Source organism: Pseudoclavibacter terrae (genome assembly GCF_008831075.1).
GTDB classification, from domain to species: domain Bacteria; phylum Actinomycetota; class Actinomycetes; order Actinomycetales; family Microbacteriaceae; genus Pseudoclavibacter; species Pseudoclavibacter terrae.
On record NZ_WBJX01000001.1, the window covers coordinates 1,274,908 to 1,330,848 of the forward strand.

A 55,941-nucleotide genomic window follows, 5' to 3' on the forward strand; every position below is an offset into this window, starting at 1 on the left:
GGCATGGTCGAGCGCTACGGCGAGCGGCCCGGTCGCGACGCGTCACAGCCCGCGTTCACGATCCGGGCAGCAGCCGGTGGCATGGAGCCGGGCGGGTTCATCCTGCGCTCGAACTACTCCTCGGGGTCCGGTGGCGAAGCGCCCGAGGGCAGCAAGCTGGCGCGCACGGAGCGCTCAATCAACGAACCAGCCACGACCATCACGAGCAAGGCCGGGTCGATGAGATTCGTTCGCCGCGGCCTTGAGGACCGACCAGCGCCGACCATCACGGGCGGTGGCACCGAGACGGGAGGCGCTGAGCCGATTGCGAAGCTCGCGCGCTACACGGAGTCCGAGGCATGGGTAGGTGACACGAGGCGACTCTCCATCGAGGAAGCCGCCGTGCTGCAGTCCTACCCGCAGTGGATCTTCGACCGGCCCGCTCCGACCGTCGTCGGAACGCGCCGCAGCGAGGGCGGCATGCTCATCGGGCGCCAGCTCGCCGACGGCTCGCGCCGCGACGTGGGCGGACACCAGACGAGCGTCGGCCTTCGTGAGGGGCAGCTCGAGGGCGTCCGCGTATCGGGCCAGCAGGCGGCCACACTGCAGTCGTACCCGACGCCGTTCCCGTTCCAGGGCACGAAGGGCAAGCAGTTCCTGCAGGTCGGGAACGCGGTGCCGCCGCTCATGGCGGCCGCGATCCTCGCCGAGCTCATCGCCCCACCCGAGCCGCTCGACGAGTGGCAGACGGCCTTCCTCGGGTCGACCGCCGACCACTTGGCGGTGTGAGCGATGAGCCTTCCAGAGTTCGCGATGACCTACGTCGCCTACTTCCCGGAGCACGGCGTGCTGAAGGTCGGTCGCGCGTGGATCTGGCAGCGCCTCAACGAGCTCGGCGATCTGGGCGCGCACATCATCGTGCTGCAGCGCGGCACCGACGCTTCGTGGGAGCGGGAAGCGCTGAAGGTGCTGGCCCGCTGCTTCCCGAAGGCGTTCGCCAACTACATGGACGCCGAGCCCGTCTTGGGGAAGGGCGGCAAGGGCCACACGGAGTGTTTCGCCGTCGAGGAGTACGACCTGCAGTTCGCGCTCGACAGGTGCATCGAGGGATTCGCGAGAGGGAACGAGACAGGTGAGAACGAAGCAACGAATGATCGACGCGAGCGACCTCGCGTCGCCGGAGTACGAGAGGGTGCCGGACGAGGCGAAGCCGACAGCGGTGGGCCTGTGGTTGCATCTGGACCCGCTGGGGCGGGGGCCGATGGACCCGGAGTGGATCGCGGAACGCGTCTACCCGAGGCGGGACCGGACGGTGGCAGCCGAGATGGTCTTCGAGCACCTCGTGATGCTGATCGATGCGGGCTTCCTCGCCACCTACGAAGCGGATGGCTTCGAGTGGTTGCAGCTCTCTCGGCCGTTGAAGGTCGACAAGCGGGGCGTGACGATCACGACTCCGGACCCGCCAGGGCAGTTTCCATGGACGTCCATGGCTGGGGGGAGAGAGGGCGCGAGGGAGCGAGCGAGAGCCGAGGTGCGGGCCGAGCGGGAGGCGAGCGCAGCGGGCTGGGATGCGGTGCAGCGAGACCGCAGACGCGAGGTGCGCCGCCCGGACAAGCCGTTGACGCTCAGCGCACCGCCTGCGTTCTGCCACGAGCACATGCCGGCAGGCTCCGGCGGCACCCCCTGCGGACCTTGCAGAGACACCCGCATCGTTCGCGAGGACTGGCTGAGATCCGCCATCTACGAACAGAAGCTCACGACCTTCTACGAGCAAGGAGAAGCAGATGACTGGCACGGCGCCGACCTCAACACGTTCTGAAGCTCCCGCACCGGTCCGTCTGGCCTACGTGGTGTCTCAGGACAAGGCCAACGAACTCGAGGCGGCCGCAGACCGGAAGGGTGTCGCTCCTGGCGTGCTGATGCTCATGGCCTTCGAGTGGGCGATCGCTGATCCCGTGCCGCCGTCCATCGTCGTCATCACCACCGAGCAGAGCAACGACATCGTCCGTCTCATCCGAGCGGACTTCGATAACACCACGATCGCTGACTGGGTGCACGTAGCTGTGTCCACCGTCGAGGCGATCCGAAAGGAGATGGCCTGATGGGTCGATCAGAACGAGAGGCAGCCGAGGCGCTCATGGATTACAAGGAGTGGGCCGAGACGCCGGCGGCATCCGAGTCAGAGTTCGTCGTGCGCGCCACGTTCACGAATGAGGACGTGCACACCGTCGAGGTGTACCCGGCTCGCCTGTGGGAGGAAGCGATGGAACGCGCTCAGCATGTGAACGCCTCGGCGATCCGCATGACCGAGATCTACGGCGATGCCGGGGGTGGGCGCATCTGGGCGACTCCGATGACGCGAGACCGCGCGAACGCGATGGGTGATCTCTGATGGCTGGGGACACGATCATCACTGTCGTCGGGAATCTGACCGCCGACCCGGAGCTGCGATATACGCAGAACGGCTTGGCGGTGGCAAACTTCACGATCGCCTCGACGCCGCGCATCTTCGACCGTCAGGCGAACGAGTGGAAGGACGGCGACCCGCTGTTCCTGCGCTGCTCGGTGTGGAGGGAGTGCGCGGAGCACGTCGCGTCGTCGCTCGTGAAGGGCTCTCGGGTCATCGTGCAGGGCCGCCTGAAGATGCGCCGCTACGAGACCGAGTCGGGTGAGAAGCGCACGTCGACGGAGCTCGAGGTCGAGGAGATCGGCCCGTCGCTTCGGTACGCCACGGCTCAGCTCACGAGGACGAGCGGTCAGGGCAAGGGGCAGATCTCGGGCACGGCGTCGGTCGGGCAGAAAGAGCAGCAGCGGGGCTGGTATCAGCCGGACCAGCAGCCCTCGAGCGACCAGCCCGCCGAGCCTTCACAGCAGGCGTGGGGAGGTGGCGGCAATGACTTCGACGAGCCTCCCTTCTAGGCCGAAGCGCATTCAGCGGAAGCGCACCAAGGGGTGGCGGATGCCGGAGGGTGCCGTGTATGTCGGGCGCCCGTCGCGTTACGCGAACCCCTTCCGTCTCCGCGAATCGAGGGTCGTGCGTGGGCGGGGCGGCGTGGTGCAGCTGTACCGGGTCGACGTCCCTGTTGAGTACGCGGCGCTTCGAACCGAGCGGAGCCGCGACATGTACCCGGAGGAAGCGCACAGTCTCGCGACGAACCTCTTCCGCTCGTATCTGGCCGTGACGCCAGAGTTGGACCTCGAACCGTTGCGGGGCCGGGATCTGGCGTGCTGGTGCCCGCCCGGTCTTGCGTGCCACGCCGGGGTGCTGCTGTCGCGAGCGAACAGAGCCGAGTCGTGATGCGCCCAGCAGCTTGGGCTCCGGCCGCCGTGCCTCGTGAGGGCATCAAGGGCTCGTGCAGTCGGCGGTGCTGCTGGCGGGGCCCGCATGGCTCGTGCGCGACGAACGGGTCGTGCCGGTGTCACTCGGCCGAGCACCTCGCCGAGGTCGCGCAGGCCGCGGAGGTCAGGAAGGCGCTCGAGGCCATCATCACCGCCTCAGGGCTTGGTATCGAAAACGAAGGGGAGAACGCCAATGCCAGTTGACAACATGCCGCACATCACGGCGGAGTCCGCGGATCGGACGCTGACGCTCGGGGAGTTGCGTGAGCTCGTCGAGGCGGCGGCCCTGTACCCACCGTCGACCATCGTTCGGGGTCAGATGATCCCGTTCTTCCTCCCGGATCTCGGGAACACGAAGGGTGGGCGGATCATGAAGCTCGCTCTCGACAAGCCAGAGGCGGCCCGTCGTGGCTGAGCAGGAGTACACGCCGACCGAGGCGGACCGCCTGGCTCGGATTATCAGGAGGGCCACCGGAGGTTCGCACGCGGGGTCAGCCTCCCTTGCAGAAGCCATCGCGGATTCCGGCTTCTTGCACGAGATCAGGACCGACGAGCGCGCGAAGCGACCCGACCGGGAGCAGGTGATCGAGAAGCTCGCCGAAGCGCTTGGTGAGAAGGAAGCCCTGTTCTGCACTCGCGACTGGTCGGGGTGGACCTACAACACCATGACCGCCGAGGACTTCATGGACGTATCCGGAGATGCCGAGGCGCTCGGTGAAGTCGCTGACGCCGTGCTCTCGTCGCTCGCTCTCGAACCCGAGGCCCGCGAGGAGCCGACCGTCGAGGAGTGGACGAAGCTCTTGTATGCCGAGCGCGAGCGGCAGATCGCCAAGGGGTACACCCCGGAGCATGATGCCGCGCATGGACTTCGGCACCTGCTCAACTGGGCGCTGGAGTATGCCCGTCGCGGCCGCGCTGTTGAGGCGTCGGCGCTGGTTCTGTCAGCGCTTCAGCTGCCTGCTTCGGCAGTTCGTCAGGAGCCCACCAAGCAGCTCGCGACGTACGTGCATGACATCAAGCTGGCGAGGCACATCGTCATTGACGACAACGTGACTATCGACGGCTTCGTGCTGCCGTGGTGGGTGACGCAGGATATGGCGATCGAGGATCTGACGGGCGACCCGGAGGGGTCACCTAACGCACTGCAGACGGTGAGGTTGGCTTTCTTCGCTGATCGGGTGACGGTCGATGAGGAGAAGGTGGCTGAGCTCGGCACGACGATCGCGCGCATCCCCTTCGATCGCGAGCCCCGCGAGGAGTCGGAGGACGACGAGCCGGACACGCCACTCGACGACTGCCCGGCCTGCGATACCGCCCTGAGTGATTGCTCACCGGACGAAGCGTGTTGCGAGGACTGCTCGCACACCGCCAATTGGCCGGCCTCCGAGGTGCCAGAGCTCGAGCGAGAGAAAGCTCGAGCGTGGGACACGCTGGCGCAGCATCCCATCTTCGCCGGCAGTGAGGGGCTCGCGCGTGTCCAGGCGCTGGCGATGTGGCGCAAGCTCGACAGCCTCATCGACATCCCCGCTGCCGAGGCCCGCGAGGTCACCGAGGCGAAGGTCGAGGCTCACGAGCACGACTGGCAGGGTTGGCACGACGGGTACGAGGTGTGCACCGATTGCCCCGAAGCCGCCGAGAGCGACGGGAACCACTACCGCCGAGCCGCTCGGGAGGTGTCCCGTGGCTGAGGTCGAGGTGGCGGGCGCGTTCGGTGCTCCGGAGCGTATCGACCTGGCGCCGGTGCGTCATGCGCTGTCGCAGGCTCCTGACCTGTTGCAGCACCTCGCGCACCTCGTGATCAAAGGTCGCTTCGAGGATGGCCAACCGGTTGCTCGCGATGTGCAGTCGACGCCTGGGCGGATTGCTCCGATGGATCAGATCGATGCGACGTTCGCGTGGTTGTGGGTGCTGGCTGAGAAGTGGCAGCGCCCGGGTCTGGTGTCGGTGGAGCACATGGTGCGTCGTGCTGACTCGGGGAAGGTGCTCGGCCCTCGCGGGGTGAAGGGCACTCCGGACGGCGGCGATGTGCTGCTGGTGTGGGCGCAGACCCTGGTGCACCGCATCGACGCCCAGTGGGGCGTCATCGAGGTCAGCATGGGCGACGCGAGGGTCTGGGGTCAGTACGAGGCTCGGGAGTTCGTGGAGTCCGCTGACGCGCACCTGTTGCGGCCGCTGGCGATGTGGCCCCTCGACGAGCGCGCCCCGGTGCCGGCGAGACCTCGGGAGTGCCCGACGTGCGGGGAGCGGGATGTGTGGGCGGATCTCGACTCGGTCACTGCTCTGTGCAAGTCGTGCCGGAAGACGGTCGTCGTGGAGCGGTGGGTGTCGGTGAAGGAAGCGGCGCGCATCCTCGACGTCGCCGAGCGGACGATCCGGGACTGGCTGGCTGAGGGCCTCGCATCGAAGCCGCTGGGGCGTGGTCGGTCGGTGGAGTTGGGCGCTGCTCGGGAGGTGCGCGACATGCGGGCGGCTCGGTCGATTCTGAACCTCCGATCCGCCGCGTCTTCGGTATAGGATGCACCTGTGCGATTCGTGACTGAAGAGTCGCGGACGTGAAGCCCCGGACCTGAATACAGGCCCGGGGCTTCTTGCATGCCCGGGGGGTAACGACGCCGACCCGGGGGCAGGTCATGCCGGGGCCACCTATGCGGACCCCGACCCCAAATACGTGCAGCCCCAGCTATGGGGTGTGCAACCGGTCACGCGCCCCGGGCACGAGAAGAGCGCGACTACTTCCCAACGGTGGGTGGTGTGCGGCATGGACGAAGACGACAACGAGTGCGTGGTCATCGGCAACGACTGAGCGAGGTGACGATGCCGAGCAAGACGAACGCGCACAACGCCAACGGTCACCGCCGCCGCCAGCTCGTCGACCGCATCAAGGCCACGGCCACGCACTGCGCGCTCTGCGACCTACCGCTCAACCCTGACGCTGTAACCCCAGCGCTCGACTCGACGGAGATCGACGAAGATCTTCCTCGGGTTCGTGGCGGCAACCCACTGGACCCTCGGAACACGGTCCCGATGCATCGGAGGTGCAACAGGTGGAAGTCAACGATGACCCTCGCCGAAGCACGCCAACTCCTCGCCTTGGGAGCCACCGTGCACGAGCCCCTGAACCGCGCTCAGAGACGAGCAATGCTCCAACCCTCGGTCGGGGCGTGGGAGACCGGCGCGAGCCGGTGGACGGGCACCCAGGGGGGTACACCCTCCCCTCCCGGCTAGGGCCCTCCCACAGGCATAGGGCCGATATCTCCCCGTCTTTTTCCACACGAGGTAGCGCCACAACTCAGGTGCCACTCCTGGGCCTTCTGATGGCGTTGTCGCGGGCGTACCGGCTTCGTGTGCCGGTCGCGATCATCCGTGCGATCCTGCCGCCGCATTCCACGCCGTCATTCTCGACCCCGTCAACTTCCAAGTAATCACTACGATTATGTGTGACATTCGCTAGAATGAATGCATGGACAGTCGGCGATGCGAAGTGTGCGGAGAGCGCATCAACCTCTCTCGCGTCGACGCTCGCACCTGTGGGCCGCGGTGTCGCAAGCGCCTCTCGCGGCGCGCACCCTTCCCAGGGGTCATGCTCGCCGAGGACCGTTGGATTCGGTGGGAGCTGACGCCTCGCGGTGGGAAGCTCACGAAGCTGCCGTTGCGGCTCGACGGGTCGCTCGCCTCGTCCACCGATCCGGCCTCGTGGTCTTCGTACCGCGACGCGACCGCGTCGACGGCCGGGGACGGTCTGGGATTCGTGCTCGGTGCCGGTATCGGGTGCGTGGACCTCGATGACTGCCTCGCCGATGGGATGCTCGCCGACTGGGCGCTCGCCGAGCTCGATGGGCGCCGAGCGGATGCGCTGCTCGTCGAGGTGTCGCAGTCCGGCAAGGGCCTGCACATCTTCCTGCCGATGGCCCAGGGAAAGGGCCGAGTTATCCGTGACGGAGAGCGTCACGTCGAGATCTACCCGCCCGACTCTGGACGCTTCATCGCTGTCACCGGGAGGCACTACCGGGGGTGAGTCATGTCTGACGTCGGAGGCGATGAGCCAGTCCAGCAGTCGGTGCTTGCCGCCGCCCGCCTCGATCGGGCGGCGCTGCTCTCGGCCATGCGTGACCTCATCGCGACGCAGCTTGACAAGGGCGTGGCACCGCGGGACCTGGCTTCGCTGACGAAGCGTCTCGCAGACATCTCCGAGGAGCTCGAGAAGCTGGCGACGGCCGGAGACGGTGAGGCTGCTGGTGGAATCGAGGAAGTCGAATTCAAACCCCGCGTCGTCGAGCGCCTCCCGTAGCGAGGCGTCCAAGCGGCCCCTCGACGAGGTCGCCAGGCACGTGCAGATCCCCGAGGGGATCGTGTCGACGATCTGGCCGTCGGTGCAGAAGCAGTGCGCGCGCTTCGGTGTCGGCTTTGACCAGTGGCAGGACGACCTCGGAGAGTTGATCCTCGCCCGCCGCGAGGACGGGCAGTATGCGTGCTCCGTCGGCGGCGCGGTGCTCTCCATCCCTCGTCAGACCGGCAAGACGTACACGATCGGCTGGCTCGTGTTCGCGCTGTGCACGATGCAGCCGAACATGACGGTCATCTGGACCGCGCACCGCACGCGAACGGCCAATGAGACCTTCCAGGCGATGCGGACGATGGCGAAAAAGCCGGGCGTCGCGTCGTTCATCGAAAGCGTTCGCGCCACGAACGGCGAGCAGGAAGTCGCGTTCGTCAACGGCTCCCGCATCCTCTTCGGCGCCCGCGAGCAAGGCTTCGGCCGCGGCTTCGCTGAGGTCGACGTGCTCGTGCTCGACGAGGCGCAGATCCTCACCGAGGACGCCATGTCCGACATGGTCCCGGCCACGAACGCGGCTGCGAACGGTCTCGTCATCATGATGGGGACGCCGCCTCGCCCGAAAGACCCGGGCGCAGTGTTCGCAGAGCGTCGCCGCGACGCGCTCGCCAACGACCCCGACACGCTCTTCGTGGAGTTCTCCGCGGACCGCGACGCCCAGCTCGACGACTGGGTTCAGCTCGCGAAGGCTAACCCGTCCTTCCCTCACCGCACCGGCAAGACCGCCATTCTGCGCATGCGGAAGCTCCTCGGCTCCGATGACTCGTTCCGCCGAGAGGCGTACGGCATCTGGGACGAAGTCGCCGGACTCTCGTCCCACTTCAAGCCGGGTCAATGGTCGTGCCTCTACGACCCGTTTGTGCCCGAGGGGAGCGTCGTCTTCGGCGTGAAGTTCTCCGTCGACGGAGCGCTCATCGGTGTCTGCGCCGCGGTCAAACCCCGGGAGGGACCGATCGCGGTTTCCGGCATCCGCCTCGCGTCAACGGGCGAGGGATTCTCCTGGTTCGTGGAGCTCGTCAAGGCCCAACGAGACCACCTCGTGCAGGTCGTCATCGACGGACGCTCGGGCGTCTCCGCGCTCATTGAAGCGCTCGACGACGAAGGCTTCAAGGTTCGCGTCAAGGCGAAGCTGCCGGCGAGATTCATTCGCGTGCCGACGCTCGCCGAGTACCAAGAGGCGCACGTCATCTTCGAGCGCGCCGTGCAGGACGGCGAACTCTCCCAGGACGGATCAGCCACGCTCCTCGACCAGATAAGCCACGCCGTGAAGCGCCCCATCGGGACGCAGGGCGGCTACGGCTGGGGTGGCATCGGTGAGACCGACGACGTCACCCTCCTCGACAGCGGCACGCTCGCCGTCTGGGGTGCCCGAACGACGACCCGACGGGCGAACAGAAAGGTGGTCATCGCGTGAACACAGTCCCGACGATGATGCCGACTCCCAAGGTCGAGGGTCTCCTCGAGTCAGAGCAGGATGAGCTCAACGCACTCTTCCGAGTGTGGGCGACGAAGACGCAACGCAATGCGCTCAGGGTCGAGTACTACGACGGGCACAACGCGCTCAAGGATCTCGGCATCTCGATCCCGCCGGCACTCAAGCGCGTCGATACCGTTGTGGGTTGGCCCGCCAAGGCCGTGGACACGCTCGCGACCCGCTCCATGTTCGACGGGTTCGTCACTAACGGCGAGCTCGAAGATCCGCTCGAGCTGCGCCCGCTGCTGGACGCCAATCAGTTCGACTTCCTCTACGCGCAGGCCGTCGTGTCCGAGCTAACTCACTCGGTGTCGTTCATCACGACCACCCTCGGCGGCGTCGGGGAGCCCGACGTTCTCCTTTCGCTGAGGAGCGCCGAGTTCAGCGCGGCCCTCTGGGACTTTCGGCGTCGGCGAATCCGCTCGGGTATGGCGGTCGTCGACATGAGCGTCGAGCAGCCAGTAGAGCCGACGCTCCTCACCATGTATCTCGCCGACTGGGTCATCACGTGCCAGAAGATGCAGAAGACGTGGCGCGTCGTCGACCGGCGGATGAACCCGCTCGGCCGGCCCCTCATGGAGCCGATGCCGTTCAAGCCGTCTGAGCGCCGCCCCTTCGGGCGGTCTCGGATCACCCGAGAAGTCATGGCGCTCACCGACATGGCTCAGCGGGCCGCGCTTCGCTCCGACGTGCTCATGGAGTTCAATACAGCCCCGCCCCGTTACCTCCTCGGTGGCGACGACGAGGCGTTCAAGGATTCCAAGTGGACGGCCTACATGTCGCGGTTTCTCGCGATCTCGAAGGACGAGGACGGGGAGAAGCCGGAGCTCGGGCAAATGTCTCAGCTCTCACCGCAGGGTGCGATCTCGTACTTCGAACACCTCGGCGCGCGGTTCTCAGGCGCGACCGGAATCCCGCTGTCGTCGCTCGGTATCGCGCGGGAGAACCCCGAGTCGGCGCAGGCCATGACTGCCGCGAAAGACGAGCTAGTGACCACGGCGCAGGCTATGAACCGGGTCAACCGCATCTCGCTCACGAACGTCGCACGCATGGCGTTGGCTCTGCGCGAACGAGTGCCCCTCGACCGGCTACCGCCCGAAGCCGCTGCACTGCAGGCCCGCTTCAGGAACCCGGCGCTGCCCTCCATTGTGTCGCAGTCCGACGCGATGGTGAAGCAGATCACGGCCATCCCGAAGCTCGCTGACACCGAAGTTGCCCTCGAGGAGCTCGGTTACGACGAGTCGCAGATTCGACGCATTCAGTCGGACTGGCGCCGAAACCAGGCGCCGGGGATGCTCGACCGTCTTGCCAACGCCCGGACGGTGAACGGGGGACCGAATGACGGACCGGTCGGACCTCCTCCGCTATCAGTCGGCGCTTGACGAAGCGATGAGCCTCGCGCGCGGCGACCTCGACGAGGTCGTCCGCGCGATCCTCTCGCTCCCACCGGAGCAAGCTCGGGACGAACTTCTCGCTGTCCTTCCGGGCTTCACAGAGGTCTACGGCAACGCCGTCGCAGTCGCCGCTGCCGAATGGTATGAGGACGTGCGCCGATCGTCCATCGGTGGCACGTACCGAGCGCAGCTTGGCCCGACCGCCCCGCTCGACAAGGTCGAAGCATCGACTCGGTTCGCGGCGGGGCACCTGTTCACCGACACCCCAGAGAAAACCGGGGCAGTGCTGAGCGGCGCGGTTCAGCGGTACGTGGCCTACGCGGGCCGTTCGACCGTCGCACGCAACTCGCAGATCGACCGCCGCAGGCCGCGCTTCGCGCGCGTCCCGAAGGGGGCGACGACATGCGCGTGGTGCTCGATGCTCGCCTCCCGCGGCTTCGTCTACAACTCGCGAGAATCCGCGGGGCCCGGCGACGACTTCCACGATGACTGCAACTGCCAGATCGTGCCCTCGTTCGATGCCGGAGAGGTGCACTTCGACGGGTACGACCCCGACCTGATGTACGACCGCTACCAGGCTGCGCGTGCGGCTACTGGCGTCGACTCTCCGGGACAAAAACAGATCGTCTTCGAACTGCGGCGGCTGTACCCAGACGATTTCACCGACGGCGTGCACGACCACGCCTGACCTACAAGCTCGGGGCGCCGACCGGCTCCCCGTCACATCGCCCGAGCCGCACGGCAGAGGGTGACGATCCCGCACGGGAGGAACACACAAGATGAGCGACACAACCCCGGCGCCCGCCGAGGAAGCGACACCCACCGCGCCTACCGAGGCCCCGAAGGATGCTCCTGCACAGGACACCGACTGGAAGGCCGAAGCACGCAAGTGGGAGAGCCGCGCCAAGGAGAACTCGGACGCCGCGACCAAGCTCGCGGAGATCGAGGACGCCAACAAGACCGAGATGCAACGCGCCACCGAGCGCGCCGAGGCGGCCGAGCGGGAACGCGATGCGACGAAGGCCGAGGCGGAACGCCTCCGGGTCTTCGCCAAGCACAGCATTCCCGAGGAATACCAGGATCTCGTGCTCGGCACCGGCGAGCAGCTCGAGGCCAACGCCGAGCGCATCGCGTCGCTCATCCAACCAACCATCCCCGGACCCGTCATCCAGACGGAGGGTACCCAGCCGAACACCTCGGCCGGACCCTCCGACTGGCTTCGTGACCAGTTCAAGAAGTAGAGGAGCCAGACATGGCCGTCACCAACATCATCGGGCGCCCGGAAGTTTCCGACGCGCTCCTGCCCGACCAGACCATCAACGAGATCATCCAGGAAGCGCCGGCATCGTCCGTGCTCCTGACCCGCGCGAAGCAGGTCCGCCTCTCTGCCAAGAAGGCCAAGCAGCCCGTGCTCGACTCGCTGCCCGACGCCTACTGGGTCGACGGGGACACCGGCCTCAAGCAGACCACGCAGAACGCGTGGAAGGGCACCGTGATCACGGCCGAGGAGCTCGCCGTGATCGTCCCCATCCCCGACGCCGTCATCGACGACGCCAACGTCCCCCTCTGGGACCAGATCCGCCCCCTGCTCGCCGAGGCAATCGGCAAGAAGGTCGACCAGGCGGGCCTCTTCGGCACCGACAAGCCGACATCCTGGCCCACGGCCATCGTGCCCGGTGCCATCGCGGCCGGCAACACGGTCGCGGCGGGCACAGGCGCCGACTTCGGCGTCGACGTCGCCAACCTCGCCGAGAAGGTCTCGACGGACGGCTTCGCGATCAACGGCTTCGCGTCGCGCCCCGGCCTCTCGTGGCGCCTGCGCACGCTCCGCGACACCAACGGCCAGCCGATCTACGGCTCGCCGATGACCGAGGCGCAGGCCGCGGTCCTCTACGGCTACCCGCTCGACGAGGTCCGCAACGGCGCGTGGAACTCGGCCGCCGCCGAGCTCATCGCCGCAGACTGGTCGAAGTTCGTCGTCGGCATCCGCCAGGACATCACGTACGACCTCTTCAAGGAGGGCGTGATCTCCGACTCCGACGGCAAGGTCGTCCTGAACCTGATGCAGCAGGACACGAAGGCGCTGCGCGTCGTGTTCCGCGTCGGCTTCCAGGTCGCCAACCCGCTCACGCGTCTCAACGGCACCGCCGCGACGCGCTACCCGGCCGGCGTCCTGACGCCTGCACCGTAGGGGCTGTCATGGTGCTCATGATCGGGCCCGACAACGAGGTGCTGAACATACCAGCAGGGGGCGAGCACGCGCTGCGCGCCCTCGGCTGGGAAGCCCAGGAAGCCCCGCATGCCGAGCCGCTCAACGTGCCGGACATTCCGATCGCCACGCCGGAACAGCCGACGGGCACTCCGACCGACGGCGGGGGCGGGCCTCCGATCGTTCCCGCAGCTGAACCCGGCGAAGAGCCCAAGGCCTCCGCGTCGCGCGGCGACTGGGCCCGCTACGCCGAGCAGCGCGGCATCGAACCGGGCGAGCTCACCAAGGCCGAGCTCATCGCCAAGATCGCCGAGCTCCCGAAGGAGTAGCCATGCCAGAACAGCCGTTCGCGTCCGTCACGGACCTCGAGGCGCGTTGGAAGACGCTCACCGCGGACGAAAGGACGCGGGCGGCTGTTCTGCTGGGCGACGCGTCGCAGCTGATCCTCGACGAAGTCCCGAGAGCGACCGACGCCGACCCCAAGACTCGGCAACGGATCGTCTGCGGCATCGTCAAGCGGGCTATGTCCGGCCCTGCTGATGGGGTCGGCATTACGTCCCTGCAGCAGGGAGCGGGGCCGTTCCAGGCGACGACGCAGTTCGCGAACCCGACCGGCGACCTCTACCTCACGGCCGCCGACCGGCGCGCGCTCGGTGCGAAGCGACAGAGGGCATTCGAGATTGACCTGCTCCCGCTTGGCTATGGGGGGCAGGAGTAATGCTTGATGCCTGGCGCGTCCCCGTCGTGCGCATCCGCGACGCGGAGGGGACGAAAGACCAGTACAACGAGCCCATCCCCGGCGAGCCCGTCTCAGTCGACCTGCCGCCCGCGCTGTTCGGCCCGTCCGGCACGGACCTCGCATCTGGCGCGGGGGTCGCGGCCACCGTCACGGAACCGGCGGTCTACTGGCCGGGAGAGTGGCCGGACGTACAAACCGGTGACCGCCTCATCGTGGACGGCTACGAGTGGCGGGTCGACGGAATCCCCGCCAAGTGGCCGCTCGGTCTCGCCGTCGCGCTCACAGGTACGCACAGCACAAGGAGCACGCCGTGAAGCCGAAGTTTGTGCCAAACAGAGCGGGTATCGAAGCGGCTCTCAAGTCAGAAACTGCGAAGAGCGTCGTTCGGCAGGGCGGGAACACGATAGCGAAGCGGGCCGGACCCGGGTTCGAGGTCGACGTCAAGGTCGGCACGCGCGCCCGCGCCAACGTGACCGCGAAGACAGCCGAAGCTCGACGTCGGCAATCTCGCGACCACGTCCTCGAGCGGGCTGTCGGTGGTGGCGCGTGAAGCCCCCCGATGTGAAGGCCCTGATCCTGCAGCACCTACCCGAAGTGGTGGGTGCTGTTGTCGTCTCATCCAGGCCCGACAACGGCACGAACCGCTACGTGCGGGTTCTTGCGTCAGGCGGGGACGGGCGAAGCAATCGCTTGCAGCAGACGCTGCAAGTCACTCTCGACGTCTACGCCGAGAGCACCGGTCGCGCCCACACGCTCGCGATGGACGCCGACGCGTGGATGCACGCGCTCCCGGCCTCTGCCCTCCCGATTAACCGCATTGCTGGCGCCACCACGCCGGCCGAATATCCGGACCCCGACGTGGGGCTCGCTCGCTACACGGCCACCTATCAGGTGGTCGTTCTTTGCCGCTAGGAGGCACCCACTCATGACCACAAACGCACTCAACGCCCTGATCTTCGGATCGGACAACGACTCCGTCCACCTCGGCCCGGTCACCTCGCTCACGAGCGTCACCGGCCTCACCACGGCAATCCCCGCGGGGCTCGAAGACCGCGGATGGCTCAGCGAGGACGGCCTCAGCCTCGAGCTGTCCGACTCGATCGAGCGCCTACGCGGCCACCAGGGCAACAAGACCGTGAAGACGTTCATGTCGAACTCCGACACGAACATCACGGCCGCGCTGCTCGAGACGAAGCTCTCGACGCTCCTCGAGTACCTCAGCGCGACCGCGACGAAGGTCGGCACGGGAGCTGCGGCCATCGCCCGCATCGAGGCCCCCGCGTCCCGTCGCGTCGCGATGCTCTCCGGCGTCGTCGACCTGTTCGACACCTCCGGGGTAGGCGCGCACGTCCGCATCCTCCTCCCCACGATCTCGCTCGGCGAGCGCCAGGGGGTGGCGTTCACGAACAAGGACATCACCGCCTGGAACTACAACCTCGAGATCCTCGGCGGCTTCACGATCCTCACGAACGCCAAGGCGATCGTCGAAGACCCGAAGCTCGTCGCCGCGCCGTAACCGGCACCCCCTGACCCCCTGGCCGCGTCGCGTGCTCCCGCCGCGGCCAGGGACCACCCCTTCCGGAGCGCACCACACCACCCAAACCTCAGGAGCACACCATGGCAACCGCCACCCCTCGCAAGACCACCCCCGCCCGCACCACCCGCCAGAAGGCCGCCGCCGCCGGCGCAGCAGTCCCGCAGGACCGCGCCCAGAAGGCCGAAGCCAAGCAGGACACCCTCGAGATCGTCGTCGACGGCATCGAGCTGACCCTCGACCGCGACGTGCTCGACGACTACGAAGCCGTGGAGCTCATGGCCGTCGGCCTGCCGACCCGCATGTTCGACCTCATCTGCGGCGACCGCCAGAAGGAGATCCGCCAGGCGCTCGCCGACGAGAACGGCCGCCTGCGCGCCTCCGTCGTCGGAGAGTTCGTCAACAAGGTCGGGGAGGCAGTCGGCCAGGGAAAGTAGTCGGCCTCCCCGGGCTCCTACGCGAGCACGGGGAGGCCGTCGAGGCCGACCTGCTCTCCGAGTACGGCGTCGACCTTCTCGACCTCTGGCGGGGCGCGCTGACGCCTCGCCGGGCCGTCGTGCTCATTTCCCAGCTGCCACCCGGATCTCGCCTCAGGCGGGCGCTGGGCGGCGCGGAGGCATGGTCCGAGCAGGTCGCGGCCATCCACATCGAGGGTCAACGCAACATGGCGGCCACCCTCAGCGCCGCGGGCGTGAAGTCCGGCAAGATCCCGAAGCCCGTCGAGCCCCCGAAGCCCGGGTGGAAAGCCGAGGCGGAAGCCAAGGCCGAGCGGCAGGGCCAGAAGGCCGCCCGCTGGATCGAACGCAACAACGCACGAGAAACAGACGCCGGGGCCTGACCTTCAACGGTCGGCCCCGGCTCCACAACTAAACACAGGGGGTGTGCGTTGACGAGCACCGGATTCGACTTCGGCACCGCCTGGATTCAGGTCGCACCTTCCATGAAGGGCGTCAACAAGGCCATCGAGTCGAACCTCGCCAGCGCGAACGTCTCCGGCGTCTCCCGCGGGTGGGGCGAGAGCATCAAGTCCGACATCGGCGGCGCGTTCAAGGCCGCCGCCGCGATCGCCGTCACCGCGTTCAGCGCCGTCCGCGCCGGCGACTTCCTCAAGTCCTCCATCCAGGACGCGGGCCAGCTCGAGCAGTCCGTCGGCGCCGTCGACGTCGTCTTCAAGGAATCCGCCGGGCAGATCAGCGAATGGGCTGCAGGCTCCGCCCGCTCACTCGGCCTCACGAAGAACGAGTACAACGAACTCGGCACACTCATCGGCACGCAGCTCAAAAACGGCGGCACCGCCATGGACGAGCTCGCCCCGAAGACCAACAACCTCATCACCCTCGGCGCGGACCTGTCCGCCATGTTCGGCGGCACCACCAAGGACGCGGTCGGCGCGCTCTCCTCCGCTCTCAAGGGTGAGCGCGATCCCATCGAGGCGTACGGCGTCAGCCTCAACCAGGCCGGCGTCGACGCGAAGGCCGCGGAGCTCGGCTTCGAGAAGGTCGGCGGCGCGCTCTCCACCGAGGCGAACCAGGCCGCGACGCTCGCGATCATCATGGACCAGACCGCCGACGCCCACGGGCAGTTCGGCAAGGAACTGGACACCTTCGCTGGCAAGCAGGCCGTCTTCAACGCTCTCTGGGGTGACGCGAAGACCCGTATCGGCACGGCCCTCCTGCCGGCCGCCACGGCGTTCATGAGCCTCCTCACCGACTCCATGGTGCCCGCGCTCGAGTGGACCGCCGTCGGCCTCACCCACGTCATGACCGCCGCGTCTGGCATCTGGTCCGTGCTCTCGCAGGGCGACTTCAAGGGCGGCATCTTCGGCCTCGAGGAAGACTCGGCGTTCGTCGACTGGCTCTTCGAGGTCCGCGGTGGCGTCATCGCTTTCGGCGCGGCCTGGACGGCGTTCGACGGCGACGTCACGAGCTCCGGCTTCCCGGGGTTCATGGAGCGGCTCGCGTTCCTATCCCGCACCGTGTGGGAAGAGATGCGCGGCGGCGTCATCGCGTTCGGCGCTGCCTGGGCCGCGAACGACGGCGAGATCACCTCGTCAGGCTTCCCCGGCTTCATGGAAGCCTCCGCCTACTCGGTGCGTCAGCTCGTCGAATGGATCGGCGCGCTCGACTTCTCCTCGTGGGACGGCTTCGTATCCTCGCTCGGCACCGGACAGCCGGCGCTCGCCTCGATCGGGTCGAGCTTCCAGACCCTCGCACCCGCCGTCGGTTCCTTCGTCACGTCCCTCCCGGACATGGCTGGCGCCGTCGGCACCCTCGCATCCGCCGCCCTGCCGGCGCTCGCTGGGGCGCTCGGCTTCCTGGCCGACAACGTCGACACGATCATCCAGTGGATGCCGCTCATCGTCGCGGGCTTCGTGGCGTGGCGGGTGGCGACGGTCGTCGCGAAGAACGCTCAGGTCGCGATCGCGCCGATCATGGCCATCAACAACGGCCTGATCCTCGCGAACTCCATCGTCCAGCGGCAAGCTGCCCGGGAAACCGCGGCGGCAGCCGTTGCGACCGGCGTCAACACTGGCGCGCAGAACGCGGGCATGTTCGCCACCATCCGCTCCACGGCTGCGCTCGTCGGGCAGAAGGTCGCGATGCTGGCCACCTCGGCCGCCACTAAGGCGGCTGCGGCGGCGCAATGGGTCATGAACGCGGCCATGTCGGCGAACCCGATCATGCTCGTCGTGCTCGCCGTCGCGGCGCTCGTCGCCGGTCTCGTGTGGTTCTTCACACAGACGGAGCTCGGCGCGGCGATCTGGGCGAACTTCACGACCGCGATCGGCACCGCGTGGACGTGGCTGTGGGAGTCCGTGCTCAGCCCGGTCTTCACTGCCATCGGCGCGATCTTCTCGTGGCTGTACGACAACGTGATCACGCCCATCGTGGCCGGGATCGTCGCGTACGTGCAGATCTGGGCGGGCATCTTCACCTGGCTCTGGGACAATATCCTGTCGCCGGTGTTCGCGGCCGTCGGCGCGATCTTCTCCTGGATCTACAACAACGTCATCGTCCCGATCGTCACCGGCATCGTGCTCATGGTGCAGGTCTGGGCGGCGATCTTCACGTGGATCTGGACAGCGGTCATCAGCGTCGTGTTCGCAGCGATCGGGGCGATCTTCAACTGGCTCTACACGAACGTCATCACGCCCATCGTGAACGGCGTCGTCGCGTACATCCAGCTGTGGGGGACGATCTTCAACTGGCTCTACACGAACGTCGTCTCGCCGGTCTTCACGGCCGTCGGAGCGGTGTTCACGTGGCTCTATGAGAACGTCATTCAGCCCGTCTGGTCCGGCATCCAGACCGCCATTCAAGTCGTCGGCGACTGGATCACGAACACCCTGTGGCCCGGCATCCAGACGGTGCTCGGCTTCATGGGTGACGCGTTCAACTCGCTGAAGGACACCGTCACGACGGTCTGGGACAACATCAAGAAGGCGGCCGTCGCGCCGATCAACTTCGTGATCCAGACCGTCTACAACGACGGAATCAAGGCGCTCTTCGACGACATCGCGGAAGCGGTCGGCCTCGACATTCGCATGCCGACGGCGTCCACGATCGCGCTCGCCTCGGGTGGCGTCCTGCCTGGCTACACGCCGGGCCGGGACGTGCACAACTTCTTCTCGCCGACCGGTGGGCGCCTCGCGCTCTCTGGCGGTGAGGGGATCATCCGCCCGGACACGCTCCGCGCGCTGGGTGGGAAGCCGTGGCTCGACCGGGTGAACGCTGCTCGCGGCAACGCGGGGCAGGCGTTCGCGGACGGTGGCATCTGGGAGGACATCACTGGCGGCATCGCTGGTGCGGCTTCCTGGATCGGTGATGCAGTCGGGAACGTGTCGAAGATCATGACCGACCCTGCTGGCGCGATCGACACGCTCATCCGCACTCCGGTGAAGGCGCTGCTCGAGTCCATCGGCGGCGGCTCGTTCGGGTCGATGATCGCGGAGATCCCGCTGAAGGCGATCGACGGGATCGCGGAGTGGGCGCAGACGGCGATCTCGCCGCCGGCACCCACGTCCGGGGAGTGGGCGGGCGGCATCACGCTCGACCGACTTCGGCCGCTCCTGGCGAAGTTCCCCGGCCTCATGATCACCGACACCTACCGCGACCCGGCGTACAACGCCTCGGTCGGTGGGTCACCGACGTCGTTCCACATGGACAAGGCGAACCCGGCAGTGGACGTCGCTGGCCCGTGGGGTCAGATGAACGCGTTCGCGTCCGAGGTCGCGGCGGTCGGTGGATGGCGTCAGCTGCTCTGGCAGGTCGCTGGCCACTACGACCACGTGCACGTCGCCAACCAGGGCGGCATCTACGGGGAGCTGCCGACGTTCGACTCGGGCGGGTGGATGCAGCCGGGCCTCGCCTACAACGGGTCGAGCACGCCCGAGGCGGTGTTCACGAACTCGCAGTGGTCCGTGCTCGAGGGGAACCTCGGGGCCAACGGCATGCCGACCGAGCTCGTCATCGTCGATCAAGACGGTGTCCTGATCGGTCGCATGCAGGTCGAAGCGCAGGGTGTCGTCGAGTCGAACGAGGCCGGGCGGCGACGCACGGTGATGGCGGGAGGTGCTGCTCGTGGCTCATGAGCCGAACCTCATCGTCTACTCCGACGAGCGCGGCCCCCGGGTTGACGTGATCTTCCCGTCACTCCCGGCGGGCGCGCACACGCTGACGGTGGTCCGTGAGGCTCCACGCCAGACGATGCAGGTTCGAGGTGCAGTGCGGAAGCGGGTCTCACGGCTCGCTTCCGCGTTGGACTTCGAGGTGCCGTTCGACGTGGAGTGCTCGTACTACGCGATCGTCTACAACGACCGGGACGTGGAGATCGCCCGCACAGGATCGTCGTCCATCACGGTCGGCTCCGAGTCCCCGGATCACGCGAGGATTCACAACCCGCTCGATCCGTCGACGAGCGTCCTCGTGCGCTTCGAGGCGTCAGCGGTCGCGACGCGCTCTCGTCACTTCGACGGGGAGGTGCTGCGACCGCAAGGGCGTCGCCTCGGCGTCGTCGTGTCGTCCGGCCGGTCCGGGTATCGGGGCCTCGCGCTGGACGTCATCGCGGAGACGATGGAGCAGTCGGAGAAGATCGACGACCTCTTCGGCACGGGCCGGTCCCGGCTGCCGGTGCTGTGCGTCCGGGTTCCGAAGTCGCACTACCGCATGCGGTTCCCGCCGACGCTGATGGTCGCGGTACTCAACCCGGACGCGGTACCGATCCTCACGGACGACGCGGAGATCTGGCGCCTCACGGGCGACGAGGTCACCCCGCCGGCCCCGGCCGTGGTCGTGCCGATCCTCACCCGCGACGACCTCGACGCGGCGTACGCGACGAGGGATGCGATGGATGCCGACAACGTGACTCGCTTCGCGGCGAGCCGCCGATACGACCTTGCTGGGGGTGCTGGATGAGGCAGGTTTCCCCGCTGGCGGCCGACGCGATCGAGGCCGGAAGCTTCGAGGCTCGGCTGCAGCTGACCGCGTTCTACGGCGCCGAGGTGACCCTCGCCGATGTTCCGGTGGCTTCATGGTCCCTGTCCTCTGAGGAGGGCAGGGACGTGCCTACCGTCGGCACGCTCGACGCGGTGTACGTCGACGAGCAGGGCAACTCCGTGACGCCACGCTCGTTCACGGACTACCTCGCCCCGTTCGGGCAGGAGGTCCTCGCGCGCCTCGTCATCGGCGACGACGAGGTGCTGCCGCTCGGCAGGCTCCGCATCATAGAAACCCCCGACTCGTCGGACTCGAACGTGCTCCACGGCTCTCGGGTCATCACGGCGGCGTCTCGGGTGCGTCTCGAGGTCGCGGATCTCCTCGACAAGGTGCGGCATGCGGGCTTCACTGGCCCGACGTCGCCGCGCCATCAGTCGTGCTGGGCGGAGCTCGCGCACCTGACGGGCATGCGCCTCGCCCGATCCGTGGACGACAAGACCATGCCGCGCATCGAGTACGAGATCAGCACGGACGGCCGCCTCAAGGCGTGCCAGGAGATCGCCGCGCATCTCGGCGGGACGCTGTACGTGCGCTCCGACGGGGCACTGACGGTCCTTCCGAAGGCCACCGGTCCGGTCGTGCGCCGCATCCCCGTTGGAGGCCTCAGGCTGTCCGAGATGCGCCGCGCGCTCTCCACTGACGGCATATTCAACGAGGTCGTCGGCATCTTCGAGGACGCGGACCGCAACCCCCTGTGGGTTCCGCCCGAGCGCATCACGTCCGGGCCGCTGTCCGTCGACGGGCCCCTCGGTCGGCGCACGAGATACCTCGAGTCGCGCATGGTCAAGGACCTCGACGAAGCTCGCCGCACCGTGCGGGCTGCGCTCAAGGAGTCATCGACGCTCGCCTCGGTAGAGATCGACGTGGAGCTCGTGCTCGATCCGCGCCTCGAGATCGGCGACACCGTGCAGCTCGAGCGCGACGACGAGACGCTCACCGGCCGCATCACGAAGGCCGCCCACTCGCCGTCGAAGACGAGCCTCACGGTCGCTGTGACGGCCATGGTCCCTGAGCCGAACTTGGAGAGGGCCAATGCGATCGACTGACCAGATGCTGATCGACGGCATCAACGCGAGACGACCGACGCTGTCGTTCGTCGGCACGTTCCGGTACGCGAACGGCGCGCGCGCAGTCTGCGACGCACTCGGCGGGCAACTCGAGGCGGACTTCGCGGGCGTCTCGCAGCCCTCGCCGGGGGAGTCCGTGCAGATCGAGATGCGCAACGGCTCGTACCTGATGCTCGGACCGACGAGGCTGAACCCGAGCCGCGGCACGGTGGTCGCAGTCGCGGCACCCGGCGAAGTCGACCCGACCCTCGACCCGGTCGGCGACGAGATCCCCGAGCCCGAGTTCGACGAGAACGGCAACCCGATCCTCCCGCCGGTCCCGCCGGACACCACCCGGTGCGTCGTCGAGTCCGACGGGCGGGTGATGTGGCTGCCGTTCACGCAGTCCTACACGCCCTACGTGGGGCACGTCGTCGCGATCCAGTGGGGCGAGACGGGCGGCCTGGTCCTGGGCCGAGTGTCGGCGGTCCCGACGGCCCCTGGTCGGCCCTCCGTGGGTGTGCCGCCGCCGACGCAGGCGAGCTTCCGTCCGACGCCGTTCCACGCGTCACAGTCCGGGACGTTCGAGTCCGGTGGGTGGCGGGCCGATGGGAAGGTGCTCTCCACCGGGGGTGCATTCGCCTACGGCGCGGCCCTCACCGACACGATCCCGGACGACGCGACCATCGTCGCAACCCGCCTCTACCTAACCCCCGAAGTGCTCTCGGGCGGCCCTGCGTCGCTGCGCCTGCACGAGCTCTCGGCCCTCACCGACGCGCCTGCGTGGGTCGGTGACCCCTGGGAGTTCACTCCCGTCGAGGGGTGGCAGGAGATCCCCGTGGCCTTCGCTGACTGGCTCAAGTCCAACCCCGGCGGCATCGGCTTCGACGCCGGCGCTGACGTCTTCTCTTCGGTGACCGCGGACCCCCTGTGTGGGGCTCTCGATGTCGCCTACATGGCTTAGGAGGCCGTTATGGCAGTGAACAGCTACGGCCCCAAGGGTCGCCGCATCTTCGACGGCAACCGCAGCCCCGATACAGCAGTGGACCTCACCGAGCTCGGCATTGCCATCGCTCAGAACGGCAACCGGAAGACCGGCACACGCCTCGAGCGTCTCGCGCTCACCGACAACCCGTCCGCGGAGAATCAGCGCTGGGAAGGGTTGGAGTTCTACCAGACCGACGGCTCCGACGCCGGCTCGTGGATCTTCACCGGCGGGGAGTGGAAGCGGCAGCGCCTCGACTTCCGCTACCAGCAGGACGGGGACCTCCCTCCGGACACCCCTCGCCCCCCGGTCATCCAGGCCGCGAACGAGCTGATCGTGCAGTCCGGCGACTGGCGCTTCGCGACGGTCCCGCAGACCGAGACCGGCGGCGAGTACTCGCCGTGGAAGAACTTCGACGTCGAGTTTCCGAACGGGTGCCTCGCCGTGCAGTTCTCGCCCTACAACGTCGGCGACCTGCCACCGGGTGTGCCGTACCTGTACCGCAAGAACAAGGCGGGCTTCATGCTCCGCTATCCCGGATTCGTTGGCATCCGTCACCGGGCCGTCAACTGGATCGCATTCGGCTACTAGGAGCACACTGTGGCAGTCATCACCCCCGCAAAGTACCGCCGCGTCGTCGGCACGATCCTCCGGGGTGTCGGCAGCCGCCCCACCTCGGCCACGCTCGGACTGCCCCTCAAGGGCGCGCGCGTCGTGTTCCGCGCACTGATCAAGTCCGCGTCCCTCCCTGACTCGGACCAGCTCTTCGTGCTCGACGAGGTCGTCGCGACGACCGACATGAACGGCAAGCTCATCGAGGCCACGACCGGGCAGGAGGGCATCCCGCTCCTCGTGACCGACGACGACTCCATCGGCGCTGAGGGATGGTCGTGGAAGGCCACGATCACCGCTCCCGGTCTCGAGGGGGAGATCGTCTACATCTTCCCGCTTCCGTACTCGACTGCCGACTACGACATCGCGGATGCCCGCATCCCGGGCGTCGAGGCCTCGCCGAGCACTGTCATCTTCCAAGACGAACCGGCCCCCGCTGGCTTCGCCGGATACCGCATCGACTCCCTCGGCAACGTCCGAGCGGCCTACCTCTAAGGAGCACCCATGCCAGAAACCGATGTGCTCTTCAACATCTCCGGCCCCGGTGCAGTCAACCACCGCATTGTCGGCGACAACCTCGTCATCGACCGCGTCGTCAACGGCAAAGTCGTCGAGGTGGGCAAAATCGTTGGCAACGTGAGGGGGGCTGCGGGGATCCCTGGCGGGCTCACCCCTCCACAGCAGATGATCTTCGACACGATGCAGGCCGAAGTCGCTGCCCTGAAGAAGATGCTCGAGGATCAGCAGCTCGACATCCTCATCTCCAAGTCAGACGGGCCGCTGTCGGGTGGCTTCCGGCCGACATGGCACACGGCCATCCGGGTCGGCCCCGAACGCACGTACAAGACCTTCGACGCCGCCGTGACCTACGCGCGCACGCTCCCGGGTGCTGCGTTCTTCTCGCAGGGCACCTACTTCAAGAACAACGCAACGCGTGGCCGCCGACTCGTAGACAACCGGGTGCTGATCTTGTTCGACCCGGGCACCTACCAGCAGACGGACCTTGGCCTCACGACCGTCAGCGATGGCATCGACTTCGTCGGCGTCGGAGCTGCTCGCGAGGATGTCGTGCTGAAGACGAACACGATCAACTACAACCTGCGCACATGGGGGTCGACGTACGTCAAGAACCTCACGATCTGGCATGACCAGGGCCCTACGGGCAACAACTACTGCTACCACATGAACAACGTGACCGGCACGTACGGGTACACGAACCTGTTCGACAACGTCTGGTTCCGTGACACCAACAGCGCGTCGTCCGGATGCGTCGGCGTGGACGGGCAGGACGGGCAGCTGCTCGCGTTCTACCGATGCAAGTTCACGTCTACGCGAGCCGTCACCGCATCGCGCCTCGTCATCCACGACATGCCCGGCAACCGGCACGGCTTCCAGCTCATGTTCGTGGACTGCGAGATCGACCAGCCCGAGGGCGGCTCGAACTTCGGCCTCGTCCCCATCGGGGCCAGCAGCACGGGCGGCGTTGAGTACCAGACGTGGCGCGTGGGGTGCAAGACCACCGCGGGGGTCGCGATCTCCGACAAGTACTGGGTCGGCACAACGGAGCAGGGGACCATCGCCGCCATCCCGTGGCCGAGTAACGCGATGCGGGCAATCGACGCGGGCAAGTACACGCCTCGCCTCACTCCTGGCGTGCACCAGCCGACGGCCACGACGACGGCTGTGGCGCTCGTCCCGCGCCGCCTCTACTACGTGCCGCTCGGCGTCACCGGCTCCGCGTTCGTGCACTACATGGAGCTAGTGCTCACGACTGCGCCGACTCCGGTAACCCAGAGCATCGCCATGGGCCTGTTCCTCGAGTTCCAGAACGTGGACGGCACCTGGCCGGGACGGCCGTCCGACGCGTACGTAAACACGACGCTCGACTACAACAGCACGGGTGTGAAGCGCGGCAATCCGGGGACGAATATCCTCAACCCGGCTGCACCGAACAAGCTCGGTTTCGACGCTCGCACGCGTGTCTGGCTGGCGGCCACATCGTCGATCGCGGAGAACCTCGTCCAGGGGTCGACGACGTTCAGCGACGGCACGAACTGCTGGTACGAGACGATCACCGGCAACGTGCCCCAGTCGGCGGCGGCAACTCTGACGCGGGTTCCCGCTGGGGATGCGGTGCCGATCCCGAGGGTGGTCCTGACCTAGGGGCCGATCAGTACGCGTGGACGTCCATGTCCACGCGGGCGCAGGCCTCGGAGCAGTAGCGGCGGGCGGTCGTCGGCCCTTTGCACTCGGGGCAGGTCGCGCGACGTGCGATGAACCAGTGGACGAAGCGCTGCAACGGTGTCATGAGGTGAGTCCGATCACTGTGGGGGTTCGGTGATCATACCCACACGGAGCGGGATCGCTGTCAGCGAGGACGAGACGAGTCCGAGAGCGCCCGCCACGCTTCGCTGAGGCGTTGCTTCCATGGTGTTCGAGCGGCCCGGTAGGCGTAGGTGTGGACCTTGTCCGAGCCCGGACGTGTCCATTTGATCCGCAGCAGGGTCAGCGGCTGCGTGGCAGCGAATGTGTAGGTCGCGTCAGGCTCGATGTCCACGGGGCTGGTGATCACGAAGTAGTTGACGGCTTCGTCGGCGGCGATAACGCGCGCGTGGTCGCGTGTGGTGTTCCGGATCGTGATGTGCAGGTTGTTCGAGTCGTCCCGGCTCGGTCCGCTCGTCACTATCCACGCTCTGCGGAAGCCAACATCACGCTTCGCTCGTATGGCGACGACCGACGAGTAGATCGCCAGCCCCGTCGCGATGAGCCCAAGAAGTACCGCTACGCGCGTGCCCCACTCGTCAAACCAGGCGATCCAATCCATGGCGTCACCCTAACGGCGTCCACCCCGGCGCACTCGCCCGGGGCTTTTCCCATACCCCAGGAGGCACAGCATGCCCACCTTCGCACCGAACACGGACCGCATCGCGAACACAAGCTGGGGTAGCTCCCGCCAGGGTGCGTCCGTCGTCGGCCTGTGGATTCACCACCAGGCGGACGGAGCGGGCGCCGACGCCAACGACTACATGGTCGGCCCGAACGACCGCGACTCGCACCCCACCTACGCGATCGACGACAACGAAGCGGCCACGGTGGTCGGCATCGTCCACCCTGACAAGGCGCCCTCGTCGACGTTCTACGCGAACGACCAGAACGCGGTCGCCCTCGAAGCGGCGAACACGACGGGTGAGCCGAACTGGGAAGTGCCGGTCGCGACGCTCGAGCAGATCGCGCTCATCGCCGCGCACCACTCGATCGAGTCGCCCCGCTCGGCGCACCCCATCGAGGTGAACAAGCCGGGCGTCGCTCAGAAGGGATTCTGGGTCGGCTGGCACGCGCAGGTCCGCTCCACCGCATGCCCGGGCCCGTTCCTCATCGCTCACATCCCCGCGATCGTCGCCCGCGCGAACCAGATCAAGGACGCCATCCAGGGCGGCGCGTCCTGGGCGAGCATCCGGCCGGGCGTGCAGGGCGGGGAGTTCCTCGGGGCGCTCACCGACGCTGAGCAGCGCCGCGTTGCGCACCTCTGGGGAGCGTGATGGTCGCCGTCGACATCGGCTTCCCGAACGGCGACCCGCGCAACGCGACCGGGTCCGCGTTCGGGTACAAGCTCCGAGACGAAGCGGCCGGCGCGTTCCTCACGCTCGCGGACGAATACCGCGAGGCGTGGGGCGAAGATCCCCGCATCGTAGAGGCGATGCGCAGCCTCGAAGAGCAGCTGCGCCTCTACAACGGCTACGCCGCCGGCAAGCCAGGGTTCAACCTCGCAGCGAAGCCGGTCTGGCGCAACGGCCAGTGGTACGGCACCTCGCTCCACGGGGCCGGTCTCTCCACTGATCTCGGCTGGCCACTGAACAGCTCCCTCACCGCGCAACACGCATGGTTCGCCACCAACGCTCCTCGCTTCGGCTGGGAGTGGACGGGGCGCAACTTCTCGCAGGTCGAGGCGTGGCACTTCGACTACACGGGCGTCAACGTCACCGCCGCGCAGCGCGCGGCCTACATCTCACGCGGCCTCGGCCAAATCAACCAGGAAGGGTTCCTCATGGCGCTCTCAGAAGCACAGCAGAAGACGATCCTCGAGAACTCCGAGTCGATCGCGAAGTCGGTCGCGAAGCTCGAGCAGCTCATCGGCAACGCGTCCTCGATCCGCGCGTTCAACACGGGCAAGACCATCGAGGTCGTCAACGTCAACACGGGCCGGCAGGTGCACGTCCCCAACGTCACCTACTCGCAGATGTACCACGACTACGACCTGTTCGTCGGGTCGGCGACCAACGTGCCGCTGCACATCCTCGCCCACTTCCGCGACCTCATGGACAAGCTCGGCCGCCGCGACGTCTCCGACGAGGAGCTGCAGCGAGTGGCCGACAAGCTCCACGAGCTCATCGCGGCCGAAGCCAAGGGCTGAACGTGACCCGTCGCCACGTGCTGCGCGTCTGGGACGCGCTCACCGATCCAGACGCAACTTGGCAGCCCGTGCTGTTCGCGTACGTGGCGACGGTCGTCATGGGCGTCGTCACGTACGCCTTCCCACCCACGACCATCGAGGGAGCCATCGGGTCGACACTCGCGACGATCTGGGCGGCGTGCATGATCGGCGGTGGCCTCATCGGGCTCGGAACGATGTTCACGCCGTACATGTGGCTCGAGAAGATCGCACTCTCGATCGCCGCGGTCGGCGGGCTCCTCGTGTACGCGTTCGTCGTCGGCAGCCTCCACGCGTCCGCACCGCCCGGCGCATCACGACTCACGCAGCTGTCGGTGATCTTCATCGCCCTGTCTGCGTACTGGTTCCGCTGGGTCGCGATCCGCAAGCACACGTACGCCCCACGCGGGCACAGGCGGAAGGCGCCGAGTGGACACTGAACTCACCAAGGCAATCGTCGCGGGCATCTTCGCGTTCCTCGCATCCTCCACGGGGCTCGCGTTCGGGAAGCGAATCTGGGCGCGCTTCACCGGCAAGGACGCAGCTCTGCGCGGCGAGATCGACCGAGCTCACGAGCAGGTCAAGGCCGCCGAAGCGAAGGTCACGCTCGCCGAGGCTGCTCTCGACCGCGTCGAGCATGCCCGCGACCAGGAGCGCACGGCGCGCCGCATCTCACAAGAGCACGCGTCGGAGGTGCGGCGCATCGCGATCGACGCGGGCGTGCCTGCCTCAGAGATCCCGCCCTACCCATCCTCGGCCCTGACTATGGGGCCACTCTCGAAGGAGTAACCGCATGTCCCTCACACCCACCACCGAGACGCACGGCGAGCACGTCGAGCGCACCACGAAGCTCGCCAGTGATCAGTCCGACTCCACGATCTGGACGGCACCGTTCTGGCGCGGCACCGGGGAACGCGCCCTGAAGACGGCCACTCAGGTGGCTGTCGCTGCCATCACCGTCTCGACCGGCGCCGACCTCATCCCCGCCGTTGGCGTCGAAGGGATCAACTGGGCCGGCGTCGCATCCGTCACCGCGGTCGCGACGATCTTGTCCCTGTTCACCTCGCTCGGCAACGCCAGCTTCACCGCCGGCCGCTGACCCCTGCACCACCGACTCCGCCCCTCTCGCTGTAGCGACCCTGGACACCCAGGGTGACGCTGCGCGGGAGGGGCGTGTTTCGTCGTTTCAGGACTTGTCGGACTTCACCGACGTGAGCTCCCAGCCCTCGGGCACCATCTCGGCGACCTTCGCCTTGGCTTCCTCGTAGGACTCGCCCTCGGCGTGGAGTGTCTCGGTGGCGGTGGGGCGGATGACGGCGATGAGCTTGACCATCCGAGGAGCCTAGCCCTCACCAGCCCTTCTTCCTCGTTGCCCGCTGCGCCATGTAGAGCAGCGCGATCGAGAGCTCCGACGCGAGGCGCTCGGCGGCGAGGGCGTCGCCTTCGAGCGTGACGGTGCGGCGGATCTGCGCGTTGCCGTGCGAGATCGCCCACTCCTTCTGACTCATCGTCCCGACCTCGAGCGCCTGGCGCACCTCGGCGCGCACGTCGCCTTCGGTCACCCACTGGAGCATCTCGAGCCAGGCATCGAACACCTCGAGCGGTTCGAGGAGGATCGGCTCGTACGTGGCGCCGTCGACGGTCACAGGCACTGGCACGAGCGCGCCGTCGACTTCGCGCAGCGGGGGAGCCTCGCCCCAGATGAGCCAGGACATCCCGTCGACGGGGCGGGTCGCGACTGGTCGCCAGCAGATGATGCGCTTCGTCCACTTCGAGTCGACCCGCTCGGCGACGGTCTCGCACCGCAGGGCCAAGGATGCGAGGGCGACGTCGGCGGTGACCTTCTCGACTGGTTCGTTCATGCCGTGGATGCTCGCACAGGCCACCGACAGTGACCTCCCCGTGCTTTGTCGGTGGTCGGCCATAGCCTGCCGACATGCTCACCGACACCGAGCGCCGAGTCCTCGAGTTCGAGGCAGCGCACCTCAGACACACCGCTCGCAAGCAGGCCGGCATCCGCGCGCTCGGCCTCGGCTTCACCTCAGCCACCTACTACCGGGCGCTCACCGCGCTCCTCGCGACACCGGACGCGGTCGAAGAGTTCCCGCAGCTCGCTGCGTGGCACAAGCGCGCGGCTGACGCCCGAGCCGGGGCTCGGGAGCGGCGACGCATCGAGCGCATGCCGAGCGCGTCTGACCGCGTGCGGAATGAGCTCGCGAGCTGACGCCGCTTCAGGGTGTGGGCAAAATGTGGGCAAGGCTCATTCTGCCGAACTAGCGAAGGCCCCGGCTTCCGCGCCGTACCGGGGGAGTGGGGGCCTTGCTCAGCAGTAGGGCGGGTGGGACTCGAACCCACGCATCGTCCAGTTATGAGCCGGATGCCTTAACCAGCTTGGCTACCGCCCCAAGCGCTGTCGATTCTAGCCAGAATTCGCTCCCGCGTGCGGCAGGCCGATTGCAGGGGTGCGCGCAGGTCTAGACTGGTGCCCCATAAGCGGGGTCGACGTCGATCCCGCATGCACGAAAAGCAGGGGATGATGAAGCGAGCTGAACAGCGAGCGCAGACGAGGCAGGCGCTTCTCGAAGCGGCCTCGCTCGAGTTCGAGGCAAACGGCTACGCCGCGACGGTGCTCAGCGATATCTCCGATCGTCTGGGCATGACCAAGGGAACCGTGTACTTCCACTTCCCGACGAAGGCGCTGCTCGCGCAGGCCGTCACGGTGAGCTGGACGGTCATGTGGGATGAGGAGATCGCGGCGTCTCGTGCCCGCGGCCTGTCGCTCGACGAGCTCGAGTCCCTGATGATCCGCATCGCTGAGCGCTTCCAGTCCGATGCGCTCATCCGCGCGACGATCAGGCTGGTCCGTGAGCGGGAGCTCATCGAGGAGGAGCTGCCCCGCCCGTTCGACCGGTGGCTCGAGGTCACCAAGGAAGCCCTCCAGGCGTCGCGTGAGTCGGGTGCGCTTCGCGACGACATCGACGTGGATGCGGCCGCGTGGCAGATCCTCGCGAACCTGGTCGGCATCCAGCTGCTGATCGACGACCTGAACGACGGCAGGAGCATCGCCGACCGAGTACGCGAGATGTGGGCGGTGCACCGGGTGACGCTCGCAAACCCGGGACGTGGCGCCGCGCACTCCTGATCCGGCGGTCGGCCCACTACCAGAGCGGCACGGTTCCCGTCGCGCCGCAGTGGGTTTCCGGCCAAAGATCAGCCTCAAGTAGGGCATAGGGGAGACGGAACCCGTCCTTTCGGGCGATTCAGAGGAATCACCCGGGCGACAGGATTGAGGGGCGCCAGGTCATCGCTCGGCGTCGTATCGCGTCGAAAGGGCCCTCTGTGTCTGTGCTCACCCGTCTGAGTCTCAAGTATCGAATTCTGATCGGACTGCTCACCGCGGCGATCGCGGCAGCGGGAATCATCTCGACAGCACAGCTCAAGCAGGAGCTCATGCCGTCGATGGAGATCCCTCAGGGATTCGTGACGGCGACACTCGACGGCGCTTCTCCCGATGTGATGGTGTCGGAGGTCACCGAGCCGATCGAGAACGCCTTGCGCGCGGTTTCGGAGGTGCAGTCGGTCACCTCGACGACGTCGGAGGGCTTCGCGCAGATCGTCGTCGCGTGGAGCTTCGACGCGGACAAGACGCAGGTCGAGGCCGAGCTGCGCTCTGCCGTCGAGTCGACCGAGTCCCAGCGTCCTGAGTCATCGACGGCTGAGCTCATGACGTTCTCGCTCGACGCGCTGCCAGTGCTCACGCTCGGGGTGTCGTCGGATGCGGACACCGCGGCTCTGTCGAAGACGATGACCGACACCGTGGTGCCGGCCCTCTCGCAGGTCGACGGTGTCCAGAACGTCGAGGTCTCCGGCGCGCGCGAAGAGCGCGTGGAGATCAACCTCCGCCAAGCCGACGTGGACGCTCTCGAGATCGACACGTCGACGATCGAGCCGACGTTGACCGCGGCGGGTCTTGTGCTCCCGGCGGGCGACGTGACGGGCGGCAGCGGTGAGATCTCCGTGCAGGTCGGCTCGCAGCTCGAGACCCTCGACGCCATCCGGGCCCTGCCGTTCACCACGGAGGACTCGACGGTCCTGCTCTCGCAGTTCGCGGACGTCGACCTCAAGGAGATCCCCGCAACGTCGATCTCCCGCGTCAACGGTGCTGAGACGCTGACGCTCAGCGTCACGAAGGCCGCCGACGCGAGCACCGTCTCTGTGGCACACGGAGTGACCGAGAAGCTCGCCGAGCTCACCCCGACGCTTCCGTCCAGCGTCGTCTTCACGGAGATCGAGAACCAGGCGCCGTACATCGAGCAGTCGATCCACGATCTCTCAGTGGAAGGCGGGCTGGGCTTGCTCTTCGCCGTCCTCGTCATCTTCCTGTTCCTCGCCTCGTTCCGCTCGACCATCGTCGCGGCGATCTCCATCCCGATGTCGCTGCTCATCACGATGGTCGGGCTCAACCTGGGTGAGTACTCGCTGAACATCCTGACCCTGGGAGCGCTCACGATCGCCGTGGGTCGCGTGGTCGACGACTCGATCGTCGTGATCGAGAACATCAAGCGAAGGCAGGGGACTGGTCCGCTCACGATCGAGGGCATCGTCGGCTCCGTCGGCCAGGTGGCAGGCGCCATCACGGCGTCGACGCTCGCGACGGTCGCCGTGTTCCTGCCCATCGCGTTCGTCGGGGATATCGTCGGCCAGCTGTTCCAGCCGTTCGCTCTGACGGTCTCGATCGCCCTCGTCGCATCCCTGGTCGTCGCGCTCACCATCGTGCCGGTCTTCGCCTACTGGATGCTCCGCCGCCCGTCGAAGCCCATGAAGCGGGAGCGGTTCATCCGGGCCCGAGCAGCGCACGCGGCGTGGACGGAACGCCAGGAGGAGTCGGCCGAGCGCCGCCGGGTACGCCAGGTGGCGAAGCTCGACGCGAAGAACGCACAACGTGAAGCGCGTGGGAAGACGCTCCTGCCGGTTCCCGCCACCGCCGTCGGTGTGGTCCCGGCGCGAGGTGACGGCGAGGAGGGGTCGCCGTACGACGGCCTGCAGCGCGCTTTCGTCCCGATCCTCGATGCCACGCTGCGCCACCCTCGCCGCACGGTCGCGGCCGCGCTCGCGCTCCTGCTCCTCACCGGTGTCGGGGCAACCGCCCTTCGCAGCGATTTCCTCGGCAGCATGGGCGACGAGACCATCCTGGTCGAGCAGAAGCTCGCCCAGGGGACGACCATCGAGCAGAGCCTCGCGGGCGCGGAGAAGCTCGAGGCCGTCATCGCGACGAAGGACAGCGTCGAGACATTCGTCAGCTCGATCGGGGCCGGCGGGGCGAGCGCGTTCGGCGGTGGCGGGGGAGACACCTCGATCACCGTCATCCCTGCCGAGGGACAGGATGCGGAAACCGTCGCGAACAGCCTCAGGGCCGACTTCGGCGGACTGAGCGATGTCGGTGAAGTGACCGTGACGACCGCGGCGTCGTCGGCGCTGGCGAGCGACGTGCAGCTCGCGATCCAGGGCAACGATGCGGAGGCCCTCAGCCAGGCCGCGACGCAGCTCGGAGACGCCGTCAAGGACCTGCCTGGCGTGACTGCCGTGACCAACGACCTCAGCACCGGGGGGAACGTCGTCGTCGTCGACGTCGACCGCAGCAAGGCCGCGGGCTTCGGCTACACGCAGGCCACGGTCGGCCAGGCGGTCTCCGCGGCCCTCAACGGCACCCCACTCGGATCCGTGCGCCTCGAGGGCGTCGACCGGGACATCGTGATCGCTCCGACCCAGGGTGCCGTCGCGCTTGACCAGCTTGCGCTCATGCAGCTTCCGGTGACCGCGGTCCAGCAGCAGCGCGCCATCCAGGATGCGACGGATGCCTTCGCCGACGAGCAGGAGACGAAGGCCGAAGAGCAGCAGGCTGAGGCGGTCGAGCAGATGCAGCAGACGGTCGACGACGCCGTCGAGGCGCGCGACACGGTCTCGTCGCAGCTCACGGAGCTGCAGACGCAGCTCGCGACCCTCCAGACGGCCCCGTTGACCCCGATGACCCCCGAAGTCGGTTCGGCGATGACGCCAGAGCAGGCCGCGCAGGCCGAGCGTGACGCGCAGATCGCGGCGCTCACCGACGCGATCGCGCAAGCGGAGTCGGGCATCGAGCAGGCGAACGCCGGTGTCGACGCGGCCGTCAAGGCGCAGGAGGACATGGCGGCGCAGACGCTTGAGGCGGAGGAGACGCAGGCCAGGCAGGAGGGGCTTGCCGACACCAAGGCGACGCCCATCCGCCTCGGCGACATCGCGGCCGTGCGCGAGGAGGCGACGCCGAGTGCGATCACCCGGAACGACGGAGCGCGTCAGGTGACGGTCTCGATCACGCCGGCGGAGGGGCAGCTGGGAACCGTCACGCAGTCCGTGTACGCGGCGACCGACGGCCTCGCACTGCCAGCAGGCGTCACGTTCGTGGTCGGTGGCGCATCGGCTGACCAGAGCGAGTCGTTCGAGCAGCTCGGCATGGCGATGCTGCTGGCGATCGTCCTCGTGTTCCTCATCATGGTGGCGACGTTCCGCAGCCTCATGCAGCCGCTGATCCTGCTCGTCTCGGTGCCGTTCGCGGCCACGGGTGCTGTTGCGCTCCTGCTGCTCACGGACACGCCGCTGGGGCTCCCGTCGCTCATCGGTCTGCTGATGCTGATCGGCATCGTGGTGACCAACGCGATCGTGCTGATCGACCTCATCAACCACATCAGGGAGCGCGGAGCGAGCGTTCATGACGCGATCGTGCACGGCACGAGGCTTCGCCTCAGGCCGATCCTCATGACGGCCGCCGCGACGATCTTCGCGCTGATCCCGATGTCGCTCGGTCTCACCGGCGGCGGGGTCTTCATCTCGAAGCCGCTCGCCATCGTCGTCATCGGCGGTCTGATCAGCTCCACGCTGCTGACGCTCGTGCTCGTCCCCGTGCTCTACTCGAGCGTGGAGCGGCGCGCCGATCGTCGGGCCGCGAAGCGGGCGGCGCGAGCGGACCGGAAGGCCGAGGCCGCGGCGCAGAAGAAGGAGCTGGGTGCCGCACCGGCGGCCAGCTGAGTCAAGACGGCGCCGCGCTCCCGCGCGGCGCCGTCTCGCTGCCGTGCCCGCGACGTTTCGCGACGCAATTCGGCACGCACCGAAGATCAGGGGAGAATAGGCGGATGCATCCGATCGCCGCCCGTGCTCAGCTCTCGACCGCCCACCGCATCGTGGTCAAGATCGGGTCCTCATCGCTGACCGGCGCCGACGGACACCTCAACCTCGATGCGCTCCGCAAGCTGGTGCAGGTGATCGCCGACCGGCACGAGAGCGGCCTGCAGACCCTGCTCGTGACCTCCGGCGCAGTCGCTGCCGGCATCGGCCCGCTCGGGCTGCCCTCGAGACCTCGTGACGTCGCGACCGCCCAGGCGGCCGCGTCCGTCGGACAGGGGATGCTCGTCGCCAGGTACGCGGAGGCCTTCGCCGACCGGTCGATCACGGTTGGGCAGATCCTGCTCACCGCCGAGGACACGGTGCGCCGCACGCGCTACAAGAACGCGCAGCGATCGCTCGAGCGGCTCTTCCGGCTCGGCGTCGTCCCTATCGTGAACGAGAACGATGCCGTCGTGACCGATGAGCTGCGGTTCGGCGACAACGACCGCCTCGCGGCGTTGGTCGCGCAGCTCGTCGGCGCCGACGCGCTCGTGCTGCTCACCGACGTCGACGGCCTCTACGACGGACCACCCACGAGGGAGGGCACGCGGCGCATCTCGGAGGTGCTCGGCCCGAGCGACCTCGAGGGGATCGAGGTGTCCGGGAGGGGAAGCGACGTCGGAACGGGCGGCATGCTCACGAAGCTCGAGTCGGTGTCGATCGCCACGGGGTCGGGCATCCCCGTCGTCCTGACGAAAGCCGACAATGCACGACCGGCCATCGCAGGGGAGCGCGTCGGGACCTGGTTCGCGCCTACCGGGAAGCGCGCGTCGCGGAAACGCCTGTGGATCGCGCACGCGGCACGCGTGCAGGGGAAGATCGTCCTCGACGACGGGGCCGTGGATGCCGTCCTCGGCGGCCGCGCCTCCCTTCTCGCTGCAGGCATCGTCGGCGTCGAAGGCGAGTTCGTCGCGGGCGACCCGGTCGAGCTCGTCTCGAAGAGCGGTTCCGTGATCGCCCGCGGCCTCACGGGCTTCGATGCCGTCGAGATCCCGGACATGCTCGGGCAGTCCTCGCGCGCCCTGCGGGAGTCGCTCGGCTCCGGCTACGACCGGGAGGTCATCCACCGCGACGACCTCGTGCTGGTGCGCCCCAAGGGGCTCCGCGTCAGCTGAGTCGGGTGCGGCGGGCCGAGGTGCCCCCGCGCCGCATAGAATGCCCTGTTATGACGATCATGCAGGGTGAGCGCGCGGAAACGGCCGGCCAGGGCGATGCGGACGAGGCGGCGACACACGCGATCGTCGAGCTCGCCGGGCGGGCACGAGCATCATCCCGGGTCCTGGCGCGGGCGACTCGCGCGCAGAAGGACGGTGCGCTCGTCGCGCTCGCCGACGCGCTCGTGGCCGCCAGCCCGGAGATCCTCGCCGGCAATGCGCTGGACCTCGAGCGCGGGCGTGCATCCGGTATGTCCGGAGGACTCCTCGACCGGCTCGCCCTCGACGACGCACGCATCCGCGCGATCGCAGACTCGCTCCGCGAGGTCGCGGCGCTTCCCGACCCGATTGGGGCGGTCGTCCGCGGGTCGACCCTCGCGAACGGCCTCCGACTCCGTCAGCTGCGCGTGCCGATGGGCGTCATCGGCGTCATCTACGAGGCGCGTCCGAACGTGACCGTCGATGTCGCGGGCCTCGCCCTGAAGAGCGGCAACGCGGTGCTGCTGCGGGGCGGATCTGCGGCCGAGTCGTCCAACGAAGCCATCATCGGCACGATGCGCGCTGCGCTCGAGGCCTACGGGCTGCCCGCCGACCTGGTGCAGTCGATCGACGAGTACGGCCGAGCCGGAGCGCGCGCGCTCATGCGCGCCCGCGGCCATGTCGACCTGGTCGTGCCACGCGGCGGGGCCGGGCTCATCCAGACCGTGGTCCGCGAGTCCCGTGTCCCCGTCATCGAGACCGGGGTCGGCAACTGCCACGTCTTCGTCGACAGCTCGGCCGAGCTCGACATGGCGCTCGACATCATCATCAACTCCAAGACGCATCGGGTCGGGGTCTGCAACGCAGCCGAGACCCTGCTCGTGCACGCCGACGCCGCCGACGCGTTCCTTCCTGCCGCGCTCGCCGAGCTGAGCCAGCGAGGCGTCCGCCTGCATGGTGACGAGCGCACGCGGTCCGCCGCCGCGGCCGGCATCGAAGTGCTCGAGGCGACGCACGAGGACTGGGCGACGGAGTACCTCGACTACGAGATCGCAGTGCGAGTCGTCGACGACCTCGACCAGGCTCTCGAGCACATCCGCGAGTTCAGCACAGGGCACACGGAGGCGATCGTCACGAGCTCGCTGCAGGCGGCGGAGCGGTTCACCGCCGAGGTGGATGCGGCCGCCGTGATCGTCAACGCGTCGACTCGCTTCACCGATGGCGGCCAGTTCGGTCTCGGTGCAGAACTCGGCATCTCGACGCAGAAGCTCCACGCTCGCGGGCCCATGGGGCTCGAGGAGCTCACGACCACGAAGTGGGTCGTCACGGGCGACGGTCAGATCCGCTCCTGACCACCGCCGGAGCGGCCGCACGGAAGATCAGACCAGGTGATGACGCGCTCGGCCAGGTGTGCCACGTAGCCTTCTGGAAGTCGAGGAAGGGACGATCATGACCAGCACCCCACTGCCCATCGAGAACCAGCAGCAGAATCTCGACCGAGTGTTCCTCGGCGAGCTCGAGGTGTCTCGCGATCGTATCGCCGGTCCGTACGGCTCGCTGCCGACGGCGGGCTCCACGGTCTTCGTCACGAACATGTCGCGAGTCGAGCGGGCGATCCCCACCTGGGCGATCATCGTCGCCATCGCGGGCTTCTTCGTCCTGACGATCTTCAGCCTGCTCTTCCTGCTCGTCAAGGAAGACAAGGTCGTCGGCGGCTACGAGGTGCGCATCTCGAATCCGACCGGCACGCTGACGAGCTTCGTGCCCGTCGATGCGCGGTCCGCCGCATGGATCTGGCAGGACCTCCAGGGGCGCGCAGCCGCTGCACGAGAGATCATCGCGTCGGTCACTTCTTCCGTTCACTGACGTTCACTCGCGCGACGCTGCGAGCGGGCGTTCTGGGGCTACGCTGTACCGCGTGAAGGCCTACGACTCGCTGTCCGTATCCACTGTCCTCCCCGATGAGCTCGCCGCTCTGCGGATGCTCGCAAAGAACCTCCGCTGGTCGTGGCGGCCGAGCGCCGAGCGACTCTTCGCGGGCATCGACGAGCGGTTGTGGCGCGCCTGCGGCCGCAACCCGGTCGTGATGCTGCGCTCACTTCCAGCGTCGCGAGTCGCCGAGCTCGCCGCGGACGGCGCTTTCCTGGCACGTCTGCGACATGAGGCCGAGAACCTGGCCGCCTACCTCCAGAGCGACCGCTGGTTCCACGAGCGCACTCGCGCGACCGAAGACGAGGCCACGAGCGTCGCCTACTTCTCCATGGAGTTCGGCATCACCGAATCCCTGCCCGTCTACTCCGGGGGCCTCGGCGTGCTCGCCGGCGACCACCTCAAGAGCGCGAGCGATCTCGGTGCGCCCGTCATCGGCATCGGTCTCCTGTACACGTACGGGTACTTCTCGCAGACGCTCTCCCGAGAAGGATGGCAGCAGGAGGCCTACACGGAGCATCCTCCGACAGACCTCGCGGTCGACCCCGTGCTCGACGCTGAAGGCCAGCAGGTGCACGTCGCGCTCGGCTTCCCCGACGGCAGGTCCCTCGACATCGCCCTCTGGGAGGCGCAGGTCGGGAGCGTTCCGTTGCTCCTGCTCGACACGAACCTGCCGACGAACCCCGAGGACTTCCGCGCGATCACCGATCGTCTCTACGGTGGCGACGCGGAGCACCGCATCCGCCAGGAGATCGTGCTCGGCATCGGTGGCGTTCGCGCGGTTCAGGCCTACGCGGAACTCCGCGGACGCCGGCAGCCGACGGTCTTCCACCTGAACGAGGGCCACGCCGGCTTCTCGGGGATCGAGCGGATCGGGCAGCTCATGGCTGAGGGGGAAACGTTCGACACGGCACTCGCGATCGTCCGCTCGAGCACCGTCTTCACGACCCACACGCCGGTTCCTGCAGGCATCGACCGTTTCGATGCCCACCTCGTGCAGCGCTACCTGGGCTCCTCGGGCGGCCACACCCTTGTGCCCGAGGTCCCCGCGGCCCGCATCATGGACCTGGGAGCGGAAGACGACCCGGGCCGCTTCAACATGGCGCACCTCGGCCTCCGGCTCGCCCAGTACGCCAACGGCGTCGCCAAGCTCCACGGCGTCGTCTCACGAGGCATGTTCGCAAAGCTCTACCCGGGTGTGGAACCCGAAGAGGTGCCGATCGGCTCCATCACCAACGGCGTGCACATTCCGAGCTGGACCCGACCGGCGATGATGCCGGTCATCGATGCCATGAACGGCGGTCGGGACCTGGCCACCTCCAACACCTGGGATGACCCGGACGCGGTCGGCGCTGAGGAGCTGTGGCGCATCCGCGGCGAGCTGCGCGCCGAGCTGGTGAGCCGCGCCCGCGATTCCGTGCGAGCGTCGTGGAAGGCACGCGGCGCGCAGGACGCGGAGCTCGGCTGGGTCAGGGACGTCCTCGATCCCAGCCGGCTCACCGTCGGCTTCGCGCGCCGGGTCTCGACGTACAAGCGTCTGACGCTGATGCTCCAGGACCGGGAGCGGCTGGCGCGAATCCTGAACAATCCCGAGCGTCCCGTGCAGTTCGTGATCGCCGGGAAGGCGCATCCGGCGGACATGGGCGGCAAGCAGCTCCTGCAGCAGCTCGTCGCGTTCGCAGACGAGGCGGGTGTGCGGGACCGCATCGTGTTCCTGCCCGACTACAACGTCACGATCGCCAAGCACCTCGTAGCCGGGAGCGACGTCTGGCTCAACAATCCCGTGCGTCCGCAGGAGGCCTCGGGGACCTCAGGCATGAAAGCCGTCATGAACGGCTGCCTGACCTTCTCGATCTCCGACGGCTGGTGGGACGAGATGGCGGATGACAGCGTCGGCTGGACCATCCCCGACACGAGCGGTGTCGACGAGCACACCAGGGACGCGCTCGAGGCTGGGGCCCTCTACGACATCCTCGAGCATGAGATCGCCCCGCTCTTCTACGACCGTGACGAGCGCGGCCTGCCCGTCGAATGGGTCGAGAAGGTGCGCCGCTCGATCGCGATCGTCGGGCCGAAAGTCGCCGCCGAACGCATGGTCCGCGACTACGTGAACGACTTGTACCTGCCAGCGGGGCGTTCGGCGCGGATCGCCGCTGATCGGGTCGAAACCCGTGCATTTGCCAGCTGGCTGGGTGACGTGCGCGCGGCTTGGTCCAGTGTTCGGGTCGAGTCCGTGGCAGCAGCTGGCCCGGCTCCGAGGACTGGAGAGAGCCTCCGCCTGTCCGCTCGCGTGGAGCTCGGGCAGCTCAGCACGGACGACGTGCTCGTCGAGGCGATCGTCGGGACGCCTGGTGAGCAGGGGGATCTGCTGGGGGCTCGAATCGTGCAGATGAGTCCGGCCAGCGAGCGGCCGTCCGAGTTCCTGGCCGATGTGCCGCTGGACGCTCCGGGTCGCCTCGGCTACACGGTTCGCGTGCAGCCCAAGCACGCCTTCTTGCAGGCGCCAGCGGAGCTCGGCCTGGTCCGCTACCCGGTCTAGCTGCGAACTTCCGGGCGGCGGCGTCGAAAGTAATGACAGGCTTGTCATTCGGCGTCGCCGTCGGGCATAATTCAAGAGACGACAGAAATGTCGACGTCTGGTAAACGATGCAGTTCGCATCCATTCATCACGTGATCGTTGGGGAAGACGAATCACCAAACGAATGGAGGAGAACTCATGGTTGCACCAAACGCAGGAGGGGTGCTCTACGTGCACTCCTCTCCTAAGGCGCTTTGCCAGCACGTCGAATGGGGTGTCGGTCGCGCCCTCGGGTACGCCGTCAACCTTCCTTGGATCGACCAGCCGGTCATTCCAGGGCAGTTGCGCGCGGAATTCACCTGGGAAGGCGAGCCTGGCGCGGGGGCGGCGATTGCGTCGCATCTGCGCGGATGGGCTCACCTTCGCTTCGAAGTCACCGAGGACGCGCGTCCTGGCGTCGATGGCGGCCGTTGGATGCACACGCCTGAGCTTGGTATCTACTATGCCCAGACGGATGCCTCTGGCGGCGTCGTGGTTCCGGAAGAACGCGTTCGGTACGCGATGGAGATCGCGGGCGGCAACGCCTCAGAGCTCCACCGTGAGCTGCGCCTCGCGCTTGGGCAGGCTTGGGATGACGAGTTGGAGCCCTTCCGCATCGCCGGAGACGAGAGTCCCGTCGTTTGGATGCACCACCGCGTCGGCTAGGTCGGCCACGCCGCAGGCCCGCCGAAAGGTGAGCCTGCAGCTGTTCTCGACACTCCAAGGACTGTGGCCCCTCAGGTTTCCACCTGAGGGGCCACAGTTCTGTCTGCGCGCGAGGAGCCGCGTGCCAGATCTTCTAGATGCCGCGGAACGCGACGACGGCGTTGTGCCCGCCGAAGCCGAACGACGTTGAGATCGCGACCTTGCCGGACGCTTCGAAGGGGCGCGGTTCGGTCACCACGTCGAGGTGGATGGCCGGGTCCTGCTCGTTGAGGTTGATCGTCGGAGGCAGCGTGCCCTCGGAGAGCGCGAGCACCGTGAACATGGCCTCGATGGCCCCGGCCCCACCAAGGAGGTGTCCGGTGGAGGCCTTCGTCGCCGAGACGGGGATCGACACGAGGTGGTCTCCGAAGACGGACTTGAGGGCCGTGAACTCGGCGATGTCACCGACGGGTGTCGAGGTCGCGTGCGCGTTGATGTGGGTGACGTCCTCGACGGCGACCCCGGCTTGCTCGAGTGCAGCCCTGATGGCGCGGGCAGCTCCCGTGCCTTCCGGGTCCGGCGCGGTGATGTGGTGCGCGTCTGCGGTCACTCCGCCACCGATGAGCTCGGCGTAGATGCGGGCACCGCGTGCGAGGGCGTGCTCTTCGGTTTCGAGCACGAGCGCTGCCGCGCCTTCTCCGAGAACGAAGCCGTCGCGGCTCACATCGTAGGGGCGCGACGCGTGCGACGGGTCGTCGTTGCGCTTGGAGAGCGCCTGCATGGCCGCGAACGACGCGACGGGCAGGGGGTGGATGGCGGCTTCGGATCCTCCCGCGACCACGACGTCCGCGAGGCCCTGCTGGAGGTGCTCGTACGCATCCGCGATCGCTTCGGTGCTCGAGGCGCACGCGGAGACGACGGTGCGGACGCCGGCGCGGGCCTGGATGTCCATGCCGATCGCAGCTCCGGGGCCGTTCGGCATGAGCATGGGAACCGTCAGCGGCATGACGCGGCGCGGCCCCTTCTCGCGGAGCGTGTCCCAGGCGTCGAGCAGGGTCCACACGCCGCCGATGCCGGTGGCCCAGTCGACGAGGAGGCGCTCGGCGGGGATGTCGCCAACCGTGAGGCCGGCGTCCGCGAAGGCTTCACGGCCGGCGATGAGCGCGAACTGGCTTGACGGGTCGAGGCGCTTCGCCTCGTGGCGGGGGAGCACCTCGCTTGCCGGGACCTTCGCGGTCGCGGCGAATTCGATGGGGATCTCGTACTTCGCGACCCATTCGGCCTCGAGCGTCCGGGCTCCGGACTCACCGGCGAGGAGCGCTTCCCACGTGCTGCGGGCGTCTCCGCCGAGCGGGGAAGTCGCTCCGATTCCGGTGACGACGATTTTCTTGGTCATGACAATTGCTCCTGAATGAACTGGGGCGAAGGTGAAACAGTCACCAAGAGTGGGCGGCAGATGCCGCCCACTCGAAGTGGAGGACCGTCCTTAGGACGCTGCGACGATGAAGTTGACGGCGTCGCCCACGGTCTTGAGGTTTGCGACCTCGTCGTCCGGGATCTTGACGTCGAACTTCTCTTCGGCGTTGACGACGATCGTCATCATGGAGATCGAGTCGATGTCGAGGTCGTCGGTGAAAGACTTCTCAACGGTGACCGTGTCAGCCGCGATTCCGGTCTCGTCGTTTACGAGCTCAGCGAGTCCCGCGAGAACTTCGTCGTTGGTAAGTGCCATGGTGTTTCTCCTTGATTGTCAATGACCGAGCCAAGTGTATTGGTCGGCGGCGGTGCGTGGTGGAGGCGTGCGGGGAGTTCTTGGCCGCGTCAGGGGAGCACGACGACCTGGGCGCCGTACACGAGGCCGGCGCCGAAGCCGATCTGCAGCGCGAGGCCGCCCGAGAGCTCAGGGTTCTCTTCGAGCAGTCGGTGCGTTGCGAGCGGCACCGAGGCGGCCGAGGTGTTGCCGGTCGTCGCGATGTCCCGGGCGATGACGACGTGGTCTGGCAGGGCGAGCTGCTTCGCGAACTCGTCGACGATGCGCATGTTCGCCTGGTGAGGGATGAACGCGGCGAGCTGGTCGGGGGTGACGCCCGCCTCTTCGAGTGCGCGCCGCGCGACCTTCGCCATGTCCCAGACCGCCCAGCGGAAGACGCTCGGCCCGTCCTGGCGCAGCGTCGGCCATTCGGAGCCGCCTTGGCGGTACTCCTGCAGGCTCGCGTTCATGGAGACTGCTTCCCAACGTGAGCCGTCGGATCCGAGGATCGACTTGGAGATGCCGGGAGTGTCGCTCGGCCCGATGATCGCCGCTCCGGCCCCGTCACCGAGGAGGAACGAGATGGTGCGGTCCGTCGGGTCGATGAGGTCGGAGAGCTTCTCCGTGCCGACGACGAGGACGTGCTCGGCGACGCCTGTGCGCACCAGCGCGTCGGCCTGGGCGACGGCGTAGCAGTAGCCGGCACAGGCCGCGTTGAGGTCATAGGCTGCCGCGGGCGTCGTGCCGACGAGGTCGGCCAGGCGCGCGGCGAGCGACGGCGTCTGCATCCCGTTGCTGATCGTGGCGACGATCACGGCACCGATCCTGCTGGGGTCGATGCCGGAACGCTCGATCGCCTCGCGGGAGGCGTCGACGGCGAGGTCGAGTGCGCTCGTGTCCTCGTTTGCGCGGACTCGGGTGATGACGCCGGTGCGCTGACGGATCCACTCGTCTGACGAGTTGATCGGCTCGATGATCTCCGAGTTCGGCACGACGCGCTCACCGCGGGCTGCGCCCATTGCGAGGATGCGCGTGAACTGCGCGCCAGTCGACTGCACGAGGGTGGGTGTTGCTGTGGTCATGCGAGTCCTCTCGAGGATGCTCTTGGCGGGTCAGGCGTCGGCGGCGATGCGCTCGCGCGCGACGTCGAGGTCTGCGGGAGTGGAGAGCGCGAGCGTCGGCGTCCCCTTGAGGGCGCGCTTGGCGAGCCCGCTGAGGGTGCCGGCGGGCGCGAGTTCGATGAGCGAGGTGACACCGGCAGCGGCGAAGGAGCGCATGCAGGCGTCCCAGCGCACGGGCTGGGCGAGCTGTCGGATGAGTGCTGCGCGGAACTCGGCGCCGTCCGTCACGGTCTCGCCGGACTCGTTGGACCAGATGGTGCGCACTGGATCGCGAACCTCGAAGAGCTCGGCGTCCGCGCCGAGCGCGGTGCGGGCCTGCTCCATGTATCGCGTGTGGAACGCGCCGGCGACTTTGAGGGGGATGACGCGCGTTCCGGCGGCCGGTTCGCTGCGGAGCGCGTCGAGGGCCTCCGGGGCGCCTGCGGCGACGATCTGGCCGCCACCGTTGAAGTTGGCCGGGGTGAGGTCGAGCTCGGCGAGGCGCGTGAGGACGGCTTCTTCGTCGCCGCCAAGCACTGCGCTCATGCTGGTCGGCGTCGCGGCCGCATCCTGCGCCATGAGCTGCGAGCGGCGGGCGACGAAGCGCATGGCGGTGTCGGCGTCGAAGATGCCGGCAGCGTAGGCGGCTGTGATCTCGCCGACGGAGTGTCCCGCGACACCGCGGACTGCGGACGCTGCTCCGGGGAGTTCCATGAGCGAGTTCCATGCGAGGATGCCGGCGGCCACGATGAGGGGCTGGGCGATCGCGGTGTCACGGATCGTGTCGGCGTCCGACTCTGTGCCGTGCTTGACGAGGTCGATGCCGGAGGAGGCGGACAGCTGCTCGAGCGTGTCTCGGTTCCTCGCGTCTTCGATCCAGGGGAGCAGGAAGCCTGGAGTCTGGGAACCCTGGCCTGGGCAGGTGACGACAATCATGGATTCCATCATGACAGCACCTGAGCCTTCAGCCCTGTAGCAACAGTCCCAAGAAGTCGAGAATTCATTAGAGGATCTCTAGTGGGAGGTGCGGCGACCGCGTCGCGGCACGTTGGCTGCGCCGTTCGTGCCGGCTTGGCGTCGCGGTTCCGGCTGCTTGGGCTCGGCGATGTTGCCGAGGATGAGCGCGCACTGCAGGATGAGGGCCTCGCGCGGTCCGGTCGCGTCCCAGCCGATGACTTCGCTGACCCGCTTGAGGCGGTAGCGGACCGTGTTCGGGTGCACGAACAGTTCGCGTGCGGTCGCTTCGAGGGAGCGACCGTTGTCGAGGTAGCACCAGAGTGTCGTGAGGAGGTCGCTCTGGTGGTCGGCGAGGGGCCTGAACACGCGGGCGACGAGCGTCTGTCTCGCGAGCGGGTCGCCCGCGAGAGCTCGCTCAGGGAGCAGCTCGTCGGCGAGCATGGGCCGCTGCGCCTTGCGCCAGGCGCCGGCGACCGCGAAGCCGGCGAGTGCGGCGCGAGCGCTTCTGGAGGCCTCGACGACGCTCGGCACGGGTGGGCCGAGCACCAGGCGTCCGTCCCCGAAGCTCGGTTCGAGGCGCTCGGCGATCTCCATGAACGGAACCTGCTCGGTCTCGTCACCCTCGCCGTTGGGGTGCGCGCGCCCGATGACGAGCACGAGGCGCCCGCCCTGGACGCCGACGAGCAGGTCGACCTTGTTGTGTCTGGCGGTTCGGCGGATCTGGTCGACCTCGAGGATCCTCGGAGTGGTCCCGACGAGCACGCTCACCTCGCCGTGGCCGTGCCAGCCGAGTGCCGCGATGCGGCTCGGGAGCTCGTCATCGTGCTCACCCGTGAGGATCGAGTCGACGACCAGCGCCTCGAGGCGCGCATCCCACAATCCGCGAGCCTCCGCGGCGCGGGCGTAGACGTCCGCGGCCGCGAAGGCGATGTCACGCGAGTACTTCAGCACGGCTTCACGCACGTCGCCGTCGGTTGACTTCGTCCGTTCCTCGACGACCTCCACGACCACTCGGATGAGCTGCAGCGTCTGCTGCAGGCTCACCGAGCGGAGGAGCTCGCGCGGAGCGGAGTCGAAGACGTCCGCCGCCACCCAGGGGGTGGCGGTCGGGTCCTCGAACCAGGCGATGAAGGAGGAGATGCCCGACTGGGCGACGAGGCCGACGGCGCTTCGTCGCCCAGGGGGCATGTCCCCGAACCAGGGAAGGGTGTCTTCCAAGCGCTTCACTGTCGCGGTCGAGAGCTCTCCCGAGATCGACCGAAGCCAGTTGAGTGTCTGGTCCTTAGTGCGTGGAGCGGGCATGATTCCGAACTGTGAGGTGGCGAGCAGGGGAGGAGGGCCGTTAGGCGTCTCCGCCCGCGCTGCCGCTCGTGCCGGCCTTCGGGTTGTGGAGGTCGTACTTGTCGATGGCCTCCTGCACGACCGAGCGGTCGAGCTTGCCCTGCGTCGCGAGGCGCTCAAGAGCGCGGACGACGACGGAGTGGCTGTCGATGAGGTAGTAGCGACGGGCTGCCGGACGAGTGTCGGAGATGCCGAAGTCATCGGCACCGAGCGTCGTGAAGTCGTTCTTCACGAACGGACGGATCTGGTCCTGGACGGCGTGCGAGAAGTCGCTCACCGCGATGACCGGGCCCTCTGACGCCTGGAGCTTGTCCGTGACGAAGGGGACCTTCGGCTCCTCGTTCGGGTGCGTCCAGTTGTACTCCTCGGCGCGGAGGCCGTCGCGACGGAGCTCGTTCCAGGACGTGACCGACCAGACCTCGGCGGCGACGCCCCAGTCCTTCTCGAGCAGCTCCTGCGCCTCGAGAACCCACGGCACACCCACGCCAGACGCGAGCAGCTGCACGCGCGGGCCGGAGGCCTCGGTTCCCTTGAGGTAGTAGATGCCCTTGAGGATGCCCTCGACGTCGACGTTCTCCGGCTCAGCTGGCTGCGCCATCGGCTCGTTGTACACCGTCAGGTAGTACATGACGTTCGGGTCCTGCTTCGGGTTCTCCGACTGGGAGTCCGGGCCGTACATCCGCTCGATGCCTGCCTGCATGATGTGTGCGAGCTCGTAGGCGTAGGCGGGGTCGTAGGTGATGACTGCCGGGTTGGTCGCGGCGATGATCGGCGAGTGGCCGTCCATGTGCTGCAGGCCTTCGCCGGCGAGGGTCGTGCGTCCTGCGGTGGCTCCGATGAGGAAGCCGCGCGAGAGCTGGTCGGCTGCCGCCCACATGGCGTCCGCCGTGCGCTGGAACCCGAACATCGAGTAGTACATGTAGATCGGGATCATGGCTTCGCCGTGCGTCGAGTACGACGAACCGGCTGCCGTGAATGCGCCCATGGCGCCGGCCTCGTTGATGCCGACGTGGTTGATCTGACCCTGTTCGCTCTCGCGGTAGGCGAGGAGCAGCTCGCGGTCGACCGACATGTAGTGCTGGCCGTTGGGGTTGTAGATCTTCGCGGTCGGGAAGAACGCGTCGACGCCGAACGTGCGGGCCTCGTCCGGGATGATCGGGACGATGCGAGCGCCGAAGTCCTTGACGCGCATGAGGTCCTTGAGGAGGCGGACGAACGCCATCGTCGAGGCGATCTCCTGCGTTCCGGAGCCCTTCTTGACGGACGCGTACGTCTTGTCTTCCGGCACCGCGATCTGCGTGAACTTCGAGCGACGCTCCGGCACGAAGCCGCCCAGCTCGCGGCGACGCTCCTGCATGTACTGGATGGCCTCGTTGTCTGCACCGGGGTGGTAGTACGGCGGCTGGTAGACGTCGGCTTCGAGCGCTGCGTCCGAGATGGGGATGTGCAGCTGGTCGCGGAACGCCTTCAGGTCGGGAAGCGTGAGCTTCTTCATCTGGTGCGTCGCGTTGCGGCCCTCGAAGTGCGGTCCGAGGCCGTAGCCCTTGATCGTGTGGGCGAGGATGACGGTCGGCTGGCCCTTGTGCTCGGTGGCTGCCTTGTAGGCCGCGTAGACCTTGCGGTAGTCGTGGCCGCCTCGCTTGAGGCCCCAGATCTCGTCGTCGCTGTAGTTCTCGACGAGCTTGAGCGCCTCTGGGTCGCGTCCGAAGAAGTTGTCGCGGACGAATCCGCCCGATTCCGTCTTGTACGTCTGGAAGTCGCCGTCCGGCGTCTCGTTCATGAGCGTGCGGAGCGCGCCCTTGTCGTCGCGCTCGAGCAGCGAGTCCCACTCGCGTCCCCAGACGACCTTGATGACGTGCCAGCCGGCGCCGCGGAAGAAGCTCTCGAGCTCCTGGATGATCTTGCCGTTTCCGCGGACGGGGCCGTCGAGGCGCTGCAGGTTGCAGTTGACGACGAAGGTCAGGTTGTCGAGGTTCTGGTTGGCTGCGACCTGCAGCTGACCACGCGACTCGACCTCATCCATCTCGCCGTCGCCCAGGTACGCCCACACGTGCGAACCGGAAGCATCCTTGATGCCGCGGTTGGTGAGGTACTTGTTGAACTGCGCCTGCCAGATCGCGTTGAGCGGCCCGATGCCCATCGAGACGGTCGGGAACTGCCAGAAGTCCTTCATGAGGCGCGGGTGCGGGTACGACGGCATGCCGAACGGGGCAGCGGACTGCTCCTGGCGGAAGCCGTCGAGCTGCTCAGAGGAGATCTGACCCTGCAGGAACGCACGCGAGTAGTTGCCGGGGGAGGCGTGGCCCTGGAAGAAGACCTGGTCGGGCCCGTCCGCGTGGTCGTAGCCCTTGAAGAAGTGGTTCAGGCCCACTTCGTAGAGCGTCGCCTGCGACGCATAGGAGGAGATGTGGCCGCCGACTGCGACCCCTTCGCGCTGCGCGCGCTGCACCGTCATGGCCGCGTTCCAGCGGATCCACGAGCGGTACGTGCGCTCCAGCGACTCGTCACCGGGGAACTCTGGCTCATCCTCGGGCGCAATCGAGTTCACGTAGTCGGTGGTTGGAACCATGGGGACGCCGAGGTGGCGCTCCCGAGACCGCTCAAGAAGGCTGAGCATGATGTCTCGTCCGCGCTGGTGTCCCTGCGCGTCTACGACCGCATCGAGCGATTCGCGCCATTCGGCGGTCTCCTCGGGGTCGCTGTCAACGTAATGCTCTGAGTACGGATCCTGGTTGTTAACAGCCACCGTCGACCTCATTTCGTTCCGGGTTCGTCACGTCAATGGCGCACGCCAGGTTATGACGCGCAGTCCACCCGCTAGCCTATCTATGGTTTGTGCGATGCACACGCAGGTTGAGGGGAATCCTTGTCGAAGCGCGCACAACCGAACATCGTGAGCGGAGAGGGCCTGATCGTGATTGAATTCGCGCCCCCACTCGAACCCATCTCCCTGGTCGATCATCGCGGCGGGATGCGCGTCGTCGCGGGTCCGGCGGCGTCGGCTCGGCTGCTCGTGTTCGTGCCGGGGGCGTTTACCCCTGTCTGCGCCGACGAGCTTCGAGAGCTCGGCGAGCTGGTCGACTCGGCCCGGAATGCGGCGAGATCCAGCGCCCTCGCTCCAGGCTTCGAGGTCTTCGTCGTCGCGACTGACAGCGCGGCGACGCTGAGAGCCTGGCTGCACGACCTCGGCGCTGACGGAGTGCTCACCGGATGCAGCGATTTCTGGCCGCACGGGCGGGCCGCGCGCGCCTACCGCGCGTTCGACGAGGGTTCCGGCGCAGCTACTCGCCGTACCTTCCTGCTGCGAGCGGATGGCAGCTCCCGTCTCGTCGCGTCCGCTCGCCCGGGGGAGGCGCGTGTTCGAGCGGACCACGCCGCCGCGCTACACTTGCTCGCCGAGGGCCTTTAGCTCAGCTGGTAGAGCGCCACGTTTACACCGTGGATGTCGTCGGTTCGATCCCGGCAGGGCCCACCAATCTCTACCCCTGGTCAGGGGCACATTCGTGTCGAGCGCAGAGCTCCCAGAATCTCGATACAGCGGCCAGATTCCGGTGAGATTCCGGTGGCCTCGCGCCAACCTGAACGCGACGCGCGACACCGGAACTGTCGGCGATGGTCAGACACGTGTATCTGCCGTCAACGAATAGCGGCGAATCGCCGACGCACCACCCTGCCCACCAGCAACGGCAAACGTCGACCGACGCAGAGCAATTTCAAGCGTGGATCGCGACCGCAGGCTACGAATTTTCACGCTTCAGGCGAGTTCGCGCATAGAACCACCATGAGCATCGACATGCACCCCCAGCCCACTGCCGTCACGATCGACCCGGCACTCCTCGCGAACCGCCTCATCTCGCTCGACGAACTCTGCGTCTACACCAGCACCCCGAAGAACACGATGTACAAGATCCTCGCGCGCGGTGAAGGACCGACGCGGAGAAAGATCGGACGGGAGTACCGGTTCCGCGTGTCCAAAGTGGACGCGCACCAGCTGGCCGTGACGGCGTGACCAGCCCACGCCGGGGCTTGGCTATTCGCGGAGGCCCACGATGATCAAGAAACGACCCAACGGCCGCTTTCAGGCGCGCGTTTTCCACGCGGGGAGGGAAGTCGCATCGAAGACTTTCGACCTCAAGAAGGACGCGCTCTCGCGAGAAGACGAACAGCAGCGCAAACTTCTGGCCAACGAATGGGTCGACCCGCAAGCGGGCAAGGCACCACTCGGCACGGTTCTCAACCAATACGTGGAGCAGATGCGTGGAGTCATTGGCCCGCGCACCTGGGGCAACGACGAAGCGAACTATCGCGACCACGTGCCGGCGCGGCTCCGAAAGTGGCCCATCAGCGCGGTCACCGCCGGACAGCTCGACAAGTTCTACGCACACGAGAACAAAGCTGGCCTCGCATGTGGCACGAGTGAGTCGCGTCCGCGACAGCCCCTCGAGCGCCTTCGCACGTTAACGGCTCACGCTCAAGACGAGAGTGATCGCGGCTCTGGGTGGACTGCTGCGCACCAATCCTCTGCATCTTCGCCTCAGGCGGCGCGCGCACGAGATGCACCCTACCTCTGAAGTAGAGTAAGACGCCCCTGATTTTGTTCAGGTAAGTCGCTTCGATATGGCGACGTGGATATGTCGATGCCGCGCGTCGCGGTCGCGCCTAACCTCGGTGGGGGCGTGTTCGACATCTTGTGCGCGTAGAACGGACGCTAGCATCCTCGGATGACACGCAGGTTTCGAAGCAATACGGCGTGCTGATTCGCGCCTGCACCTGTGGCTGCTTGCATGGTCGGAGTTGTGACTTCCACTACAATTGAAGTTCGGGCCGTGGGGAATCGGAATGAGACCGAACCGGCCGGGTCCGCCGTTCCGACGTTGCTGGCGGTCGTGGATTGATACTGATTAGCAATTAGCGCGACTCGAGCACCTACCGCGCTGACAGTGGCGCCGGGTACACGCACATGCTCTTGGAAGCTGTTCGCTACGGCGTCGATGTCGAAAATGTCGAATCGAACGTCCGCTACTGGTTTGCTGAAACCAATCGTGAAGACTGACGTGTAGTCGGAGTCGTACGCGACGCTCGGTGCCGCGACGATCGAGGTGTCTCCCAGGAATACTGCCCCCTCGGCTGCGTCAAGATTATCAGTGCCAAAAGCGTTCTTTCTGCCTGGGGCCGCAGTCACCGTGTAGGCCAGAGTTGCTCCGGATGGAAACCGTATTATTCCGGTTGCACTGGTACGGCTGAGTCTCGTGTAATCCACGGAGTCAAAGACGGCTAACCCGAGGTCCGCGCACGAAGCGGCTGAAAGTGGCGCTGTAACTGTGGCTGCCACAATGGGAACAGACCATCCTGCGGTCTTGAGAAGCAAGCGACGGGACGTGCCGTCTCTATTTTCGTCGTCTACGCTGGGCGTTATCATAAGTGTCCGTTCTTGAGACCAGGACCGAGTCCGGTAGTTTGCGTTGTCGTGCGCCGGTCCGCAGCTGGCGAGTGGCACAAGCAAAGGCTAAACATTCGTGGAGTGTTGTCAAGGGCGGGGTCTCAAGCTTGCAAGCCCGTGATTCTCCAGTGGGGCGCGATTGTCGCCAGACGCCTAGCAGAATCGATCTCTATGCAAGTTTGGAACCTTGGCATGCGATCTCGGAATACTGATCAGCGATCGCATTGGTCGGGCTCCTGTCGACGCTTGTTCCGCCTATTGCCCTGATCAGAAGCTCATTCTGACCTCATGGTGGCGTCAACATACTGCGATTGTGTGGCGCACGGCGTCGGCGAATCGAATTCCGCTCGTGCGTGTCGGTGACATGATCGAGACGCAAGGACGGACTGAAGTGCGACGCTGGAGCGACTAGTCGTCGGCCGCAAGGTGGATAGCCGCGTTCACGCGTCCGCTGAGTGCAAGACGAGATGGGAATATCAACAGGTGGATATCGAAACTAAGAACCAGCGCATGCCGCGGCGTCGCGTGCTGCAAGCCTCAGCGTGGAGCGTGCCAGTCGTGGCGCTGACTGTTGCTAGTCCAGCTCTTGCCGCTTCGCGTTGCACGCAAGGCGCAATCGATTGGTCGTCCTATCCTGTGGGCACTCAGATTACAACTGTCCCTGTCGCGGGGGCGTCGCCCGCAACAACGGCCACTTTCAGTGTGGCCTACTCGGCGCAGGCAACCCCCTCCACCAACTCTGGACAAACACGATCTGGCCCTCAAGGAGGACTTGCCAACTTCTACCTGGTGGAGTTGCTTCGCCCAAAGCCCAACGACGCAGTGACAATCCGAATCCAATTTAGTCGGCCAGTCACCAATCTCAGTTTCCAGCTTTTGGACATCGACGCCACTGCGAATGCGTATCGAGACCAGGTTCGAGTTCTCACTCCCGGTTTCTCGTTTGTTCTCGCCCCACAAGTCATAGGGCTTGGAACTGACGTCGATCCGTTCAGGCAGAGAAACCCCATCGGGCCAATCGCCAACACGAGCAGCGACGGCAACGTCAGACTATCTTGGCCCAGTCCTATCTCTCAAGTTGAATTCAGATACCTGCAGCCCAACGAAGCCAGCAACGCGGGCAATATGCTCATTGGATTATCCAATGTCACGGCAACGGTTTGCCCGTGAGTGAAGAATCTCGCTGAAGAGGATTGGTCGCGCCGCCCGCGCATCAGCGGTTTGGGGCGCGCCCGGGCTGCGGTGCTCGACCGAACCAAACATCGACTGTCCGATTTGGAGGCCGGAGGCGAGGCCACGTGGCCAGCAGGCGAAACTGACAAGGGTCACACCCAGGGGGGGGGTGGAGCACCGCACGCGCAGGTACAAGCGTGTCCCCGGGGTTATCCAGAGGCCCTCGGGTACGACCTCGGACGATCAGTTCGTGCCGCGCGCGCAACCGATATCTGACGGTTGCGGCTCGCTCTCAGTCGGGGGATCACGGACGGGGTGTCCACCCAACGTAGTGGTGACGGAGTCGCTCCGGATCCGGCAAACCACGCACAGGACCCAACAGAGCCGATGATGACAGGTAGAACACACGCGAGAGGCTGTCGTCCTCGCGCCCGAACTCAGTCTTCGGGCGCACGAGTGTTCCCTTTCGAGTCACTTCCGCTCACGTTCCTACCCACGGGGGTTGAGGCCCTCACTTAGTGCCGGTTCTTAGGGGCCCGGAGTGCAGTGCGGGCTCCTGCCGCGTTTGTCTCGAGCTGTTCTTGAGGGGCCGGTGCCGCTCTCCGCCCGGTCGGGACCCGTGGTTTCAAAGCAAGGATTGAGGCCCAACCGCAGGCAGCCCCCGGCGCCTCATTGAGTGCAAGCGATGGAGGGTACCGTCACAGCGATGTCGTCCTGCGACTGCTGGTCGCCCTTCGGGGGGAGGAACCAAGTGAACGAGACGGGCAGGGTTCCCGTCGAGGCCGCGGTGTAGGTGAGCGTCTGGTCCAGCCAACCATTCGCGGCCGGGGTGATGGGGACTTGGACGTTGCCGTACAGCGCTACTCGAGTGCTCAAGGTGTTCCCTGTGACGTCGCCGACGCGGAGTTCGGTGTAGGCGCTAGCGGAGACGGCGGCGTTGTTGTTGCCGTAGTTTCCCGCAGCTGCGAACGCAAACGTGTACGTGGTGCCAGCGCGGACGCCGATGTTCTGTGTCAGCGTGATCGCCTGGGTTCCGGTCGCCTGGCCCTCGGTGATGTTGTACAGCACGCCAGTGCGACCGAAGGCCGCGGTGTTCACGCTGAGATTTCCGGGGCCGAGCGTGCCGGAGCTTGTCCGGGTCCAGCCGTCGAGGCTGAGCACCGGGCACGGGCTGGGTGAAGCTGCCGCGAACGGTGCAGTTGCCGCAACGGCGATGACGGGGACGGTCCAGGCCGCCCCGGACATGATCCTTCGCCGTGATGTCAGCCTTGGGGCGTTGCGTTCCATTGGTGATGAGGGGTGCTGAGTCATGTGGGGCTCGTTTCAAATGCTCGGGGAGTTATGGGCGCGCGCGGCTGGAGGGGAGGGATGGGAGTGAACTGGGCCGCGCCGGTCGCTGTGCGCCCGGCAGGCCCGGTGAGCTCATCCCCGGGTTCGTTGCTGACTTCCTGTCGCAAGGGTCAGGACCTCGGACTGGAGAGGGAAGAACGGCGCGCTTACCGGTGTGTCGCTCTTCGGGTTGGCGTTCGCGCCGCTCCTCGACGACGCGGAGAACGTCCGCGTCGTCGAGGAGCAGGCACCAGCGGGTGACTTCAGTCACCGGCTTCTAGCGGCCTGCTGGGCGCTAAAGACGGCTCGTATGGGCTCGAGCGCCTTCTCGTGAATTTCAGTCTGTCGAGTTGGACCGGTGTCGACGAGCAAACATCAGGCAGAACCCCAAAGCGGCGAGGACCGCAGCCGCGAAGCCGATCCAAGGCGAAGCTGGCGAACCAGTCTGCACGAGTGTCGGCTCAGGAGCCACAGGTGCGGGCGCTGTCGGTGTCTCCGTGGCAGTCGGAGACGGAGACGGAGCTACAGTCAGCGTCGCGGTAGGCGTGGGCGTGGGCGTCGCAGTGGGCGTGGGCGTGGGCGTCGCAGTGGGCGTGGGCGTGGGCGTGGGCGTCGCAGTGGGCGTGGGCGTGGGTGTCGCAGTCGGCGTGGGCGTAGGCGTGGGCGTGGGCGTGGGCGTGGGCGTCGCAGTAGGCGTGGGCGTCGGTGTCGGTATCGGCGTGGGCGTGGGCGTGGGCGTAGGTGTAGGCGTAGGCGTCGGCGTCGCAGTAGGCGTGGGCGTCGGTGTCGGCGTGGGCGTCGCAGTAGGCGTCACGGTGGGCGGGATCACGGGGGTGGTGGCGGTGTTGGTAACCGTGACTACAACGGATTCGCCGGCAGCGATTGTGACTGACGCGGGCGAAAGCACCGGAGTGCTCCACTCGATGCCGTCGATCGTTGGCAGGTTCGTTTCGGTGAACGTCACCACTGTGCCGACCGGCAGGTCCTGCGGGCCAGCGACGACCGTGCCGTCAGCTAACAGGGTCAGCGACCCGGTCTGCGCGACGCCGGTAGCGTCCGAGTACGAGTACTCGACCGTGAACTGCGTGTCGGCCGGAACCAACGGCGCTCCATCACCGAAGAGAGCCTTCGACCCCTCGAACCCACCAACGGCAGAGTTGGGCGTGATGCAGTTCCCGAACGTGCCGATCCACGGGTAGTTGTGGTGCTCGGTGCCGGTTCCGCGGACGCTCAGGTCGCCCCCGATGAACAGGCGTCCGTTGCTGCTCGTGGAGATCTCGGCGTTCGCACTGGGGGCGAGGATCGAACCGGCGAACTGGCTCGTGCCGCCGAGCGACAGGCTGGTCGCGTCGGGCAGGTTCCACATGATCTGCGAGGAGACGTTGCCGAGGCCGGCGCCACTGTTGTTCCCGACGCCCTCGATGGCCATCGATATCGGGCTGATATCCAGTGCCTGGCCCGTGATGTTCACGAGAATCGGCGCATTCGTTGGGATTCCGCGGAAGCCGAAGCCCGTCACACCCTGCAGCGACTCCGCCGCGACGGTGAAGACCTGGATGCCCTCCGTCGGTGTGCCCGTGAAGGTTGCCAGCGCTCCGGAGACGGTGACGCTTCCCGTCGTTGAAAGGTCGGCAAGCGAAGAGGAAGCGAGATCGACATCGGCACCGAGCCCGTCGTGGGGTGACAGGGCGGCAGACGCGCCGAGCTGGCTGCGGGCGGAGCCATCAGGCTGCAGCGTTCCGTCCAGGATTCCTCCGATGCGCGCGTTCGCGGCGTACACCGTCGTCGTAGGTGAGACCGCGACGTCGCCACCCACCCTGAG

Annotated in this window: 59 protein-coding genes and 2 tRNA genes (2 of these 61 cut by a window edge); 48 read left to right on the top strand and 13 right to left on the bottom strand. The window is 67.1% G+C overall.

What is annotated here, in order from left to right; genetic code table 11:
- From F8O03_RS05935 to F8O03_RS06045, 23 genes are all read left to right on the top strand, one after another.
- A protein-coding gene (locus tag F8O03_RS05935; RefSeq protein WP_208851794.1) for a DNA cytosine methyltransferase crosses the window boundary here: on the top strand, positions 1–223 show its final stretch. It extends 707 nt beyond the left edge of the window; the window shows 223 of its 930 coding nt (coding positions 708–930); its start codon lies beyond the left edge, outside the window; the stop codon is at positions 221–223.
- Positions 220–768, top strand: a complete 549-nt coding sequence (locus F8O03_RS05940; RefSeq protein ID WP_151422988.1) for a DNA cytosine methyltransferase — start codon at positions 220–222, stop codon at positions 766–768. The genes F8O03_RS05935 and F8O03_RS05940 overlap by 4 nt, the downstream gene beginning before the upstream one ends.
- Before the next feature lie 361 nt (positions 769–1,129).
- Positions 1,130–1,798 carry a hypothetical protein gene (locus F8O03_RS05945; RefSeq protein WP_151422989.1) on the top strand — a complete coding sequence of 223 codons (669 nt, stop codon included), beginning with the start codon at positions 1,130–1,132 and terminating at the stop codon, positions 1,796–1,798.
- Positions 1,764–2,081, top strand: a complete 318-nt coding sequence (locus tag F8O03_RS05950) for a hypothetical protein (protein WP_151422990.1) — start codon at positions 1,764–1,766, stop codon at positions 2,079–2,081. The genes F8O03_RS05945 and F8O03_RS05950 overlap by 35 nt, the downstream gene beginning before the upstream one ends.
- Positions 2,081–2,371, top strand: coding sequence for a hypothetical protein (locus F8O03_RS05955; protein ID WP_151422991.1), 291 nt, complete (start codon positions 2,081–2,083; stop codon positions 2,369–2,371). The genes F8O03_RS05950 and F8O03_RS05955 overlap by 1 nt, the downstream gene beginning before the upstream one ends.
- A complete protein-coding gene (locus F8O03_RS05960; RefSeq protein ID WP_151422992.1) occupies positions 2,371–2,898 on the top strand; it encodes a single-stranded DNA-binding protein in 528 nt (175 codons plus the stop codon). Before F8O03_RS05955 ends, F8O03_RS05960 begins: the two co-directional genes overlap by 1 nt.
- Positions 2,873–3,277 carry a DUF4326 domain-containing protein gene (locus tag F8O03_RS05965; protein ID WP_151422993.1) on the top strand — a complete coding sequence of 135 codons (405 nt, stop codon included), beginning with the start codon at positions 2,873–2,875 and terminating at the stop codon, positions 3,275–3,277. Before F8O03_RS05960 ends, F8O03_RS05965 begins: the two co-directional genes overlap by 26 nt.
- Positions 3,278–3,511: 234 nt before the next feature.
- The gene (locus tag F8O03_RS05970; RefSeq protein ID WP_151422994.1) at positions 3,512–3,733 is read left to right on the top strand and encodes a hypothetical protein; all 222 of its coding nucleotides are present in this window, start codon (positions 3,512–3,514) and stop codon (positions 3,731–3,733) included.
- A complete protein-coding gene (locus F8O03_RS05975; protein WP_151422995.1) occupies positions 3,726–5,006 on the top strand; it encodes a hypothetical protein in 1,281 nt (426 codons plus the stop codon). The genes F8O03_RS05970 and F8O03_RS05975 overlap by 8 nt, the downstream gene beginning before the upstream one ends.
- A 181-nt stretch (positions 5,007–5,187) precedes the next feature.
- Complete coding sequence (locus F8O03_RS05980; protein WP_151422996.1) at positions 5,188–5,832, top strand: MerR family transcriptional regulator; 645 nt, start codon at positions 5,188–5,190, stop codon at positions 5,830–5,832.
- Positions 5,833–6,778: 946 nt separating this feature from the next.
- Positions 6,779–7,333, top strand: coding sequence for a DNA primase (locus tag F8O03_RS05985; protein WP_151422997.1), 555 nt, complete (start codon positions 6,779–6,781; stop codon positions 7,331–7,333).
- A 3-nt stretch (positions 7,334–7,336) separates the two neighbouring features.
- Positions 7,337–7,606 (top strand): hypothetical protein, encoded by a 270-nt coding sequence (locus F8O03_RS05990; protein WP_151422998.1) that lies wholly within the window; start codon positions 7,337–7,339, stop codon positions 7,604–7,606.
- Complete coding sequence (locus F8O03_RS05995) at positions 7,554–9,065, top strand: terminase large subunit domain-containing protein (RefSeq protein WP_208851795.1); 1,512 nt, start codon at positions 7,554–7,556, stop codon at positions 9,063–9,065. The genes F8O03_RS05990 and F8O03_RS05995 overlap by 53 nt, the downstream gene beginning before the upstream one ends.
- Positions 9,062–10,507: a phage portal protein gene (locus tag F8O03_RS06000; RefSeq protein ID WP_151422999.1), complete on the top strand. Its 1,446-nt coding sequence runs from the start codon at positions 9,062–9,064 to the stop codon at positions 10,505–10,507. Before F8O03_RS05995 ends, F8O03_RS06000 begins: the two co-directional genes overlap by 4 nt.
- Complete coding sequence (locus tag F8O03_RS06005; RefSeq protein WP_151423000.1) at positions 10,464–11,207, top strand: VG15 protein; 744 nt, start codon at positions 10,464–10,466, stop codon at positions 11,205–11,207. Before F8O03_RS06000 ends, F8O03_RS06005 begins: the two co-directional genes overlap by 44 nt.
- 91 nt (positions 11,208–11,298) lie before the next feature.
- Positions 11,299–11,760 (top strand): hypothetical protein, encoded by a 462-nt coding sequence (locus F8O03_RS06010; RefSeq protein WP_151423001.1) that lies wholly within the window; start codon positions 11,299–11,301, stop codon positions 11,758–11,760.
- A gap of 11 nt (positions 11,761–11,771) precedes the next feature.
- Positions 11,772–12,710: a phage major capsid protein gene (locus F8O03_RS06015; protein WP_151423002.1), complete on the top strand. Its 939-nt coding sequence runs from the start codon at positions 11,772–11,774 to the stop codon at positions 12,708–12,710.
- A gap of 8 nt (positions 12,711–12,718) precedes the next feature.
- Entirely contained in the window at positions 12,719–13,057 is a 339-nt protein-coding gene (locus F8O03_RS06020; protein ID WP_151423003.1) for a hypothetical protein, read from the top strand.
- A 2-nt stretch (positions 13,058–13,059) separates the two neighbouring features.
- Positions 13,060–13,446, top strand: a complete 387-nt coding sequence (locus F8O03_RS06025) for a Gp19/Gp15/Gp42 family protein (RefSeq protein ID WP_151423004.1) — start codon at positions 13,060–13,062, stop codon at positions 13,444–13,446.
- Positions 13,446–13,781 (top strand): hypothetical protein, encoded by a 336-nt coding sequence (locus F8O03_RS06030; RefSeq protein ID WP_151423005.1) that lies wholly within the window; start codon positions 13,446–13,448, stop codon positions 13,779–13,781. The genes F8O03_RS06025 and F8O03_RS06030 overlap by 1 nt, the downstream gene beginning before the upstream one ends.
- 232 nt (positions 13,782–14,013) lie before the next feature.
- Positions 14,014–14,379 (top strand): hypothetical protein, encoded by a 366-nt coding sequence (locus tag F8O03_RS06035; RefSeq protein WP_151423006.1) that lies wholly within the window; start codon positions 14,014–14,016, stop codon positions 14,377–14,379.
- A gap of 13 nt (positions 14,380–14,392) precedes the next feature.
- A complete protein-coding gene (locus F8O03_RS06040; protein ID WP_151423007.1) occupies positions 14,393–14,983 on the top strand; it encodes a hypothetical protein in 591 nt (196 codons plus the stop codon).
- Positions 14,984–15,084: 101 nt separating this feature from the next.
- Positions 15,085–15,438 carry a hypothetical protein gene (locus F8O03_RS06045; protein ID WP_151423008.1) on the top strand — a complete coding sequence of 118 codons (354 nt, stop codon included), beginning with the start codon at positions 15,085–15,087 and terminating at the stop codon, positions 15,436–15,438.
- A gap of 17 nt (positions 15,439–15,455) precedes the next feature.
- Here F8O03_RS06045 and F8O03_RS06050 read toward each other — a convergent pair whose 3' ends face one another.
- The gene (locus F8O03_RS06050; protein WP_151423009.1) at positions 15,456–15,659 is read right to left on the bottom strand and encodes a hypothetical protein; all 204 of its coding nucleotides are present in this window, start codon (positions 15,657–15,659) and stop codon (positions 15,456–15,458) included.
- Between the two features lie 6 nt (positions 15,660–15,665).
- On the opposite strand from F8O03_RS06050, the gene F8O03_RS18035 reads away from it, so the two are divergent.
- The 8 genes from F8O03_RS18035 to F8O03_RS06085 are packed head-to-tail and all read left to right on the top strand — an operon-like array spanning position 15,666 to position 25,302.
- Positions 15,666–15,839: a hypothetical protein gene (locus F8O03_RS18035; protein ID WP_167516492.1), complete on the top strand. Its 174-nt coding sequence runs from the start codon at positions 15,666–15,668 to the stop codon at positions 15,837–15,839.
- Positions 15,840–15,887: 48 nt separating this feature from the next.
- Positions 15,888–19,592, top strand: a complete 3,705-nt coding sequence (locus F8O03_RS06055; protein ID WP_151423010.1) for a D-Ala-D-Ala carboxypeptidase family metallohydrolase — start codon at positions 15,888–15,890, stop codon at positions 19,590–19,592.
- Complete coding sequence (locus F8O03_RS06060; RefSeq protein WP_151423011.1) at positions 19,582–20,415, top strand: hypothetical protein; 834 nt, start codon at positions 19,582–19,584, stop codon at positions 20,413–20,415. The genes F8O03_RS06055 and F8O03_RS06060 overlap by 11 nt, the downstream gene beginning before the upstream one ends.
- Positions 20,412–21,542, top strand: a complete 1,131-nt coding sequence (locus F8O03_RS06065; protein ID WP_151423012.1) for a hypothetical protein — start codon at positions 20,412–20,414, stop codon at positions 21,540–21,542. Before F8O03_RS06060 ends, F8O03_RS06065 begins: the two co-directional genes overlap by 4 nt.
- The gene (locus F8O03_RS06070; protein ID WP_151423013.1) at positions 21,529–22,506 is read left to right on the top strand and encodes a hypothetical protein; all 978 of its coding nucleotides are present in this window, start codon (positions 21,529–21,531) and stop codon (positions 22,504–22,506) included. Before F8O03_RS06065 ends, F8O03_RS06070 begins: the two co-directional genes overlap by 14 nt.
- 9 nt (positions 22,507–22,515) lie before the next feature.
- Positions 22,516–23,118: a gp53-like domain-containing protein gene (locus tag F8O03_RS06075; protein ID WP_151423014.1), complete on the top strand. Its 603-nt coding sequence runs from the start codon at positions 22,516–22,518 to the stop codon at positions 23,116–23,118.
- Positions 23,119–23,127: 9 nt separating this feature from the next.
- The gene (locus F8O03_RS06080; RefSeq protein ID WP_151423015.1) at positions 23,128–23,634 is read left to right on the top strand and encodes a hypothetical protein; all 507 of its coding nucleotides are present in this window, start codon (positions 23,128–23,130) and stop codon (positions 23,632–23,634) included.
- A gap of 9 nt (positions 23,635–23,643) precedes the next feature.
- Entirely contained in the window at positions 23,644–25,302 is a 1,659-nt protein-coding gene (locus tag F8O03_RS06085) for a hypothetical protein (RefSeq protein WP_151423016.1), read from the top strand.
- 205 nt (positions 25,303–25,507) lie between these two features.
- On the opposite strand, the gene F8O03_RS06095 is transcribed toward F8O03_RS06085, so the two are convergent.
- Positions 25,508–25,963: a hypothetical protein gene (locus tag F8O03_RS06095; protein WP_151423018.1), complete on the bottom strand. Its 456-nt coding sequence runs from the start codon at positions 25,961–25,963 to the stop codon at positions 25,508–25,510.
- A gap of 70 nt (positions 25,964–26,033) precedes the next feature.
- Here F8O03_RS06095 and F8O03_RS06100 point away from each other — a divergent pair, with 70 nt between their 5' ends.
- The 5 genes from F8O03_RS06100 to F8O03_RS06120 are packed head-to-tail and all read left to right on the top strand — an operon-like array spanning position 26,034 to position 28,667.
- Entirely contained in the window at positions 26,034–26,678 is a 645-nt protein-coding gene (locus F8O03_RS06100) for a hypothetical protein (protein WP_151423019.1), read from the top strand.
- Complete coding sequence (locus F8O03_RS06105) at positions 26,678–27,550, top strand: M15 family metallopeptidase (protein ID WP_151423020.1); 873 nt, start codon at positions 26,678–26,680, stop codon at positions 27,548–27,550. Before F8O03_RS06100 ends, F8O03_RS06105 begins: the two co-directional genes overlap by 1 nt.
- Before the next feature lie 2 nt (positions 27,551–27,552).
- Positions 27,553–28,008, top strand: coding sequence for a hypothetical protein (locus F8O03_RS06110; protein ID WP_151423021.1), 456 nt, complete (start codon positions 27,553–27,555; stop codon positions 28,006–28,008).
- Complete coding sequence (locus F8O03_RS06115) at positions 27,998–28,357, top strand: hypothetical protein (protein ID WP_151423022.1); 360 nt, start codon at positions 27,998–28,000, stop codon at positions 28,355–28,357. Before F8O03_RS06110 ends, F8O03_RS06115 begins: the two co-directional genes overlap by 11 nt.
- Before the next feature lie 4 nt (positions 28,358–28,361).
- Positions 28,362–28,667: a holin gene (locus F8O03_RS06120; protein WP_151423023.1), complete on the top strand. Its 306-nt coding sequence runs from the start codon at positions 28,362–28,364 to the stop codon at positions 28,665–28,667.
- An 87-nt stretch (positions 28,668–28,754) separates the two neighbouring features.
- Here the strand turns inward: F8O03_RS06120 and F8O03_RS18040 are convergent, their stop codons facing one another.
- Positions 28,755–28,901 (bottom strand): hypothetical protein, encoded by a 147-nt coding sequence (locus tag F8O03_RS18040; RefSeq protein ID WP_167516493.1) that lies wholly within the window; start codon positions 28,899–28,901, stop codon positions 28,755–28,757.
- Between the two features lie 16 nt (positions 28,902–28,917).
- On the bottom strand, positions 28,918–29,430 hold the full coding sequence (locus F8O03_RS06125; RefSeq protein WP_151423024.1) for a hypothetical protein: 513 nt from the start codon (positions 29,428–29,430) through the stop codon (positions 28,918–28,920).
- A gap of 74 nt (positions 29,431–29,504) precedes the next feature.
- Here F8O03_RS06125 and F8O03_RS06130 point away from each other — a divergent pair, with 74 nt between their 5' ends.
- Complete coding sequence (locus F8O03_RS06130) at positions 29,505–29,792, top strand: DUF3263 domain-containing protein (protein ID WP_151423025.1); 288 nt, start codon at positions 29,505–29,507, stop codon at positions 29,790–29,792.
- Positions 29,793–29,898: 106 nt separating this feature from the next.
- Here the strand turns inward: F8O03_RS06130 and F8O03_RS06135 are convergent.
- Positions 29,899–29,973 (bottom strand) — tRNA-Ile (locus F8O03_RS06135).
- Between the two features lie 131 nt (positions 29,974–30,104).
- On the opposite strand from F8O03_RS06135, the gene F8O03_RS06140 reads away from it, so the two are divergent.
- From F8O03_RS06140 to F8O03_RS06170, 7 genes are all read left to right on the top strand, one after another.
- Entirely contained in the window at positions 30,105–30,710 is a 606-nt protein-coding gene (locus F8O03_RS06140) for a ScbR family autoregulator-binding transcription factor (protein ID WP_167516494.1), read from the top strand.
- 197 nt (positions 30,711–30,907) lie between these two features.
- Positions 30,908–34,630 (top strand): efflux RND transporter permease subunit, encoded by a 3,723-nt coding sequence (locus tag F8O03_RS06145; RefSeq protein WP_151423027.1) that lies wholly within the window; start codon positions 30,908–30,910, stop codon positions 34,628–34,630.
- A 104-nt stretch (positions 34,631–34,734) separates the two neighbouring features.
- Positions 34,735–35,880 carry a glutamate 5-kinase gene (proB, locus tag F8O03_RS06150; RefSeq protein ID WP_151423028.1) on the top strand — a complete coding sequence of 382 codons (1,146 nt, stop codon included), beginning with the start codon at positions 34,735–34,737 and terminating at the stop codon, positions 35,878–35,880.
- A 59-nt stretch (positions 35,881–35,939) separates the two neighbouring features.
- A complete protein-coding gene (locus F8O03_RS06155) occupies positions 35,940–37,250 on the top strand; it encodes a glutamate-5-semialdehyde dehydrogenase (protein ID WP_151423125.1) in 1,311 nt (436 codons plus the stop codon).
- 97 nt (positions 37,251–37,347) lie between these two features.
- Positions 37,348–37,764, top strand: a complete 417-nt coding sequence (locus F8O03_RS06160; protein ID WP_151423029.1) for a hypothetical protein — start codon at positions 37,348–37,350, stop codon at positions 37,762–37,764.
- A 52-nt stretch (positions 37,765–37,816) separates the two neighbouring features.
- Positions 37,817–40,366 (top strand): alpha-glucan family phosphorylase, encoded by a 2,550-nt coding sequence (glgP, locus tag F8O03_RS06165; protein WP_151423030.1) that lies wholly within the window; start codon positions 37,817–37,819, stop codon positions 40,364–40,366.
- A 177-nt stretch (positions 40,367–40,543) separates the two neighbouring features.
- A complete protein-coding gene (locus F8O03_RS06170; RefSeq protein WP_104253399.1) occupies positions 40,544–41,050 on the top strand; it encodes a DUF3145 domain-containing protein in 507 nt (168 codons plus the stop codon).
- 133 nt (positions 41,051–41,183) lie between these two features.
- On the opposite strand, the gene fabF is transcribed toward F8O03_RS06170, so the two are convergent.
- The 6 genes from fabF to aceE form a co-directional block, all read right to left on the bottom strand.
- On the bottom strand, positions 41,184–42,425 hold the full coding sequence (gene fabF / locus F8O03_RS06175; protein WP_151423031.1) for a beta-ketoacyl-ACP synthase II: 1,242 nt from the start codon (positions 42,423–42,425) through the stop codon (positions 41,184–41,186).
- Positions 42,426–42,515: 90 nt separating this feature from the next.
- Positions 42,516–42,761 carry an acyl carrier protein gene (locus F8O03_RS06180; RefSeq protein WP_068479114.1) on the bottom strand — a complete coding sequence of 82 codons (246 nt, stop codon included), beginning with the start codon at positions 42,759–42,761 and terminating at the stop codon, positions 42,516–42,518.
- Between the two features lie 89 nt (positions 42,762–42,850).
- Entirely contained in the window at positions 42,851–43,861 is a 1,011-nt protein-coding gene (locus F8O03_RS06185; protein ID WP_151423032.1) for a beta-ketoacyl-ACP synthase III, read from the bottom strand.
- Between the two features lie 30 nt (positions 43,862–43,891).
- The gene (locus tag F8O03_RS06190) at positions 43,892–44,815 is read right to left on the bottom strand and encodes an ACP S-malonyltransferase (protein WP_151423126.1); all 924 of its coding nucleotides are present in this window, start codon (positions 44,813–44,815) and stop codon (positions 43,892–43,894) included.
- A gap of 78 nt (positions 44,816–44,893) precedes the next feature.
- The gene (locus F8O03_RS06195) at positions 44,894–46,138 is read right to left on the bottom strand and encodes a PucR family transcriptional regulator (protein ID WP_151423033.1); all 1,245 of its coding nucleotides are present in this window, start codon (positions 46,136–46,138) and stop codon (positions 44,894–44,896) included.
- 40 nt (positions 46,139–46,178) lie between these two features.
- Positions 46,179–48,923, bottom strand: a complete 2,745-nt coding sequence (gene aceE, locus F8O03_RS06200; RefSeq protein WP_104253850.1) for a pyruvate dehydrogenase (acetyl-transferring), homodimeric type — start codon at positions 48,921–48,923, stop codon at positions 46,179–46,181.
- Positions 48,924–49,043: 120 nt separating this feature from the next.
- Between aceE and F8O03_RS06205 the strand changes: the two genes are divergently transcribed.
- The 4 genes from F8O03_RS06205 to F8O03_RS06220 all read left to right on the top strand — a co-directional run bounded on the left by F8O03_RS06205 (position 49,044) and on the right by F8O03_RS06220 (position 50,748).
- Positions 49,044–49,586, top strand: a complete 543-nt coding sequence (locus F8O03_RS06205) for a redoxin domain-containing protein (RefSeq protein WP_151423034.1) — start codon at positions 49,044–49,046, stop codon at positions 49,584–49,586.
- Positions 49,577–49,652: transfer RNA gene (locus F8O03_RS06210), tRNA-Val, on the top strand. The genes F8O03_RS06205 and F8O03_RS06210 overlap by 10 nt, the downstream gene beginning before the upstream one ends.
- 306 nt (positions 49,653–49,958) lie before the next feature.
- Positions 49,959–50,186: a helix-turn-helix transcriptional regulator gene (locus tag F8O03_RS06215; protein ID WP_151423035.1), complete on the top strand. Its 228-nt coding sequence runs from the start codon at positions 49,959–49,961 to the stop codon at positions 50,184–50,186.
- A gap of 40 nt (positions 50,187–50,226) precedes the next feature.
- Positions 50,227–50,748 (top strand): hypothetical protein, encoded by a 522-nt coding sequence (locus F8O03_RS06220; protein WP_151423036.1) that lies wholly within the window; start codon positions 50,227–50,229, stop codon positions 50,746–50,748.
- 2,711 nt (positions 50,749–53,459) lie between these two features.
- On the opposite strand, the gene F8O03_RS06225 is transcribed toward F8O03_RS06220, so the two are convergent.
- Both F8O03_RS06225 and F8O03_RS06230 read right to left on the bottom strand, forming a co-directional pair.
- The gene (locus F8O03_RS06225; protein WP_151423037.1) at positions 53,460–54,035 is read right to left on the bottom strand and encodes a hypothetical protein; all 576 of its coding nucleotides are present in this window, start codon (positions 54,033–54,035) and stop codon (positions 53,460–53,462) included.
- A 421-nt stretch (positions 54,036–54,456) separates the two neighbouring features.
- Positions 54,457–55,941 carry the 3' portion of a choice-of-anchor A family protein gene (locus F8O03_RS06230; protein WP_151423038.1) on the bottom strand. It continues 372 nt past the right edge of the window, so only the last 1,485 of its 1,857 coding nucleotides appear in the window; its start codon lies beyond the right edge, outside the window; the stop codon is at positions 54,457–54,459.

Bases quoted from the DNA above. Each gene is read 5' to 3' on its own strand.
- F8O03_RS06010 (WP_151423001.1), top strand. From the start codon at position 11,299: ATGAGCGACACAACCCCGGCGCCCGCCGAGGAAGCGACACCCACCGCG.
- F8O03_RS06065 (WP_151423012.1), top strand. From the start codon at position 20,412: ATGAGGCAGGTTTCCCCGCTGGCGGCCGACGCGATCGAGGCCGGAAGC.
- F8O03_RS06075 (WP_151423014.1), top strand. From the start codon at position 22,516: ATGGCAGTGAACAGCTACGGCCCCAAGGGTCGCCGCATCTTCGACGGC.
- F8O03_RS05950 (WP_151422990.1), top strand. From the start codon at position 1,764: ATGACTGGCACGGCGCCGACCTCAACACGTTCTGAAGCTCCCGCACCG.
- F8O03_RS06185 (WP_151423032.1), bottom strand. From the start codon at position 43,861: ATGACCACAGCAACACCCACCCTCGTGCAGTCGACTGGCGCGCAGTTC.
- F8O03_RS06190 (WP_151423126.1), bottom strand. From the start codon at position 44,815: ATGATTGTCGTCACCTGCCCAGGCCAGGGTTCCCAGACTCCAGGCTTC.
- F8O03_RS06015 (WP_151423002.1), top strand. From the start codon at position 11,772: ATGGCCGTCACCAACATCATCGGGCGCCCGGAAGTTTCCGACGCGCTC.
- F8O03_RS05945 (WP_151422989.1), top strand. From the start codon at position 1,130: ATGATCGACGCGAGCGACCTCGCGTCGCCGGAGTACGAGAGGGTGCCG.
- F8O03_RS06155 (WP_151423125.1), top strand. From the start codon at position 35,940: ATGCAGGGTGAGCGCGCGGAAACGGCCGGCCAGGGCGATGCGGACGAG.
- F8O03_RS06220 (WP_151423036.1), top strand. From the start codon at position 50,227: ATGATCAAGAAACGACCCAACGGCCGCTTTCAGGCGCGCGTTTTCCAC.
- F8O03_RS06030 (WP_151423005.1), top strand. From the start codon at position 13,446: ATGCTTGATGCCTGGCGCGTCCCCGTCGTGCGCATCCGCGACGCGGAG.
- F8O03_RS06095 (WP_151423018.1), bottom strand. From the start codon at position 25,963: ATGGATTGGATCGCCTGGTTTGACGAGTGGGGCACGCGCGTAGCGGTA.
- F8O03_RS06180 (WP_068479114.1), bottom strand. From the start codon at position 42,761: ATGGCACTTACCAACGACGAAGTTCTCGCGGGACTCGCTGAGCTCGTA.
- F8O03_RS06170 (WP_104253399.1), top strand. From the start codon at position 40,544: ATGGTTGCACCAAACGCAGGAGGGGTGCTCTACGTGCACTCCTCTCCT.
- F8O03_RS05965 (WP_151422993.1), top strand. From the start codon at position 2,873: ATGACTTCGACGAGCCTCCCTTCTAGGCCGAAGCGCATTCAGCGGAAG.
- F8O03_RS06195 (WP_151423033.1), bottom strand. From the start codon at position 46,138: ATGCCCGCTCCACGCACTAAGGACCAGACACTCAACTGGCTTCGGTCG.
- F8O03_RS06120 (WP_151423023.1), top strand. From the start codon at position 28,362: ATGTCCCTCACACCCACCACCGAGACGCACGGCGAGCACGTCGAGCGC.
- F8O03_RS05960 (WP_151422992.1), top strand. From the start codon at position 2,371: ATGGCTGGGGACACGATCATCACTGTCGTCGGGAATCTGACCGCCGAC.
- F8O03_RS05970 (WP_151422994.1), top strand. From the start codon at position 3,512: ATGCCAGTTGACAACATGCCGCACATCACGGCGGAGTCCGCGGATCGG.
- proB (WP_151423028.1), top strand. From the start codon at position 34,735: ATGCATCCGATCGCCGCCCGTGCTCAGCTCTCGACCGCCCACCGCATC.
- F8O03_RS06040 (WP_151423007.1), top strand. From the start codon at position 14,393: ATGACCACAAACGCACTCAACGCCCTGATCTTCGGATCGGACAACGAC.
- F8O03_RS06105 (WP_151423020.1), top strand. From the start codon at position 26,678: ATGGTCGCCGTCGACATCGGCTTCCCGAACGGCGACCCGCGCAACGCG.
- F8O03_RS06130 (WP_151423025.1), top strand. From the start codon at position 29,505: ATGCTCACCGACACCGAGCGCCGAGTCCTCGAGTTCGAGGCAGCGCAC.
- F8O03_RS18040 (WP_167516493.1), bottom strand. From the start codon at position 28,901: ATGGTCAAGCTCATCGCCGTCATCCGCCCCACCGCCACCGAGACACTC.
- F8O03_RS05985 (WP_151422997.1), top strand. From the start codon at position 6,779: ATGGACAGTCGGCGATGCGAAGTGTGCGGAGAGCGCATCAACCTCTCT.
- F8O03_RS06005 (WP_151423000.1), top strand. From the start codon at position 10,464: ATGACGGACCGGTCGGACCTCCTCCGCTATCAGTCGGCGCTTGACGAA.
- F8O03_RS18035 (WP_167516492.1), top strand. From the start codon at position 15,666: ATGGCGGCCACCCTCAGCGCCGCGGGCGTGAAGTCCGGCAAGATCCCG.
- F8O03_RS05940 (WP_151422988.1), top strand. From the start codon at position 220: ATGAGATTCGTTCGCCGCGGCCTTGAGGACCGACCAGCGCCGACCATC.
- fabF (WP_151423031.1), bottom strand. From the start codon at position 42,425: ATGACCAAGAAAATCGTCGTCACCGGAATCGGAGCGACTTCCCCGCTC.
- F8O03_RS06140 (WP_167516494.1), top strand. From the start codon at position 30,105: ATGAAGCGAGCTGAACAGCGAGCGCAGACGAGGCAGGCGCTTCTCGAA.
- F8O03_RS06215 (WP_151423035.1), top strand. From the start codon at position 49,959: ATGAGCATCGACATGCACCCCCAGCCCACTGCCGTCACGATCGACCCG.
- F8O03_RS06160 (WP_151423029.1), top strand. From the start codon at position 37,348: ATGACCAGCACCCCACTGCCCATCGAGAACCAGCAGCAGAATCTCGAC.
- F8O03_RS05990 (WP_151422998.1), top strand. From the start codon at position 7,337: ATGTCTGACGTCGGAGGCGATGAGCCAGTCCAGCAGTCGGTGCTTGCC.
- F8O03_RS05980 (WP_151422996.1), top strand. From the start codon at position 5,188: ATGGATCAGATCGATGCGACGTTCGCGTGGTTGTGGGTGCTGGCTGAG.
- F8O03_RS06025 (WP_151423004.1), top strand. From the start codon at position 13,060: ATGCCAGAACAGCCGTTCGCGTCCGTCACGGACCTCGAGGCGCGTTGG.
- F8O03_RS06045 (WP_151423008.1), top strand. From the start codon at position 15,085: ATGGCAACCGCCACCCCTCGCAAGACCACCCCCGCCCGCACCACCCGC.
- F8O03_RS06085 (WP_151423016.1), top strand. From the start codon at position 23,644: ATGCCAGAAACCGATGTGCTCTTCAACATCTCCGGCCCCGGTGCAGTC.
- F8O03_RS05955 (WP_151422991.1), top strand. From the start codon at position 2,081: ATGGGTCGATCAGAACGAGAGGCAGCCGAGGCGCTCATGGATTACAAG.
- F8O03_RS06125 (WP_151423024.1), bottom strand. From the start codon at position 29,430: ATGAACGAACCAGTCGAGAAGGTCACCGCCGACGTCGCCCTCGCATCC.
- F8O03_RS06020 (WP_151423003.1), top strand. From the start codon at position 12,719: ATGGTGCTCATGATCGGGCCCGACAACGAGGTGCTGAACATACCAGCA.
- F8O03_RS06100 (WP_151423019.1), top strand. From the start codon at position 26,034: ATGCCCACCTTCGCACCGAACACGGACCGCATCGCGAACACAAGCTGG.
- F8O03_RS06070 (WP_151423013.1), top strand. From the start codon at position 21,529: ATGCGATCGACTGACCAGATGCTGATCGACGGCATCAACGCGAGACGA.
- F8O03_RS06225 (WP_151423037.1), bottom strand. From the start codon at position 54,035: ATGTCCGGGGCGGCCTGGACCGTCCCCGTCATCGCCGTTGCGGCAACT.